Genomic DNA, 57,671 nt, shown 5'->3' with positions numbered 1-57,671 from the left:
TCTACGAACTGGCCGCGCCGCATCTGTCCGGTATCGAGGAAGCCGCGAACGCGGTGTCCGGCGCCGCCACGAACGTGCGGGGGGCGTTGCGTGTGAGCCTGAATCCGATCTTCGCGCGGCACGTGCTGGCCCCCGCATTGGGAAGATTCACGCAGCGCTACCCGGAAGTGGAACTGACGACGGTGACGTTGCCCGACTCCTCCGACCTCGTCGCCGCCGGTGTCGATATGGCGGTGCGCTTCGGCCAGCCGCGATCGTCGGGCATGACGTCGCGCAAGCTGCTCGACACACGGGTGCTCACGGTGGCATCGCCCGCCTACCTCCGCCAGTACGGACAGCCGAAGACGCCGCGCAAGCTCGTCGAGCACGATTGCATCCAGTTCATCGATCCGCAACGCGGCAAGCCGTTCGAATGGCTGTTCATGCGCGGCAAGGAGACCATCACGGTCGAGACAAAGGGCCGGCTGACCCTGTCGGATGGCGATACGCTGATCGGTGCGTGCCTGGCGGGCGCCGGCATCGCGCAGGTGCTCGCGCTGAGCGTGCAGCCGCTGATGACCAGCGGCGCGCTCGTGGATCTGTTTCCGGACTGGCCGGGCGAGACGTTTCCGCTCTATATCGTGCGGCCCTCGCGCCGGTTGCCGCCCGCGGCGGTCGAGGCGTTTCTCGACTTCTGCCTCGACCTGTGCGCCTGACGCTCAGTCGGTCGTCGCCCTGTCGTTGGCGCGGTCGCTGGTGCGATCCTCCACCGCCAGCGCTTTCCGTGCTTCCCGCGCTTCCTCCCTCGCCGCGCCGGACCGTGCCTCCTCGCGCAGCGTCTCGGGCGGCGCGCCCTCGCCAATGCTGTGCAGGTCCCAGCAGGCAATGAACAGTGCCGCGACCAGCGGTCCGATGACAAAGCCGTTGAGACCGAACAGCGCCATGCCGCCCAGCGTCGAGATCAGCACGACGTAGTCCGGCATCTGCGTGTCCTTGCCCACGAGAATCGGGCGCAGCACGTTATCGACCATGCCGATGACAAGCGTGCCGAAGCCAATCAGCACGAATCCCTTCACAAGATCGCCGGTGAGCAGGAAGTACACGGCCACGGGCAGCCAGATCAGCGCGGCGCCCACGGCCGGCAGCAGCGACAGGAACGCCATGATGGCGCCCCAGAGCAGCGACCCCTGGATGCCGAGCACCGCGAAGATTACGCCACCGAGCGTCCCCTGCACCACCGCCACCGCGATGTTGCCCTTGACCGTCGCGCGCACGACCATCGTGAACTTCTTGATCAGATGCTGCTTGTGCGCGGTGCTCAGTGGCACCGCGATGCGCACGCGCCGCGACAGTTGCGGCCCGTCGCGGAGCAGGAAGAACAGCAGGTACATCATGATGCCGAAGCCGATCAGCATATGCGCCGTGTTCTGGCCGATGCTCAGCGCCCGCGTCGCGAGGAACTGGCTGGTCTGCATCGCGCTCGCGCTGAGTTTCTGTTGCAGATCCGACAGGCTCTGCACGTCGAAGCGCGACAGCAGCTCCCGGAAATACGGCGGCAGCGCATCGACCGCGCGCTGGAAATAGACGCCGAAGTTGATCTGCCCCGACTTGATGCTCTCGTACAGGTTGATCCCCTCGTTGACAAGCGAGATCGAGATCAGCGTCAGCGGCAGGATCACCAGCAACAGCACGAGGAGCAACGTAAGCAGCGACGCGATATTCGCCCGCCCTTTCAACCGCGCGACGAGCCAGCGCTGCAGTGGCGCGAAGATGATCGCCAGCACCGCGCCCCAGAACACCGCGCCGTAGAACGGCAGCAGGATCCAGAAGAACGCGATGGTAACGGCGGCGAGCAGAAGCAGGAACGTCTTGTGATGCAGGCCCGTGGAACCTGTCGAATCGGCCATGAATACCCCTTGCGCTACCCGAGCGTGGATGGCACGCCAGCCGGACAGCGGCGCGCATTGCGCATTGTGCACGCTTCCGGGACGGGGCCGCCATCGGTCCCCGTCCGACACCGGCTTGCGTCCGGGTCCGCTCCGGCCAGCCCCGGTCAGGCGGTCCGGCGGAACAGGCGGCCTTGCCAGAGCAGGCGCAGGGTCATCAGGAACAGGGCCGCGATGAACACGTTGACGAACATGAACAGCGGCAATGCCAGGGTTGCGAACAGGGACGCCGGCGCCAGCGTTGCGGCGCGGAGGCAGGCCAGCCCGAGCGCGGTGACGCCGAAACTGAACGCCCAGAAGGACGGCGTGGCGCCAGAGGCGGAAAACCAGCCTGCCAGGCGTGCCAGAAAGAGGAACTGGAGTAGCCCGTAGCCGAACATGGCGTAGAACGGCCAGTCGAGGGTGCCGCCGGTCACGGCCAGATAGGCCACGGCGCCAACGACCGGCGGCGCCAGCTGGATACCGAGCGTCGGACGGATGGCAGGCGGCAGTTCATCGCCGAGATAGAGGCGATAGGTCAGGATCGATTCGATCGCCAGCCAGGAAAACAGCCCGGCGCCGAAAAACAGTTTGGCCAGGTCGGCCCAGCCCAGCGTGCTCAAGGCGATGGCCGAGACGAAGTTACCGGCCACGGTCGGGAGATACATGACCGCCGTGGTATCGCCAAGCTTGCGCCCGCCGCGCATCATGCCGCCGCTGCGGTAGGTCGAGAACCCGAGCTGGGCCGCCGCGCCGATCACGATCAGCGCGGTGCCGAGCGCCGGTACGTAGCCGTGGAGCCAGACGGCGACCAGCATCGTGGCGACGGGGATCAGCCCGATGAAACAGCAGGCCACGGGGTGCCGCGCCTCGGCCATCGCTTCCGCGCGGTGCGTGAGCCATTTGGAGGCGAACGCCAGGACGAGGATGCCCCAGATGACGGTCGTCACCGCGAAGATGACGTCGGATACGACCGGGTTCGCGCCCCAGAGCGTATGCGCGACGCGCCAGCAGTTGCCGAGCCCGGCCATGCCGAGCACGATGCCCATGGCGGACGCTGGGACGGCGAAGCCCGAAGCGGTGGGCGTGACGGGAACGGAGGGGGTGCTGGTCGGCATGGCGGCGATCTGGTCTGGGAGGGCTCTGGCCGCAAGCATAGGCACATGCGCGGGCAAGCGAAATCATGCGATGGGATAGGGTGGGATTTTTCCGCCAGCCTGAAGACTGTTTTTCTCTCGCGCTGTTTCCTTCCACCGGCAGGAAATATAAGGTCTCAGGCGGAGACAGACGACTCATAGCGGATATCAAAACCATGCAGAGCTTTACATACGAAGCCCATGCGGCACGTGTCGTGTTCGGGGCGGGTAGCGTGCGCCAGGTGGCGGACGAGGTGGAACGGCTCGGCGGCGCCCGGGCGCTGGTCCTGAGCACGCCCAATCAGGCCGACGCCGCCGAACAAGTGGCGGCGCGGCTAGGGGAGCGCAGTGCCGGCGTCCATGCGGGCGCGGTCATGCACGTGCCCATCGAAGTCGCCCGCCAGGCCGTGGCAAAGGCCAAAACGGCCGGCGCCGACTGCATGGTGGCGATTGGCGGCGGTTCGACGACCGGGCTCGCCAAGGCCATTGCGCTGGATACCGGTCTGCCGTACATCGCCATCCCGACCAGCTACGCCGGCTCCGAGATGACGCCGATCTATGGGCTGACCGAAGGCGGCCAGAAGCGGACCGGGCGCGACCTGCGCGTGCTCGCGCGCACCGTGATCTATGACCCCGAACTGACCTACGACCTGCCGGCCCAGCTGACCGTGACGAGCGGACTGAATGCTATTGCTCACGCGGCCGAGGGTCTCTATGCCCGCGATGCGAACCCCGTCATGTCGCTGATGGCCGAGGAAGGGATCCGGGCGCTGTTCGAGGGCATTCCGGCGGTGATGGCTAACCCGCGAGACGCCGATGGGCGCGCGCAGTGCCTGTATGGGGCGTGGTTGTGCGGCACCGTGCTCGGCAATGTTGGCATGGCCCTGCACCACAAGTTGTGCCATACGATCGGCGGCAGCTTCGACCTGCCGCATGCCGAGACGCATACGATCGTGCTGCCGCATGCGCTCGCCTATAACGCGGTGGCGGTCCCGGAGGCGATGGCCCGTATCGCGCGGGCTATCGGCGGCAGCGCGGAAGAGGTGCCGGCAAGGCTGTTCGACATGGCCGCGCATCATGGCGCGCCCGTGGCCTTGCGGGATATCGGGATGGGCGAGGCGGATATCGACGTCGCGCTCGAGCGGGCGTTGGCGAATCCGTACTGGAATCCGCGCGCGATCGAACGCGAGCCGTTGCGGGCGCTGATCCAGGCCGCCTATGCCGGCACCCGGCCACGCTAGATACACAACAGTACATAAGAGGAGCGAGACAAATGAAGATTGCATTCGTGGGGACCGGCAAGATGGGATTGCCGATGGCCCGGCATCTGGCCAACGGCGGTCACGAGGTGGTGGTGTTCGATATCGCGCCGGCCCAGACGGATGCCGCGCGCGCCGCGGGCCTGACCGTCGCGGCCTCGCTCGCGGAGGCCGTCGGCGGCGCCGAGGCGACCTTCAGTTCGATGCCGCATGACGCCGCTTTCGCCGCGGTAGCCACCCAGGTCGCGGCCGCCGCGCGGCCGGGCGCCCTCTATATCGATACGAGCACGATCTCCCCGACCGCCTCAGCGGTCGCGGCCGAAACCCTCGCCGCGCGCGACATCGGCTATCTGCGCGTGACCGTGTCGGGCAACAATCATATGGCGGAAGCGGCAAAGCTGACGTCGATGGTGTCCGGCCCCGCTCGCGCTTACGAACGCGTGCAACCGCTGCTCGCCCTCTTCGGCCCGACGCAGTTCTATCTCGGCGATGGCGAGCAGGCGCGCCTGATGAAGCTGGTGATCAATCTGCTCATTGGCCTGACTTCCGGCATGCTCGCGGAAGCGCTGACGCTCGGCCAGAAAGGCGGACTCGACTGGCAGGCCATGTGGGACGTGATCGGCGCGAGCGCCGTCGCCTCGCCGATCGTCAAGGCGAAGTCCGTGCAGTTGTCGGTGCATGACTACACGCCGACGTTTACCGTCGATCAGATGCTCAAGGACGTGGGCCTGATTCTCGATGCCGGGGCCGACCTTCGGGTGCCGATGGGGCTGACCGCCCTGCTTGGGCAGATGCTGCAGGGGGCTGCGGCGCAGGGTTTCGCCGGGGACGATTATGCGGCGGTGATCAAGTCCGCCGCACGCGCGGCAGGGCTGCCGGGTTGAGCGAACCAAGGGGAGCTGCCTTCATGAGCCACCTTCAGCTCGTCCACTTCCGCTCGTAGTCCATGCGGCGGAAGTTATCGACCAGAAACTCGATGAACAGGCGGATCCGCGCGGGCAGATGCGCCCTGTTCTGGAAGGCAATGTTGACGGTCAGCCGCGGCAGGTCCCATTCGTCCAGCACGGGCACCAGCCGGCCCGCGACGATGTCGTCGTAGAGGATGTACTTGGGTTGCACCAGGATGCCCATGCCCTTCAGCGCGGCCGCGCGCAGCACCTGTCCGTCGTTCGACTCGAATGTGCTGCGGACGTTGATCACCCGTGTTTCCCGATCTTCCTCGCCCCCGCGCGTAAAGATCAGCTCGTTGGGCCGGTTGGCATACGAATAGATCAGCATCGCGTGATTGGCGAGGTCCTCCACCGTGCGCGGCATGCCGCGCTGGTCGAGGTACTTCGGCGATGCAGCGAGGATGCGCCGCGTCTGCGCCAGCCGACGGACCGTGAGGTTCGAGTCGGGCTCGAACTCGCGCGTCCGAATCGCGAGGTCGATGCCGCTGTCCATGATGTCGTAATAGCGGTTGGCGGCGATGATATTGACGCTGACCTTCGGATAGCGCGCCGTAAACTCCGGCAGCAGCGGCGCGATATGGATCATCGAGAACGACAGCGAGGCGGTGACCGTCAGCGTCCCGCCGGGCTCCAGCACGTTGGCGCTGACATCCGCCTCCGCCTCTTTCATCTCCGCGAGCAGTTCCTTGCATCGCCGGAAGAACTGTTCTCCCACCTGCGTCAGGTAAAGCCGCCGCGTGCTGCGCTCGATCAACCGCGCCGATAACCGGCGTTCGAGCGAGTTCAGATACCGGCTTGCCGCCGCGTTCGACATTTCAAGATTCTCGGCGGCCCGGGTCAGGCTGCCGAGCTCCGCCGTCTGCACGAATAGCTCGATTTCGGTCCATCGGTCCATGCGCTGTCTCCCCGTGGATTTTCTCGCGATTTTCTCGCTGGGCGGAAGAAAGATTTCCTTCCACGCTCATTCTTTTTCAGTTTCGCGGAGTATAGACTGCTTTCCAACCGGCCGACACGATGCCGGACGAGGAGACAAAGACGATGACGCGAACGCTAATCCGCGGGGCAACGCTCGTCACGATGGAAGCCAGAAATGGCGACCCGTGCGGCGTGATGACCGGCGATCTGCTGGTCGACCGCGACCGCATCGCGGCCATCGGGGCGAAGCTCGATGCCGCCACGGAAGCCAGCGGCGCGACCGTCATCGACGCCGACGGGTTCATCGTCACGCCCGGCTTCATCAACGCCCACATGCACACGTGGCAGACCGCCTTGCGCGGTGTCGCCGCAGGCTGGACGCTGACCGAATACTTCCGGCAGATGCATGCCGGGCTCGCGACGCGCTTTACACCGGAAGACATCCACATCGCCACGCTGGCCGGCGCCTGGAACCAGCTCGATTGCGGCACGACGACGCTCGTCGATTGGTGCCACAACAATCCCACGCCCGCGCACAGCGACGCCGCCATCGATGCGCTGCAAGCGTCCGGCATCCGCGCCGCGTTCTTCCATGGTTCGCCCAAGCCCGATCCCAGGCCGGGCGTCGCGCCGTTCTGGGAGACGCCGCACCCGCGCGCCGAAGTCGAACGTATCGCGCGCCGGTTGCAGGGCCACGCGCTGGTGAGCCTCGGCCTCGCCATACTCGGGCCGCATTATTCGACGATGGATGTGGCGTTGCACGACTTCCGGCTGGCGAAGGAGTTCGGCCTGATCGCGAGCATGCATCAGGGCGGTGGCGCGGCCCGCACGCCCGAGGGCTGGGATCGCCTCGAAGCGGCGGGGCTTCTCGGGCCGCACATCAACATTGTCCACGGCAACAACCTGACGGACGCGCAGCTGGCCCGGTTCGTCGATGCGGGCATGAGCTTCTCGGTCACGCCGGAGAACGAACTCACGCAGGGGCACGGCTTTCCGATCACGGGACGGTTGCGCGCGCTGGGTGCCGCGCCGTCGCTCGGGGTCGATCTCGAGTCCGGGCTGTCCGGCGAGATGTTCATCGCTGCGCGCATGGCCCTCGGCGTGCAGCGCGCGCTCGATCACGCCGAGTACCGCAACACGCACGATGGCATTGCCGCCCAGCACGGCGTGAGCGTTGCCGATGCCCTGTCGTGGATCACCGTGGAAGGCGCGCGGATGCTCGGCCTGGCCGACCGCATCGGCTCGCTCGCGCCGGGCAAGCAGGCGGACCTCGTGATGATCGATGCGCGGCGCCTGAACATGTTCCCGCTACACGACCCCGTGAGCGCGGTCGTGATGCAGGCGAGCCTCGCCAATATCGACAGCGTGTTTGTGGCCGGCGTGGCGCGCAAGCGCCATGGCACGCTGCTGGCCGACGGACTGCCATCCGTCCTGGCGACCCTGCGCGCATCGGGTGAACGGCTGCTGCAGGACCATACCCATCAGTAGGAGGAGACCATGAACGCCATCTGCGACGCCCCGCCCACGGGCGCCCCATTACTGGAGATGCGCGGCATCTCGAAATCGTTCCCCGGCGTCAAGGCGCTCGACGACGTGTCTTTCTCGGTGTATCCGGGCGAAGTCCATATGCTGCTCGGCGAGAATGGCGCGGGCAAGTCGTCGCTGATGAAGGTGCTGTGCGGCGTCTATGTGGCCGATGCCGGCGAGTTCCATTACAAGGGCCAGCCCGTGGCCGTGGCCAGCCCCGCCGATACGATGCGGCTTGGCATCGCGGTGATCTTTCAGGAGTTCTCGCTCGTTCCCTACCTGAACATCGCGCAGAACATCTTCCTTGGCCGCGAGCCGCGCGGCTGGCTGCCGGGATCGGTCGATCACAAGGCGATGCATGCAGAGGCCCGCCGATTGCTCGACCTGCTGGGCATGGACCTGCCGACGCATACGCTCGTGCACGAACTCGGCGTGGCGCAGCAGCAGATGATCGAGATCGCCAAGGCGCTCTCGCAGAACGCGCGCATCCTCGTGCTCGACGAGCCGACCGCCGCGCTCTCCGATCGCGAGACCGAGCGGCTGTTCGAGGTCATCGGCAAGCTCAAGGCCGATGGCGTGTCGCTGATCTACATCTCGCATCGCATGGCCGAGGTCTTCGCGCTCGGCGATCGTATTACGGTCATGCGCGACGGCCGCAAGGTCGGCAGCTATTTGCCCGGCGATGCCACGCCCGACGAACTGGTCGCCCGCATGGTCGGCCGCAAGGTCGACATGACTTACCAGCGCACGCGCGGCGGTCCCACCGGCGAGCTTGCGCTCGAGGTCCGCGGCGTGAGCGCGGCCAACGGTATCGAAGGCATCGACCTGAACGTGCGTGCCGGCGAGATCGTCGGTCTGGCGGGGCTGGTCGGCTCGGGCCGCAGCGAAGTGGCGCGCGCGATCTTCGGCGCCGATGCGATCCGCGAAGGCGAGATCCGCATCTTCGGCAAGCCGATGACCGGCGGCCCCGAAAAGGCCCGCGCGCTCGGCGCAGCGCTGATTCCGGAGAGCCGCAAGACGGAAGGTCTCGCGCTGATCCGCACCGTCCGCGACAACCTGATGCTCGCGGGACTGGGTCGGGCGTTTCCGGCGCGCTGGTACAGCGGCCGCAAGGCCGACGTGATGTCCGCGCGCGAGATCGAGCGCCTGCGTATTGCCACGCCGAATGGCGACCAGCTCGCGCAGAACCTGTCGGGCGGCAACCAGCAGAAGATCGTCATCGGCAAATGGCTGCTCGCGGAGTCGAAGCTCTTCATCTTCGACGAGCCGACGCGCGGGATCGACGTGGGCGCCAAGGCAGAGATCTTCGCGCTAATCGACGGCCTCGTGAAGGACGGCGCCGCGGTGCTGTTGATCAGCTCCGAACTGCCGGAGATCGTCAACGTCTGCGATCGCACGTACGTGATGCGCGAGGGCCGGGTCGCCGGCGAACTCGACTACACGCAAATGACCGAAGAAAGCGTTCTGCAACTGGGGATGAACGATGCCTGACATGCCTGATACCCGCCCCGCTCCACAAGCCATCCTGCATCCCGATGCCATGACGCTGACTCCCGTCTCCAAGCCCACCGCCAGCGGCGCCCCCGCCCTCCTGCCAAGCGGCGGCATGCTTGGCCGCGTGCCGGGCGCCGCATGGGTCTTGCTGTTGCTGATCGCCGCCTTCAGCGTGTTCGGTCCCGGTTTCCTGAGCATGGCCAACCTGCTCAATGTCGGTACGCAATCGACCATCCTGCTGCTGATCGCGCTGCCGATGACGCTGATCATCATGACGGAAGGCCTCGACCTGTCGATCGGCGCGGTGCTCACGCTCTGCGGCGTGGTGCTGGCGATGGTCAACATCTCCACGGGCTCCGTCCCGCTCGCGCTGCTGGCGGCGCTGGGCGTCGGCATCGCTTTCGGGCTCGTCAACGGCGGCCTGGTCACTGGCCTCGGCATTCCGCCGTTCGTGGCCACGCTGGGCACGCTAGGCGCCGCGCAGGGCCTTGCGCTCGTGCTGACCGATGGCCAGAGCGTGGTCGGCATCTCCGATGCAATCCCCGACCTCTATGCGGGCGAATGGCTGGGCATCCCGATTCCGATCTACATCGCCGTCGTTTGCTATGCGCTGTTCCACTGGCTGCTCTACCGCACGCGCTTCGGCGCCTATGTCTTCGCGCTCGGCGGCAACGGCGAGGCATTGAAGTTCGCGGGTGTCAGCATCCATCGTTACCTGATTGCCGTCTACGTGCTCGGCGGGGTGATGGCCGGCATTGCCGCCCTGTTGCTGACGGCGCGCATGAATGCGGGCCATCCGACGGCCGCCATCGGCATGGAGTTCGATGCGATCGCGGCGGTGGCCGTGGGCGGCACCACGTTCGATCGCGGCAATGGCTGGCTGCCCGGCACCGTGCTCGGCGTGCTCGCCGTGGGCGTGCTGCGCAACGGGCTGAACCTGCTTGGCGTGCCGTCGGCGGTGCAGGTCGCGGCGATCGGCCTGCTCGTGCTGCTCGTGCTGCTGATCGAATCGTTCAAGAACAAGGAGCGCGCATGACTACCCTCACCACCGCTGGCGCGCGGGCGCCACTGTCGCTGTCGTCCGATGCGCGATCGTTTGCTTACCGCCTTGCCGCGCTGGGCGTGCTCTGCGCCCTGCTGGCGATTGCCTCGGATGCATTCCTGACGACGGGCAATCTGATCAACGTGTTGCGTCAGGCGAGCCTGCTGTTCCTGCTGGCTTCCGGGCTGACGCTGGTGATTCTCACCGGCGGGCTCGACCTCTCCGTGGGCGCCAACGTCGCCATGTCCGCCTGCCTCGCGGCCAGCGTGATCAAGGCCACGGGTTCGCCGCTGCTGGGCGTAGGCGTGGGGCTCGGCTGTGGCACGTTGATCGGGCTGGCCAACGGGCTGCTGGTCGCCAAGCTGCGCATTCCGCCGTTCATCGCGACATACGGCATGTTGTGGGTTCTTCACGGCCTGACCTACTGGTTCATGGCCGGCGAGACGATCCACGGTTTCCCGCCCGCGTTCCGCGCCATCGGCAGCGGCTACCTCTGGGGCGTGCCCATCCCCGTCTTCCTGATGCTCGCGTTCCTGTTCGTCGGGATCGCGGTGGCGCAGAAGACCACGTTCGGGCAGGAAATCTATGCGATCGGGGCCAATCCCGTGGCGGCGCGGCTGTCGGGCGTGCCGGTCGGCCGTCGCCTGATCCTCGTCTACGTCATCAGCGGCGCGATGGCCGGGCTGGCCAGTCTCGTCTTTCTGGCGCGGCTGAACTCGGCCGAAGGGGATATCGGCGAGGCGCTGACGCTGCCCGCGATCGCGGCCGTGCTGATCGGCGGGACCTCGCTGTTCGGGGGCGTCGGACGCGTGTCCGGCACGCTGATCGGCGCGATCATCCTGACGCTCGTGCTCAACGGCATGAACCTGCTGACAATCAGCGCGAACTGGCAGCCGCTGGTGACGGGCGTGATCGTCGTGCTGGCGGTGTTCTTTGACACGCTGTCGCGTCGCCGGACAGGCACGCGTTGATTCCTCGATTCACACCACGACTACAACGGAGACAGACATGCCCAAGCACTTTTGCTCACTGAGCCTTTCCATGGCCGCCGCCGCCGCGCTGTCGCTGCTCGCGATGTCCACGGCCCACGCCGATGGCGAACGCATCGCCGTGTTTACCAAGAACCAGACCAACCCGTACTTCCAGGCGCTGCGCCAGGGCGCCGATGCGGCCGCGAAGGACCTGAACGCGAAGGTCACGCATTACATCCCGACCAAGCCCGACAGCATTCCCGAGCAGATGAGCCAGATCGAGGACGTGATCATCAAGAAGGCCGATGCGGTGGTGTTCGTGCCCGTGGACTACAAGGCGATGGGACCGGGCGTGAAGAAGATCAATGCGGCCAACATTCCGGTGGTCAACGTGACGGACCGCAGCGAGGTCGGCAACTTCGTCGCGTTCGTCGGCGCCAGCGACTACGAGCTGGGCCTCAAAACCGCGACGCACCTGTTCAAGGCCATGGGCGGCAAGGGCAACCTGATCCTGCTCGAAGGCGTGAAAGGCTCGGCGACGAGCATCGACCGCACGCGTGGCGTGCGCGACGCGCTGAAGGCGTTCCCGAACATCAAGCTCGTGGCGTCGCAACCGGCGAACTATCAACGCCTGCAGGCGCTGCAGGTGATGGAGAACCTCATGCAGTCTTATCCGCAGATCGATGCGGTGTTCGCGGCCAACGATGCGATGGCGATCGGCGCGATCGAGGCGCTGCAGGGCGCGAATCGCAAGGCGCTGGTCTCGGGCATCAACGGCACCAAGGAAGCGATCGACGCGATCAAGGCCGGCACGCTGCTCGCCACGGGCGACTACAACGGCTTCATCCAGGGCTGCCTCGGCACGATGACGGCGATTCGCAAGCTGCGCAACCAGCCGGTGAAGACGGAGATCGTGCTGCCGGCGACCGTGATCGACAAGACCAACTATCAGGCGGTGGACATCCCCGCGGACAAGCGTACCTGCCCGCGTTGGGAAGACGTCGACAAGGCGTAACCCCCCTTCCAATCCGTTACTAGCCATCAGGAGCAACCATCATGCGCAACCTCAATGAGGAGACCATTACCCAGGCGGTACTGGCGCGCAATCACGACATGAAGGACAGCCGGCTCAAGGAGATCATGACGAGCCTGGTCCAGCATCTTCACGCGTTTGCCCGGGAGACCCGGCTGACCGAGGAGGAATGGGCTGCCGGCATCCAGTTCCTGACCGAGGTGGGCCAGACGTGCACGCCGACGCGGCAGGAGTTCATCCTGCTGTCGGACACGCTCGGGCTGTCCACGCTCGTGACCGCGCAGAACCATCGCAAGCCGCCTGGCTGCACGGAGGCGACGGTCTTCGGGCCGTTCTATGTCGATGACGCGCCGGACTACGCGCTTGGCGACGACGTCGGCAATGGCATGGCGGGCGAACCCTGCTTCGTGAGCGGGCAGGTGCGGAGCATTACGGGCGAGATCGTTCCCGGCGCGAAGCTGGAGGTGTGGCAGGCGGATGCCGAGGGCTTCTACGACGTGCAGCGCGATGGCGGCCCCGCGCAGGGCCGCGGCAGGCTCCTGGCCGATCGCGAGGGTCGCTTTCACTTCAAGTCCATCGTCGCGGAGAGCTATCCGATTCCGCACGACGGGCCGGTCGGCCGCATGCTCGACGCCATGGGACGGCATCCGTGGCGGCCCGCGCATCTGCACTTCATGGTGTCGGCGCCCGGGTACGAAACGCTCGTCACGCATGTGTTTCGCGAGGGATGCCAGTACCTCGACTCCGATGCGGTATTCGGCGTCCGCTCGTCGCTGATCGCGGACTGGGTGGCGCATCCGGCGGGGCGAACGCCCGATGGCGCGTCGTCCGATACGCCGTTCTATACGCTCGACTTCGACTTCATCCTCAATCCCGTCGGCAAGGAGACAATCGCGTGACCGTCAAACACATCGTGATGTGGAACCTGCGCGGCGAGAGCGAGCACGACAAGCGCTCGGCCGTGGCGCAGCTCAAGGCCGCGTTCGAGAGCCTGCGCGGCAAGATTCCGGGACTGCTGCACCTCGAGATCGGCGTGGACTCGAGCCGCGTGGACTATGCGTGCGATGTCGTGCTCTACTCCGAGTTCGATTCCCAGGGCGCGCTGGAGCAGTATGCGGTGCACCCCGAGCATCAGCGGGTCAAGCGCGAGCTTGGCGATCTGCGCATTGCCCGGTATCAGGTGGACTATCAACCTTAGGAGCTCTCCCATGTTTTACGTGATTCACGCGCTGGACAAGCCGGATGCCGTGTCGGTACGGCTGGCCAACTACGAAGCCCATAAGGCGTATCTCGCCAAGGCGACCGTGCGCACGCTGGTATCCGGGCCGCTGCTCGCGGACGACAACGAGACGATGATCGGTTCGTTCTTCCTCGTCGAAGCCGATCGCAAGGAGGATGTGGTGGCGTTCAACGCCAACGATCCGTTTGCCCATGCCGGGCTCTGGCGGCAGGTCAACATCCATCCGTTCAACAAGCGTGTCGACAATCGCTAAGGCGCGGTATGTGATTGTGGGAGGCGGCACGGCCGGGGCAGTGCTGGCCGCGCGTCTTTCGGAAGATCCCGCTGCCTCGGTGGTGTTGCTCGAGGCCGGCGCCGATGTCCGGCCCGACGCGATACCCGCCGATATCGACGATGCGTTTCCCAGCGCCTCGCTGAATCCTTCGTACTTCTGGCCGGGGTTGCGGGCGCGGCGGCGGGTCGGGGGCGACGATTTTCCCTATCCGCAGGCGCGGGTGCTGGGCGGTGGCTCCAGTATCAACGGCATGTGGACGTTGCGGGGACTGCCTTCGGACTATGCGCGGTGGGTAGAGGCAGGCGCCGACGGTTGGGGGTGGGATGGCGTGCGACCCTACTTCGAGCGGGCCGAGGGCGATGCCGGGCGGGAGAGGCGGCCCGGAAGCGATGGGCCCTTCGCCCTGCGGCGCGCGCCACGGACGGAATGGCCGGGAATCGCGCGGGCGGTCGAGGCGGCGGCGCATGCGCGGGGGTTGGGGACGGTTGACGACATCAATGAGGCGCCGGGGTGCGGTTTCTTTCCGATGCCCTACGCGGCGCGCGATGGGCGGCGGTCGTCGGGGGTATCGTGCTACCTCACGTCCGCGGTCCGCGCGCGGCCGAATCTGACGATCATGACGAACGCTACCGTGCTGCGCGTGGACATCGACGACGCAGCCGGGCGACGGCGGGCCACGGGCGTAACGTATCGCCTGGGCGGCGCGTCCTCCTCGTTTCGGCTCGACGCCGACGAGGTCGTCCTGTGTGCGGGCGGCATCCATTCGCCCGCCATCCTGTTGCGGTCGGGTGTGGGCGATAGCGATACGCTGCGGGCGGCCGGCATTGCCGCGCGCTGGCATCTGCCCGGCGTCGGGCGGCAGTTGCAGAACCACCCGTATCTGCAATTCGCCCTCACGTTGCCCCGTCATGCGCGCCAGTCGGCGGCCGTGCGGACATTTGCCTGCGCGGGCATCAGGCATTCGTCAGGCCATGCCGACTGCCCCGAGGGCGATCTGATCCTCTCGCTGCTCGGCCGCGTGGGGCCGCGCAGCTTCGGCACCGACCTCGCCATGGTGAGCGCCGCGTTGTATGCGCCCTACTCGCGTGGCGCCGTGACCGTGGCGACGCCGGACCCCGATACGCCGCCGGCGATCGACTTTCGGCTGCTCGACGACCCACGCGATGCGCCGCGAATGGTGCTGGCGGCGCGTATGGTGGAAACGCTGCTCTCGTCGCCGGCCATGCAGCAGAGCTATCACGATGCGTTCATCCTTCCGCCGGTAATGGCCGCCAACCAGTTCAACCGGCCGGGCCTTGCGGGCACGCTCCTGGCGATGGGCGCCAAGCTCGCGCTCAACGCACCCGCGCGCGTGTCGCGGCAGGTCTTGGCCAATGCGCTGAAGCCCGGCAGATGGATTGGATATCGGGGCGTGCAGCAGCGGCTGACCGACGAGGAGATCCTCGGGGCCATCGCACCCATGGGACACCCCACTTCGACCTGCCGCATGGGGCGCGCGGACGATCCCGGCACGGTGGTCGACGCCCAGTGCCGCGTGCAAGGCATCGATGGCCTGCGCGTGGCGGACGCCTCGATCATGCCCTCGGTCCCGAGCGCGAACACGAACCTCCCCACGATCATGCTCGCCGAGAAGGCCGCCGACCTCATCCGCGAGCGCACGTGACTATGCGCGCCGCCCCCGGCGCGCGGCGGCTTCCTGCCATTGGGCCTCGGTCCATTGCAGCAGGTCCTCCGCGCCCGACGTCCGCAGGTGCTGCCCGCCGTCGATGGCGATCACCTCCCCGTTGATGTAGCCGGCATGCCTCGACAGCAGGTACGCGGCAAGGTTCGCCAGTTCGTCGTGGTCGCCGACGCGGCCCAGCGGATTCAGCCGCGCCGTCGCGCGGCTGCCGGTGGGGTCGAGGCCGGCGCCCGCCCCCGCCGTCGGGAACGGCCCCGGTGCGATGCCCACGAGCCGGATGCCATGCGGGCCCCATTCGACCGCCAGGCTGCGGGTCATCGCCTGTACGGCGGACTTCGCCATGGCGGAGGGCACCGTGAACGCCCGGCCGGTGCGGATGGACGTCGAGAGGATGCTCAGCACCGTGCCGCCGCGACCGGCTTCGATCCAGCGGCGGCCCACCCCCAGCGTGCAGTACATCGCGCCATGCATCGTCACGCCGAGGATCGCATCCGCCGCGCGCGCGGAGAGCTGTTCCGTACGCGCGATAAAGCTCGCCGCCGCGTTGTTCACGAGCGCATCGAGCGGCCCGGTGTCCCAGATCGACGTCAGCATCCCGTCCACGGCTTCCGGGTCTCGAATGTCGCAGACGTAGGTCGTGACATCGCCCTCGACGGACGCGGCAAACTCGGCCAGCACCGCCTCCCGCCGCCCACAGACGATGAGCCGAGCGCCCAGCGAGACGAGCCGGCGCCCGATGCTCGCCCCAATGCCCGTGCCCCCGCCGGTAATCAGGACACGTTGTCCCTCGAACAGATTCGACGCAAACATCGCTGGCCCTCCGTTATTGCAGTTCGAGCTTCGTCACCTGGATCAACCGCTTCCAGCGAGCGATCTCCTCGGTCTGGTAACGCCGCATCTCGGCAGGCGTGGACAGGATCAACTGGTTGGACTGCTGCCGGTAATAGTCCTGCACCTCGGCCGTCGCGCCCGCCTTGTTGAACAACGCGATCACCCGCTGCACGACAGACGGCGGCGTCTTCACGGGTAACGCGGCGGCGACCCAGTTGAAGCACTGGAAGTCCGGCACCCCCGCTTCCGCGGACGTCGGCACATCGGGCAGCAACGGCGTCCGGCGCGGCGCGGTATAGGCCAGCGCGCGGACCTTGCTGGCCTTGGCCAGTTCGATCGCCCCCGACGCATCGACCACGGCAAAGTCCACATTGCCCGCGACCACCGCGTTGATCGCATCGCCCGCGCCCTTGTAAGGCACGTTGGTCGTCTTCATGTTGGCGAGCTCGTTGAGCCATTCGCTGTAGAGGGTGTAAGACACCGAGCCGGAGCCATAGTTGAGCGCACCCGGTTTCTCGTGGGCGGAATCGATCAGCGCCCTGAGCGTCGTGTAGCGCGAGTTCTGCGGGACGAGCACGAGGCAAGGGCCGCGCGTCAGAAGCGATACCGGCGCGAAATCCTCGATCGGATCGTAGGGCAGCTTGCGGAACGCCGCCGCGTTGGTGGAGAGCGTCGAGTTGCTCCCGACAAAGATCGTATACCCGTCCGCCGGCGCGCTCAGCACGGTCTGCACGCCGATAAAGCCATTGCCGCCAGGCTTGTTCTCCACCACGACACCCTGCCCGGTCAGGTCCGTGATTTTCTTGGCGAATACACGCGCGGTGGAATCGGTGCCGCTGCCCGGGGGGAATGGCACCACGAAGCGGATCGGGCGCGTCGGATAGTCGGCGTCGGAGGCGGCGGATGCCGCGGAAGGCGCGGCCAGCCACGGCATGATGAGAGCCAGTGCCAGCGCAGCGGGCCGGCATACGAGCTTGAGAGTGCGTTGGATCTTCTGCATGGTGTCTCCTTCCATGTCGAGATAGAGGGCGCGCCGCCTGTGCCGGCGGTCGCGATGTCCTGACCGAAACTACTGCTGCCGCTTGAGCCCCAGCAGATCGCGCGCGATGACCCAGCGATGCACCTCCGACGGTCCCTCGTAGATCCGCATCAGCCGCGTCTCGTTGGCCATCATCTGCAACGGCATCTCCTTGGTCATGCCCATCGCGCCAAACGTCTGCATCGCGCGGTCGATCACGTCCCACGCCATCTCGGTGGCAAAGACCTTGATCATCGAGACCTGCGTGCGCGCCTGCTGCCCCGCATCGATGCGCGCGGCCGCGTCGTAGGTCATCAGCCGGCACGCATGGATCCGCGTCGCCGCATCGGCCACCCACCACTGAATCGCCTGCCGGTCCGCAAGCGTGCTGCCGAACGTGCGCCGCTGTGGCGCGTACTCGCAGATCATGTCGAGCGCCCGCTGCGCACGGCCGATGCACCATGCCGCCATCTGCACGCGGCGCGAAGACAGTCGAGTCTGCATCGGCGCGAAGCCTTCGCCTTCCACGCCCAGCAACTGGCTGCCCGCCACACGGCAATCCTCGAGCACGATCTCGTAGGTGGAATGACCGCCGAGCATCGGAATGCGCCGCTCGATCTTGAAACCCGGCGTGCCGCGGTCGACGATAAACGCCGAGATCGCCGGCCTCGCGCCCGGCGCGCGCGCCGTCACGGCCATCACGATGGTCCAGTCCGCCTGCTCCGCGCGGCTAATCCAGATCTTGCGGCCGTTGAGAATCCACCCATCGCCGTCGCGCTCCGCGCGCGCGGTCATCATCGCGGGATCGCCGCCCGCGCCGGGCTCCGAGATCGCGATGGCCGACACCGTCTCCCCGCGCGCGTAGGGGTCCAGATAGCGATCGCGCTGCGCGTCGCTGGCCGCCTCCAGCAGCATGCGCAGGTTCGGCGTGTCGGGCGGCAGCGAGTACGGCACGATCGTCCGGCCGATCTCCTCGTTGACGCCGACCATCGCGACCACCGGCAGATCGGAGCCGCCCATCGACTCGGGGGCATCGAGGCCCCAGAGGCCGAGTTCGCGCGACATCGCGTCGAGCTTCGCCTTTTCCCCGGGCAGCAGCGACAGGTGGCCGCCTTCCGCCTCCCGCGCCAGCACCGCCGGTTCCAGCGGCATCATGTGCTCGCGCACGAAGCGCGCGACGAGGTCCTTCACCATCTGGTGCTCGTGATCGATCTCGAATTGCATGCGGTGTCTCCGTTGTTATTGCGGGGCCTTGAAGCCGGCCTCCGACAGCACTTCATCCGTGTGCTCGCCCAGCGTGGGCGCATGCCGGCGCAGGGACAGCGGCGTGGCCGAGAAACGCGCGGCGGGCCGCATCTCGCGAAGCGGGCCGGCCGTGGGGTGCGTGGTCTCCTGGAACAGCCCTACCGCCGCGAGATGCGGGTGCCGGGGCACGTCGTCGAGCGCGAGTATGGGCGTGGCGGGGATATCGAGTTCAGCAAACAGCGCCAGCCACTCGGCCGTGGTGCGTTCGAGCGTGATCTCGGCCATCTGCGCATAGAGCATCCGGATGTTCGCGTTGCGCTGCGCGCGGTCCGAGATGTCGATCTGCTCGAGCACATGGCCGCGACCCGCCGACTCGAAGAACGCGCGCCAGTGGCGGTCGGTATAGGGCAGCGCGCAGATCCAGCCATCGCGCGTCTTCGCCGGACGGCGCCCGCCCTGCAACAGGCGTGCGTAGCCCGCCCCGCCCGCCGGTGGCTCGAAGGTCAGCCCGCCGAGATGCTCGGCCATGACGAAGCTGGCCATGGTTTCCAGCATCGGCACTTCGACCTGCTGCCCTTCCCCGCGCCGCTCACGATGGAGCAGCGCCGCGAGCACGGCATTGGCGAGCGCCATGCCCACCGTCTTGTCGGCGATCAGGCTGGGCACGTATTCCGGCCGCTGGCCTTCGGGCGTGAGCAATCCCACCAGTCCGCACGCCGCCTGGATGATGTCGTCGAACGCGGGCTTGTCGCGATCGGGGCCATCCTGGCCGAAGCCCGTGGCCACGCAATACACGAGCCGCGGATTGATGGCCGCGGCCGCGGCGTAGCCGAAACCGAGCCGCTCGATCGCGGAGACGCGCATGTTGTGCACGAGCACGTCGGCATCGGCGATCAGCGCGCGCAGGCCCGCCTTGCCCCCCTCGGTTTTCAGGTCGAGCACGACCGAGCGCTTGTTGCGGTTCAGCGCGAGGTAGATGGAACTCAGTCCCGGATGGCGCGATACCCCGTTGCTGCGCATCAGGTCGCCCTCGGGCCCTTCGATCTTTATCACGTCGGCGCCGAGGTCGCCGAGGATCTGCGTGGCCATCGGCCCGAGCACCACGGACGTCAAGTCCAGCACGCGAATGCCGTCCAGCGGACCGGCGAGCGCGGTCCGGCCGACTGCGTCGTCCTGCTTCATGCTTGTCTCCTTCCGGCCGCGCGATCAGCGGCGCTTGAAATTCGGTGCGCGACGCTCGGCCATCGCGGCCACGCCCTCGCGGAAGTCTTCCGTGGCGAACTGCACGCGTTGTTCGGCCAGTTCACGCTGGTTGACCGCGACGATCTGGTCGGCAAGCCCCAGCCGCAGCGTCTGCCGCGTGCTTTCCACCGCAAGGGGTGCCGACAGCGCGATCTCGCCGGCCAGCGCCAGCGCGCGATAGCGGACCTCGTCGGCAGGCACGAGCACATCGGCCAGGCCGATCGCCACCGCTTCCTCGCCGCCGATACGGGCGCCCGTATAGAACAACCGGGCGGCATGCTGCGGTCCGACCAGTCTCGGCAGCGTCACGCTCAGGCCGAAACCGGGATGAAAGCCGAGCCGGTTGAAGTTCGCTGAGAATCGCGCCTCCTCGCACGTCACGCGGAAATCCGCGGCCAGCGCGACCCCCAGGCCCGCGCCGACCGCCGGTCCCTGAATCGCGGCGACGATCGGCTTGCGATTGCGGAACAGCCGCAGGGCCTGCGCGTAGAACGGCGCCGGGTCGGCATTGACCTCACCGCGTTCGCTGCCGCTGAAGTCGGCACCCGCGCAGAATGTGCGCAGGCCGGACGCCAGCACCACCGCGCGGCAATCGTCATCCGCATCGCAGTCGTCGAAGGCATCGGCGAGCGCCCGCATCACATCGGCGTTGACGAAGTTGTGCGGGGGGCGTGTGAGCTCGATCAGCGCCACGTGCGCGTCGGTCGGATGGCGGACCACCACGTCCGACATGACGTCGGACGGGGCGTGGGCTTCGGATGCAGCGTCGATGGGCATGGGCGGTTGGCTCCTTGTCTCGTCATGCAAGGTCTCGCCCGCGTTCCTGCCGGCGCACGGGCCTTGTGGTTTTTCAGTATTCAACAAAGGCCAGCGGGCGAATACACTGGAATTTCAATAGTTGAAATTGCTGCAATGCGGTCATCGACAGAAGGCGAGTCCAGCCGGCGCCGTACGCAGGACACCGGCCGCTTTACCCGCGACAGCGCGGGCAGCCAGACGCTGGAACGCGGACTGTTGCTGCTGCGCGCCTTCCGCGCGGGGACGACATTTCTGAGCAATGCCGAACTCGCGGCCCGTACGGGACTGCCACGGCCCACCGTCAGCCGGCTCACGCATTCGCTCGTCGATGCGGGCTTTCTGCGCTACGACCTGGCCACGCGCGCTTACCGGCTCGCGCCCGTGGTCCTGAGCCTGGCCGACGCCTTCGTGCAATCCACGCCGGTGCCGCGGCAGGCATTGCAGGCGATGCAGGAACTCGCCGAGGCGGAACGCGTCAATGTCGGCCTGGCCATCGGTGACCAGACGGAAATGGTGTACGTCGTGTCGATCCGCCATAGCGGCGACAGCGTCTCCCGGACCCGCCGCGTGGCACCCGGCACGCGCGTGCCGATGGACGCCGCGACGATCGGCCTCGCATGGCTGGCGATGCAGACCGCCGCCGTGCGCGACGACCTGCTTGCGCGCATCGCGGCGCGCGCGGGTGAGCGCTGGGCGCGCGAAGGCAGCGGCATCCTGCGGCGCATCGCGCAGGCGCAGCGGCAGGGCTATTGCGCCGCGCCCTATCAATATGGCCACCTCGCGGCGGTGGGCACCGCGTTCACGGGTGTGGATGGCCAGGTCTACGGCCTCAATATCAGCTATCCGCAGCGCACCGGCCACGGCCGCGAGGACAGCCGCCGCTATGGCGGCATGCTTCTCGCGCTCGCCGGCCGCATGGAACTCGCCGCGGTGTCGCTCGCGCCTCGGGCCGACGCCTGACTCAATGCGCCGCCGCGCCCATGCCTCCGCCGCCTCGCGCGGGGCGCGTGATCCAGATCAGCGGAATGATCACGATCATCGCGATCGCGGCGCCATAGAAGATGTCATTGAGCGCCATCATCGCGGCCTGCGACTGCACGGTGAGGTCGAACAGCGCATAGCCGGCGTTGTGGCCGAGCCCCAGCGTCGCGTGGTAACGATCGAGCTGCCCCGTGAACACCGGATTATTCGCGCTGGACTGCTCCGTCAGCACCTGGTGATGCAGGATGGTGCGGTTGTTCCACAGCACGTTGGCCACCGAGGTCCCCACGCCGCCGAAGAACATGCGCGCGAAAGTGGACAGGCCGGCCGCGGCGGGCACCTTCTCGGGCGGCTGGCCCGCCAGGATGATCGTCGTCAGCGGGGCGAAGAACAAGGCCATCGGAATCCCCTGTAGCAGCGTGGGCAGGATGATGTGCCATTCGTCGATGCCGACGTAGAAGTTCGTCCGCATGTAGTACACCGCGGCAAAGCCCACGAATGCGAGCGTGCCGATCACGCGCGCGTCGGTCTTCGGCAGGAGCCGGCCCATGATCGGCGCGCCGATGACGGCAAAGATGCCGAGCGGTGCAGTCGCGAGCCCAGAGTCGAGCGCGCGATAACCGAGGTACTCCTGCATCCACTGCGGCAGCAACACCAGCGTGCCGAAGAAGATGCCGTACGCAATGGATATCGCGACCGTGCCGCCCAGGAAGTTGCGCTGCTTGAACAGCGTGAGATCGACGATCGGGTTGTTGTCCGTCAGCTCCCATACGACGAACAACGCGAACGCGATGACGGCAACGATGGTCAGCACCACGATGGTGGTCGACGAAAACCAGTCGAGATCCTTGCCCTTGTCGAGCATGATCTGGAGCGCGGCCACCCAGATGACCAGCAGCGCGAGGCCGACCGTGTCGATGGGCAGCTTGCGCGCGGGCGTCTCGCGCTTGCGATAGAGCGTCCAGACCAGCGTGGCGGACAAAAGGCCCACCGGCACGTTGATAAAGAAGATCCACGACCAGCTGTAGCTGTCGGTCACCCAGCCGCCGAGCGACGGGCCCACGATCGGGCCCGTGACCACGATCATCGAGAACAGCGACAGCGCGAGAGACGCTTTCTGCTTCGGCCAGGAACTCAGCAGCAGCGCCTGCGACAGCGGGATCAGCGGGCCGGCGACGGCGCCCTGCAATGCCCGGGCGGCGAGCAGCAGCGGCAGCGACGGGGCGATACCGCACAGGAACGAGGCCATCACGAACAGCACGATCGACGTGACGAACAGCCGCACCTGTCCGAAGCGCTGCGTCAGCCAGCCCGTGAGCGGAATCGCCACGGAGTTCGCCGCGGCGAAGACCGTGATGACCCAGGTGCCTTCGTCGACGGACACGCCGAGATTGCCGGAGATCGTGGGAATCGCGACGTTGGCGATCGACGAGTCCAGCACGGTCATGAAGCCGGCCAGCCCGATGCCGAGCGAGCCGAGGACCATGCGGGCGCCCGTCAGCGGCGGAAGGTCGTTCTGCGTGCTCATCGCGCGTTCGCGGCGATGATGCGCGCGATCTCGGCATCGGCTTCGTCGCCGTACTTCGCGAAAACATCGGTCCGGTCGTCGGCGAACGACGTCGCCATCAGCGCCTTGGTCTGCGCGACCGCCCTGGCGTTGTCGGCATCGTTGCCCTGCCGGATATCGATATCGACGTTCATCGACAGGCCGACGCGCAGGGGGTGCGCCCGCAGTTCCTCCACGGGAATCGCAATCCGCACGGGCAGGCGCTGGACCACCTTGATCCAGTTACCGGTTGCATTTTGCGCGGGCAGCAGCGCGAGGGCCGAGCCGGTGCCGGGCGCGAGCCCGATCACGCGGCCATGGTAGGTCACGGCGTCGCCATACACGTCGGCGGTGACGGTGGCGGGCTGGCCTACGCGGATGCCGCGCAGTTGCCATTCCTTGAAGTTGGCATCGACCCACGCCTGTTCCAGCGGGACCAGCGACATCAGTGGCGTACCGGGCGCCACGCGCTGGCCCACCTGGACGTTGCGCTGCGTGACGTAGCCGGTGACCGGCGCGGGCAGCGTGGTACGCGCATAGGCAAGGTACGCGTCCCGGACGCGTGCGGCGGCCGCCTGCACGTCGGGATGCTGCGCCACCGAGGTGTCGTCGGTCATCGCGCGGTTCTCGCGCAGGGCCTGCTGCGCGGCGGCCAGTGCGGCCCGCGCCGTCGCGACCGCGTCATGCGCGTGGGAGACGTCTTCCGTGGATACGGCGCCGGCCCCGCCCGTGGCCAGCCGGCGCTGGAGGTCACCCTGGGCGCGCGCGAGATCGGTCTGGCGCTGCATGACATCGGCGCGCAGCTTGTCGTCGCCAACGAAAACGGCATGGACGCGGCGGACGGTTTGCCCGAGGTCGGCCCTGGCCTTCTCCAGCGCGATGCGCGCGTCGGCCGGATCGATCCGCACCAGTGGCTTGCCCTTCTCCACGATCTGCGTGTTGTTGCCATCCACGCCGATGACCGTGCCCGTGATCTGCGGCGTGATCGGAACGATATTGCCGTTGACATAGGCGTCGTCGGTCTCGATGTGGAAGCGCGCGACGCGTTCGTAATACACGCCGTAGCCGATGCCTGCCGCAACGACGACCGCGCCGATGAGGGTCAGCCCGAGCTTTCGCGCGCGGGTCTTGCGGTCGGGCGCCGGCGTATCGACGTTGGTGTGGGTTTCGGCGGCGGCATCGGCGCCGATGACTGGTGCGTTCATGGTGCACTCCTCGGAGCTTGCGTGTCGGTATGGGCAGTGGCGTTATCGAAGCCGCCGCCGAGCGCATGGATCAGCGCGATCTGCATGTCGCGGCGGTCCATCTCGAGGTTCACGACGGCGACTTCCGCCGCCAGCCGGTTGTCGTCGGCGCGCAGCAGCGTCAGTTGCTCGATCAGCCCCGCGCGATAACGGATCAGCGCGAGCCGGTAAGCCGTGGTCTGCGCGTCGAGTGCCTGCCGGGCATCGACGAGCTGCTTGTCCGCGGCGCGAATGCGCGCGACCTGGCTGGCGACGTCGGAAAGCGCGTCGATCAGCGTGCGGTCGTAATGGGCCACGGCGCCATCGAAGTCCGCGTAGTCGCCCTTCAGCTGCGCGCGCAGCGCTCCCGCGTCGAAGATCGGCAGGTGAATAGCCGGGCCGGCGATGACCTGGCGCGACGACGTCGTCAGGAAGCGGCCCCAGCCGACGGCGCTCAATCCCGCATCGACGGAAAGGTTGATATCGGGGTAGAACTCGGCCTTCGTCACCTTGACGCCATGCAGCGCGGCATCGACCTGCCAGTACGCGGCGACGATGTCCGGTCGGCGCGAGACCAGATCCGCGGGCAGGTTGTCCGGCAGCATCATCGCCGGGGTGCCGGTATCGAGCCCCGCAAAGGTCGGCCGCGCGATGCGGTCGCCGCGGTCCGGCCCCGCGCCGAGCAGCGCCGCCAGCTGGTAGCGCACCGCCATGATCTGCCCATCGAGCCCGCTGACCGTCGATAGCGTGGTGGAGGTCTCGCCATGCGCGGTCTGCCGCTCGACATCGGTATCGAGCCCCGCGCGCACGCGCCGCTCGGTCACGCTGCCGATATCCTGCCGATTGCCGGCCTCCCGCGCCTGGATGTCGTGCAGCGCGTAGAGACGGGCGAGCTGGTTATAGGCGCTCGCCACGGAGGCCGCCAGGGCGATGCGCACCGCGTCGGCCTCCGCCTCTGTGGCCTTCTCGTCGGAGACGGCCTGCCTGAAGCCTTCGCGCTGCTTGCCCCAGAGGTCGAGGTCCCACGACGCATGGGCGAACGCGTTGTTGAGGGTCTGCCACGAACCGCGGTACGGCGGCGGCACGAGCGAGTTGTCCGAGAACCGCGCCCGCGTCCAGGCATACGAGCCGCTGATACTGGGGTAGCGCGCGGCGTCGGCCTCGCCGACATAGGCGTTCGCCTTGGCGATGCGCGCCTGCGCGGCGTCGATCGTCGGGCTGCCGCGCAGTGCCTCGCCGATGAGCGCGGGCAACTGCGGATCGCCGAACTGATCGGCCCACGCGAGCGTCGGCCACTGCCCATGCTCGTCGGGCAGGCTGTGCGTCGCCGGATACTGCGCGGGCCCGGCAATCTGGCGGTCGTCGTGGATGCCGGCGTAGTTGACGCAGCCCGTCAGATCCGACACGACGGCCATCGCCACCACCACGAACAACACGCCCCTCGCGATCCATACCGGCTTGCGCCTCCTGAAGTCTGGCATGCGCATGAGATTCCCCTCCTTGCTTTGATTGCCCAAATGCTAGGAGTCGGACGTCGGCGCGACTATTGACGCGTGGTGTATGCGGGGTCGACCGTTGGTATGAGGCGCCTTGCTGAAACGTCGTGAGGCGTTTGCGACAAACGTTTCCAACCGCGAGCCGCCGGCCATGCGAAGGTATGGGAATGTGCCGCGGGGGACATTCGCTGTCCGATGCGACGATAAGCGCCTGAGCAAGCTCACCGCGACCGGATTTACATAGGCGAATTGCTTCGTAGCACGGCTTCGCCATGGCATCGATCGCTTCGGCGCGCCCGGCGTGGAACGGACATCCGGCCACCTACGCTTGGCGCTCCTATCACCGAGCCTGAAGAGGTCAACACCATGACAAGCATCGAACTGCGCGACCGAGCCCACACTGTGCCGTACGCTGACGCCGATCGTCTGCCGGAGGACCGGCAAACGCCCTCGCCTTCCGTCTCCCCCACGCCGTCCCGCCGCCGGGCCGCAGCGGAGACCGGCTTGCCTGGGCAGCCGCCCGCGCGTACCGGTCACGGCGCGACCGACCGCGCCATCCCGCCCCGCCGGCCGCTTGCGCGGGCCCTCAGCGCGACGGCCAGTTACGCCGTGGAGAAGTTCCACCAGGTCGACGTCGTCAATGCCCTCGCGCCGCGTCAGGACCGCGCGTTCCGCGCGCAGATCGACCAGTCCAGGGACGAGGGGGACGAGGGGAACGATGCAGGGCATGCCGGCGCCGCGCTCACGACGCAGTTGCGCGAGCATCTGCGCGCCATCCGCGAGGACATCGCCGAGGGCCAGGGCACCGAGGCTGGATATCGGTACGACATTCCCGACGCCGCGCGCAACAGGGTGTTGCGCGATATCGCGCGTATCGAAACCAGCCTGGACGGACTGACGCAGGACAAGAGCGCCGCCGCCAGCATCGGACTCGCCGCCACGCGGCTCCTGCTCACGCCGCTGCCGTTGCTGCTGCCGCTGCTGTCGCATGAGCGGCAACGCAATGGCGTGGCCCTGATCGTCGCGTCGCTCTGCAAGACGTGGCTGATCGCGGCGGGGCTGTTCATGAACCCGACCGCCAACGGACGCGTCGTCGGGCAACATGTGCTGAACCGCGATCTCGCCAACAGCCTGCAGGCGGTCCTGCTGATCGCCAACATCGTGCCGACGAAGGGCGCGAAGGCCGTGTCCGAGAACGTCGCCTACAACGTCGTCGTCGGGGTGGCGGGTTTCGTCACGCTGATGGCGGCGTTCTATGGCGCGGCGGCGGCCACTTCGCAGTACGAACGCGTCCGCCACGGCGCGGCCAAACCGGGCTCGCTCGGCGCGTTTACGGCCCATCTATCGCAGGAGTCGCGCGACTTCCTCGAAGGCATGGCGACGCGCACCGCGTCGCAGTACAACGCGCTGCAGCAGGCGCGCAGCGCGTTCAAGGCGGGTGGGCAGAGACTGACGAATACCGCCGACTGGCATGTGAGCCAGGTCCTGGGCGGGCTCCAGCACCTCAAGGACGATATGCTTCGGCTCGCGGGCGTCCAGCAGCCGGCTGGCCTGGTCAGCCGCAATGAGGACAAGGTCAGCAAGGGCATCATGCTGGGCATCAGCGCGGCGGTGCTGTTCGCGCCGATCATTCCGGTCACGGGACTGGCGATCAAGCCCAGGCCGGAAACGATTCCGCTCGTCGACCTGCTGATCGACTACGCCTTCACGATGTTCCACATGGGCGCCATTTTCCGCAATCCCGGGGCGAGCGTGCAGCAGTCGCAGGATGCGTTCTCCCAATGGGTCGGCTTCAGCGGAGTGATGGCGTTCTGCTACGGCGCCAATGCGGCGCTCGGCGATCCGATCGCGAAGGATGACAAGGCCTGGGGCAAGTTCATCGCGGGGCTCTCGATCGCCAATACCACCGTGGCGACGCCCCTCGGCACGACGATGGCCGATGCCGTATCGCTGGTCTTCTCGCTATTGCGCCGGGGCGACCGCGACGGGGCGGGACGACAGCTCGCGGAAATCGGCGAAGCCATCATGGCGGCGCGGCCAGAGGCCCCGCAGCCCGAGGCTGACGATGCCGCGCGCATCGTCGAGCTGGACGAACCCGAAGTGCACGAACCCGAAGTGCACGAACCCGAAGTGCACGAACCCGAAGTCCCCGAACCTCAGGCCGCCGCGGAGACTTCGCGGCCAGTCTGAGGTCCACGCCGATCCGGCACGACGCAGTGGGCGGTCAGGTCCGATCGCCCACCGCGCGGCGGCGGGTCTCGTACGCGTTGCCGAACGTCTGCTTCGCCCGGCCGAGCACCTGTACAAACTCCAGTTGCTCGCCCTCGGGCCCCTTGCAGTAGATCAGCGCCCAGCCGTCCGACGGCCCTTCCGTGATGCGGTTGGTGTTGGTATCGACGGGCAGCGCCAGACGCTCCTGATCCGTGCGCGCTGTCACGATGCGGTTGGCCTTCACGTTGGTCATGCCGCGTCGCGCGGACTCCGCCTCCAGATCGCGCACGAACTGATTGAAGTCCACGTCGTCGCGGATGTAGAAGCAGATATGCATCGAGCGCGGATACGCGGGGCTCGTCAGGTCATGCGGCGGGGCGTAGCTGTCTCCACTGCCCTGCGGCTGCTCGCGATCGCGATACTGCAGCAGCTCCAGCACCACGTTGTCGAACTGGACGAACCGCACATCCAGCCGTTGCGCGCCGCTGCGCAGGTCGGGCACGCCGATCGCGCGCGGATTGACGTGCGCCTCCCGCGCGCGAATCTCTTCGGTCAGCAGCAGCGTATTCTGGATCTTTTCCCCGCTGAAGTTGCCATCGCGGAGGATCTCGGTGCCGCCGAGGACCTCGGTATAGAACGCGAACGCGCGATCCATGTTCTGGACCGTGAGCCCGAAATGCTGGACGCCGCGTAGCCGCGCGCCCAGTGATGTGCCTACCCCGGCGGCCACCCCCGCGCTCCCCCCCGCGCGCGGAGCCGGCTGGGCCGGCTGCGCCACTGCAGCGGTCGCGCCGGCCGCCAGCGCGCCGGCGATACCGCCCACGGACGCCAGGCCCGCGGCCCGCAGCAGGTCGCGGCGTCCCGCGTTGGGCAGCGCGCGAGCCTTGTCTTCGATGCACCCGTCGGGGCGCTCATTCACGCGCTCATTACCGTGCTCATTAACGTGCTCATTAACGTGCTCACCCACGCGCTCATTCACGCGCCCGGCGATGCGATCGATACTATCTTCGAACATGTTTTCTCCCATGCTTGAGGAACAATGCAACGGATCATGCTATCGGCTCGGGCGGCGCCTCACGCGTTAAGCGTCGTCAAATCCGGTGAACCCCAATGCATGTGAGGTATCCGCTATCATCGCGGCTTCCCGGATTCCATCGGACATTGACCAGAGACGGTGACTGAAGCGCAAACGACTCCCCACGAAGGTGCGGCGAACGCGGACGGCCAAGGGTACGGGTTCGGACGCTTTCGTCTGATACCCGGCCGGCAGCTTCTGCTCGACGGGGACACGCCCGTCCGCATCGGGGGACGCGCGCTGGAAATCCTCGCCGCGCTGGTCGAACGGCCGGGCGACCTCGTCAGCAAGGCCGATCTGATGGCGCGCGCGTGGCCCAACACGGTCGTCGAGGAGAGCAACCTCAAGGTCCATATGGCGGCGCTGCGGCGCGCGCTAGGCGACGGCCAGCCGGGACAGCGCTATATCGCAACCGTGATCGGACGCGGCTATCGCTTCGTGGCGCCCGTTGCCTGCACGATGTCGATGCAGCCCGGAGACATCGCCCCGCCGCGGCACAACCTGCCCGCGGTAACCACGCGCGTCATCGGCCGTGCCGACGCCATCGACGTACTGCTGACGCAATTGCGCGAGCGACGTTTCGTGACCGTGGTGGGCCCCGGCGGCATCGGCAAGACCACCGTCGCGCTCGCGGTAGCCGATGCCGTCATTGCCGGCGGCGGACGCGACCTCCCTGCCGAGGTGCGATTCGTCGACCTCGCGCCGTTATCGGACAGCCACTTCGTGGGCGGCACCATCGCGGCCGCGCTCGGGCTCTCGGTACAGGGCGAAGACGCGCTGCCGGCACTGGTCTCGTACCTGCGCGAACGGCCCACGCTGATCGTGCTAGATAGCTGCGAGCACGTGATCGACGCCGCCGCAGCGTTTGCCGAGCAGATCGTGTCCGGCGCGCCGGAGGCACGCATCCTCGCCACGAGCCGCGAGTCGCTGCGCGTCCGCGGCGAGGTCATCTACCGGCTGGCGCCGCTCGAACTCCCTCCAGTCTCTCCCCCCTCGCTTGTCTCGACGGCGCTGACGGCCGCGGAGGCGCTGGCCTACCCCGCCGTGCAGCTGTTCGTCGAACGCGCGGCCGAATGCGTGGATGGGTTCGAACTGCGCGATGCCGACGCACCGGGCGTCGCCGACATCTGCCGCAAGCTCGACGGCATCGCGCTGGCCATCGAACTGGCGGCGACGCGCCTCGATGCGTTCAGCATCCACGACCTGTCGATCCTGCTCGAGGACCGCCTGCGGCTGCTGTATCAGGACCGCCGCGGCACGCTGCCCCGCCATCGCACGCTGGCGGCCGCGCTCGACTGGAGCTACGAATACCTGCCGTTGCGGGAGCAGGCGCTGTTGCGGCGCCTGTCGGTCTGCATCGGCCCGTTCACGCGCGAAACGGCGGCCGCGCTCGGCGTGCTGGAGCCGGCCGACGGCCACCCCTCCGACGTCGTCGAAGCCATGGCCAACCTCGTCGCCAAGTCGCTGCTCGTGGCGGACGTGACCGGCCATTACGTGTATTACCGGCAGCTCGATACCACGCGCGCCTATGGGCAGCACAAGCTGCTCGCGTTCGGCGAATACGACCTCTGCGTGCGGCGTCATGCGGAACACCATCGCAACCTGCTGATCCGCGCCGCTGCCGAATGGGAAGCGCGCCCCACCGCCGCATGGCTGGCCGACTACGGAGGCAAGATCGATGACGTGCGCGCCGCCCTGCGCTGGGCGTTCTCGCCCGACGGGGACGCCGAACTTGGCATCTCGCTCACCGTGGCGGCCATTCCGCTGTGGATGCATCTGGCACTGTTCGACGAATGCCGGCAGGCCGCCGAGCGTGCGCTGGCCGTCGCCACCGCGCATGCCAGCGACGAGATGAAGCTCAACGCGGCACTCGGCGCGGCCCTGCTATATGTGCAGGGGCCCACCGTACAGACCGGCCGCGTGTGGACGCGCGCGCTCGCGCTCGCGGAACAGCTCGGCGACGGCGAGTACCAGTTGCGCGCGCTGTGGGGATTGTCCGTTTATCACACATACGTCGGCGAACACCGCATCGCGCTCGACCTGGCGGCACGCTTTCGCACGGTGGCCGGCGGCCAGGGCGACCGCGCCGCCCAGCTGAGCGTCGATCGCATGAGCGCGACGGCCTTACGGTATCTCGGCGAGCCCGAGCACGCGCGGCGCTATCTGGACCGCATGCTCGGCCAGTACGTGCCGCCTGTGCACCGCTCCCACATCGCGCGCTTCCAGCTGGACCAGCGCGCCGCGGCGCTCGGCACGCTGTCCAGCGTGCTATGGCTGCAGGGGTTTCCCGATCAGGCGATGGCCTCGGCGCGCCGCGCGCTGGACCACGCGCGCGACACGCACCACGCGCTCTCGCTGACGATCGCGCTGGTGCACGCGGTCTGCCCGGTCGCGCTGCTCGTCGGCGACCTCGAGACCGCAAGGCAGGCGCAGGCGACGCTCGCACAGCACCTCTCGCGGCAGCCGGTCACGTTCTGGAATGCACTGTGCACGGTGCTCGACGGCATGCTCAGGCTGCGTCAGCGCGATGTCACCGGAATTTGCGTGATGCGCGGCGGGCTCGATGCGCTCCAGGGCAGCGGCTTCCGGCTGCGCTACCCGGCCCACCTCGGCGTGCTGGCCGAAGGCCTGGGTGACGCGGAACGGTTCACCGAGGCGCATGCCGCCATCGACGAGGCGCTGTCATCGTCCGCGCGAACGGGAGAACGGTGGTGCCTGCCCGAGCTACTGCGCGTCAAGGGCAAACTGCTGCGCAGCGGCAATGCGGACGACGATGGAGCGGCCGCACACCTGCAACAGGCCGTGGACCTCGCGCGTCATCAGCATGCCTTGTCATGGGAGTTGCGCGCGTCGGTCGATCTCGCCCGGCTATGGGTGGATCAGGGCCGCGGCGCGGACGCGCTCGCCCTGCTCGCTGCCGTGCAGGGGCGTTTCACCGAAGGCTTTGCCACCGCGGATTATGTCGCCGCCGATTATGTCGCCGCCCGCGCGGCCGCGGCCGCGGCCGCGGCGAACGCGCCATAGCGTTCGGGAACGAGTTCCCGCTCGTCTTCCACGGCATCCGGCGGACAGAGCTCGAGCAGATCCACCATGCGCACGAGTTCCGCGAACGAGGCCGCCTGCATCTTCCGCATCGCCTGGCTGCGATGCATCTTGACCGTGGCTTCGCTGATGCCGATGCGCTCGGCCACCTGCTTGTTGAGCAAGCCGCGCGTCGCCAGCACCATGACCTCGCGCTCGCGCGGCGTCAGGGTATCCAGCCGTGCCCGGAGGTTGGCCATATGGCAGATCGAACGGTAGCGCTCCCGATCGACGTCGAGGCCCCGGTAGATTGCATCGAGCAGGTCCTGGTCGCGAAAAGGCTTGGCGATGAAATCGATGGCGCCCTCCTTCATCGCCGCGATGCCCATCGTGAAATCCGCATAGCCCGAAATGAAGACGATCGGGAGCGACCGCTCGGTGCGCGCGAGCTTCAATTGCAGCGAGAGGCCGCTGAGCCCGCGCAGGCGAACGTCGAGCACCATGCAGGCGGGGCTCTCGGGCGGCGTGACGGCCAGCGCTTCTTCGGCGGATGCGAACAGTTGGCAGCGCAGGCCGACCGAGCGCAGCAGATTGGAGAGCGCGATCCGCACGCCCGCGTCGTCATCGACGATCAGCACCGTGGCATCGTCGATGCACATCTCGTCGAGGGATGGATCAATCGCAATGGCAGGACTTTTCACGGGAACCCCTCTGGCTGACCTCGATACGGCCATACTAGGCCCAGACCGAAGCGCGATGCGTGAATGGCGGGTTAATCCTCGTGAAGGCCGTCAATTGAGACCGGATGAGACTCAACTCATCCACATTCCGTCTTGGACAGGCTCAAGTCCCCCACCTAGACTGCCCTTCATCCACTTCTTATCGAGAAACGAGATCATCATGAGTATCCGCAACACACTCGCCGGCCACGTGCTCGGCTTCGGCACCGCCCCGCTGGGCAATATGTTCCGCGCCATTCCCGAAGAGGAAGCCAGGGCCACCGTCGAGGCGGCCTGGAACCAGGGCGTGCGTTACTTCGACACCGCGCCGTTCTACGGCGCCGGCCTCGCCGAGATCCGTCTTGGCGAAGTGCTCGGGCAGTACAAGCGCGACGACTACGTGCTGAGCACGAAGGTCGGCCGCATCATCCTGGACGAGATCGAGGACGCCAGCGCCCGTTCGCTGGGCGAGAAGAGCGGCGTGTTCGCCGCTGGCCGCCCGAACAAGATCGTCAACGACTACTCGGCCGACGCCACGCTGCGCTCCATTGAGGACAGCCTGGAGCGCATGAAGACGGACCGCCTCGATATCGTGTGGATTCACGACATTGCACAGGATTTCTATGGCGACGAATGGCTGTCGTACTTCGAGGCGGCCCGCAAGGGCGCGTTCCGCGCGCTGACCCGTCTGCGCGATGAGGGCGTGATCAAGGGCTGGGGCCTCGGCGTCAACAAGGTCGAACCCATCGAACTGACGCTGGATCTGGGCGAAGCGCAGCCCGATGGCTTCCTGCTCGCCGGCCGCTACTCGCTGCTCGACCACGAGCGCGCCCTCCAGCGCGTGATGCCCAAGGCGGCCGAGCGCCAGACCGAGATCGTCGTCGGCGGTCCTTACAGTTCCGGCATCCTGGCGGGCGGCGCGCACTTCGAATACCAGAAGGCGCCGGCCGACATCATCGCCAGGGTCGAACGGATCAAGTCGGTCGCCCTGCGCCACGGGGTGAGCATCAAGGCCGCCGCGCTGCAGTTCGCGCTGGCCAATCCCGCGGTGGCCGCAGTGATTCCGGGCGCGAGCAAGCCTGAACGCATCGCCGAGGACGTGGCCGCCCTCGCCGAGGTCATCCCGGCCGACTTCTGGCGCGAGCTGCGTGCGGAACGGCTGGTGGCGGAGAACGCGCCGCTGCCCCTCGGCTAAGGATTTACCGCGATTTACCCGACTTAACCACGCGCGCGTCAACGGTCCGGTAAAACGGATGACATGCACTCGTCATCCGTAGCCGCCTCGCACCCGTCTACCCTTCGTCGCGAGAGACTCCCATCATGAGCGACATCTTCGTGTTCGGGCCCTATCGGCTCTACCCGCACGCACGCGTGCTCCAGCGCGACGGCACGGACGTCCCGCTGGGGAGCCGCGCGTTCGACATGCTCGTGGCCATGGTCGATCGGGCCGGCGAGGTGCTGTCGCATCGAGATCTCATGGCGATTGCGTGGCCGGACCTCGTCGTCGAGGATTCCAACGTGCGTGTGCAGATGGCCAACCTGCGTCGCAAGCTCGGTTGCGGCACCGAGGGCATCCGGTATATCGCCAGCATCGCGGGGCGTGGCTATTGCTTCGTCGCGCCTCTGCAATGCATTCCCACCGAACGGGTCACCACGCCGGTCCGCCGTATCGGCATGCCGCGCCCGCTGCCGCCGCCGCTCGCACGCGCCCTGGGTCGCGAGGAGCAGCTCGCCGAGCTCTCGGAGATGGTCGCCAGCCGCGGCTTCGTCACAGTGGTGGGTCCGGGCGGTGTCGGCAAGACCACGCTCGCGGTGCTCGTCGCGCATGCCATGCACGACCGTACCGATGCCACATGCTTCGTCGATCTCGGGATGGTGGAACATGGCGTGCTCGTGCTCGACCATGTCATCGCCGCCGTAGGGCTCCATGTCACGGGCGGCGACCGGCTCGAGGAGTTGCTGGCGTTCCTCGCCGGGAGGCGGATGCTGATCGTGCTCGACAACTGCGAGCATTTGATCGAATCCGTGGCATCGCTGGTCGAACAACTCGTCTCGCATGCGCCGTCCACTCGTTTGCTCGTCACGAGCCGCGAGGCGCTGCGCGTGCATGGAGAGTCGGTCTATCTGCTGCGGCCGCTCGGGTCGCCGCCGCATACGGGGCGGCTCACCGCCCGGCAGGCGCTCGCATGGCCGGCCGTACAGCTATTCATGGAACGGGCACTGGAAGGCGGCCATCATCCGCCGCTGAGCAACGAGCAGGCCGCCGTGGTGGCGGGCATCTGCCGGCGGCTCGACGGCAATCCGCTGGCCATCGAACTCGTGGCCAGCCGCGTCGGGCGGTATGGCATACAGGGCGTCGCCGATCTGCTCGGCAACCAGCTGGCGCTGCGGTGGCGGGGACGGCGCGATGCGGCACCGCGCCACCGCACGGTCGAGGCCATGCTCGACTGGAGCTGCAATCTCCTGCCGGTGCGGGATCGCATGGTGTTGTACCGGCTCAGCGTATTCACTGGCGAGTTTTCGCTCGACGCGGCGGTCGCCGTCGCGGCGGACGACCTGTGCACGACGGCCGAGGCCGCGGAGTCGATCGGCGACCTGATCGACAAGTCGCTGGTGACGGTGAACACCGTCGATGGGCGCACGCGGCTACGCTTGCTCGACACCACGCGCACCTACGCCGCGATGCGCCTGGACGAGGCGACCAGCGCCATGGCCATTGCCGCCGAACCGAGCGCCGCCGAACCCGTGGGCACCCTCCCCCTGGCGCCCGAACCGGCGTCCCCGTCCGTACTGTCCATCGCCGCGCCCGCACGGCTACCATCCCCGCTGCGCGTGACGACTGCCCCCCTCACGTCCTGACATCGGGCGCGCCTTAGTGGGCCTCAATGGGCCTCAGTGGTCCTCAGCTCGCATCAGTGCGCGCGCACGGCGTTGGTGATGGCGCCCGCGCATTCCCGGACCATGGGCCCCAGTTTCCCCAGGACCTCCTCGGCCGTCCAGCGGCTACCCGGCGCCACCACGTGCACCGCCGCCACCGCGCGGCCATCCTTGTTGTAGACCGGCGCGCCGACGTTGAGATGTCCGAGGTAGTACTCCTCGAAGTTGATCGAGTAGCCGCGCGCACGCCCCTCCAGCACGAGCTTGAAGATCTGCTCGCGATCGAGATTCGTGTGCGACGTCAGTGGCTTGACGTCCGACTCGCGCAGTAGCGACTGAATCTCGGCGTCCGGCAGTCCGGCAAGGTATGCGCGTCCCGCAGCCGTGCAATACATCGGCATGCGGCTGCCGATGGCCTGGTGCGCCACGATCGGCTTGCGGCTCGTGAACGACGCCACGTAAACCATGTTGAGCCCGCACGGTTCGGTGAGCGACACCGTCTCGTCGCACGTGCTGTTCATCGCGGAAAGGAACGGGTTCGCGCTGTCGATCAGCGTATTGGAGGCGACGTAGTTGCAGCCAATCTCCATCACCTTGTTGGCCAGTTCGTATCGCCGCGTATGCGGGTCCTTCGTGACGTAGCCCAGCGCCTCGAGCGTGAACACGATGCGCTGCGCGGAGCTGCGCGTGATGCCCACCATCTCCGCGATCTGGCCCAGGCTCATATGCCGGTTGCGGGCGCCGAACGCGGCCAGCACGGCGAGTCCCTTCTCGACCGACTGGTTGAACATCGGCGAATCCTTGAGATCGCTGTCCATGTGGCAACCCTTTTTCCGTAACAAATTAATCGATATGCGAACGCATATAAGCGTTTACCGAACGCCGACTTCTTCGTAGACTTTCCGTAATCGCTGCACAGACACAGTATATCGCATAGCGATTACCGTGTCGCACTTTTTTGTGCAAGCGCACCAGAACGGCGCCGGCGTCCGCACCAAAGCGTGCATCGGCAACATCGGCGACCGCTCGCACCGTCAATCGATCCGCAAGGAATGAGGAAACGCAATGAAAGTCGGAGTGGAAGTGGGAGGAACGTTCACGGACCTCGTCGCGCATAGCGGCGGACAGGTACGTGTCATCAAGGTGCCCAGCACGCCTTCGTCGCCGGACATCGGCGTCGTCAATGCGTTGCGCGCCGCGGGCATCGACTTTTCGCAGATCGAGGATTTCGCGCACGGCTCTACCGTTGCGACGAACGCCGTCCTCGAGCGCAAGGGCGGCAAGGTCGCCTTCGTCGCGACGGAGGGGTTCCGCGACATCCTGTTCCTGCAGCGTCATGATCGCCGTCAGATCTATGACCTGTTCTACAAGAAGCCCGCACCGCCGGTCGCGCGGCGTGCCTGCTTCGAGGCCCGCGAGCGGGTCCTGACCGACGGCACGGTCGAGCGCGCCCTTGACGAAGGCCGCTTCCGCGCCGAAGTGCTGCCGCTGCTCGAAGCCGGCGCCTACGATTCGGTCGCCATCTGCCTGCTCAACGCCTACCGCAATCCCGAACACGAACTGCGCCTCGCGCAACTGATCCGCGACGCCCTGCCGGGCATCGTGGTCACCTGCTCGCACCAGGTCGCCTGCGAATTCCGCGAATACGAACGCGCCAGCACCGCCACCCTGTCGGCCTTCGTGCAGCCCGTCATCGCCGGCTACCTCGGCCGCCTGACCGAGACGCTGACGCGCGAAGGCTTCCGCGGCCGCTTCTCGGTGATGCAGTCGAACGGCGGCCGCCTGCCGGCCGAAGCGATGCGCGAGAACGCCATCAGCGCCCTGTTCTCCGGTCCCGCGGCGGGCGTCGTCGGCGCCGTGCGCCAGGTCGTGCGCTCGGGCCATCGCAATATCATCACGTTCGACATGGGAGGCACGAGTTCCGACGTGTGCCTGGTGCAGGACGGCAAGCCGACGCTCGCGCCGGAAACCGAGATCGACGGCCTGCCCGTGCGCACGCCCGTGCTCGATATCGTGTCCGTCGGCGCCGGCGGCGGCAGCCTGATCTGGATCGACGACGGCGGCATGCTGCGCGTGGGTCCGGAAAGCGCAGGCGCGCAACCGGGCCCCGCCTGCTACGGCAAGGGCGGCACACAGCCGACCATCACCGATGCGCACGTCGTGCTCGGCACCGTGCGCCCGGAAGCGTTCCTGGGCGGCCAGATGTCGCTCGACGTCGCTGCCGCCCACCGCGCTTTCGACGCGCTGGCCGCGCACTTCAGGCTGCCCGTGGAGGCCGTCGCGTATAACGCAGTGCGTCTGTCCAATGCGAACATCGTCCGCGCCATCCAGCTGGTCTCGACCGAGCGCGGCCGCGACCCGCGCGACTATGTGCTCGTGCCGTTCGGCGGCGCCGGCCCGATGCAGGCGGCGCAGATCGCCGAGGAACTCGGCATCGACACCGTGGTGGCCCCGCCGAATCCCGGCGTCACCTCCGCTCACGGCCTGCTCGCCTCGGACTTTATCAAGTACGAGACGATGACGCACCGCGTGCAGGTGGCCGACGATACCTGCGAGGAACTGCGAAAGCGCTTCGCGGCCATGAAGCAGGACCTCGAAGCCCAGTTCCTTCGCATGTCGTTCGACCAGCCGCTGACGTTCGGCTTCACGCTCGAAATGCGTTACGTAGGCCAGGCCTTCGAAGTGCCGCTCGAACTCGACGCGGAAGCCCTCGCAAAACTCGATCGCGCGGGTCTGGAAGCGGCGTTCATCGACGCGCACCACCGTATCTATTTCCACAGCGACAAGTCGGGGCGCCCGATGGAAGTGGTCGCGCTGCGCGTCGGGGCCACGCTGACCGCGCCGCCGCTTGCCGCCACCTCGCAGAACACCGGCAGTGCCACCGCCGCCGCCGGAGAACCGGCGCTGTACGACGGTACGCAGTGGGCGCCCTGCGCGCGCCGTACCGTGACCGGACTCGCGACGGGCGGCCAATCGGTGCAGGGCCCCGCCGTGCTCGAGGACTACACCACCACGGTGCTCGTACCCGCTGGCTGGAAAGCCGCCGTCGATTCGCAATCCAACCTGATTCTCTCCAAGGAGGCCTGAGCATGCCGGTCAATCCGTTCGACAACGCAATCATCAGCCAGAGCATGCTCGCAGCCGCCCGCGAGATGGGCGTCAAGCTGATCCGTTCCGCGTATACCACCATCCTGCGTGAAGCCAGCGACGGCTCCGCCGCCATTGCTAACGTGCACGGCGACATCGTCGCGCAGGCCGAGCTGATTCCGATCCAGCTGGGTCCCATCGGCATGACGCTCAAGGCGCTGCTCAAGAAGCATCCGCCGGAGACGATCACGCCGGACGACTTCATGATCACGAACGATCCGTACTCCGGCGGCCAGCACCTGCCCGACGTGTACATCTTCTGCCCGATCTTCTATCAGGGCAAACTGATCGGCTTCGCGGCCAGCGTGGCCCATCAGATCGACTTCGGCGGCGGCGCGCCGGGCCTGGACCCCGGTGCGAGCGACATCTATCAGGAAGGCCTGCGCCTGCCGCTGACCAAATGGTCGAAGAGCAAGGACTGGGACGGCGGCCCGTTCGAGCAGCTCGTACGCGCCAACATCCGCGTGCCGGACCTCACCATCGGCGACATGAACGCGATGTTCGCCGCCAACGCCATCGCCAATGCCCGCGTCACGCAGCTCTGCGACAAGTACGGCGAAGCCATGGTCACGGAAGTCATGGCCGAGATGGTCAACTACTCGGAGCGCCGCTTCCGTGCCGCGATCCAGCAGGTGCCGGATGGCGTGTACTACGGCGAGGACGTGATCGACGACGACGGCGTCAGCGACGAGCCGCTGCTGATCAAGGCCAAGGTCACCGTGGCCGGCGACTCGATCGATATCGACTTCGACGGCAGCAGCCCGCAGGTGCGCCGCAACCTCAACTCGCCCTACTCGTGCACGGTGTCCGCGGCGGTGACGGTGGTCAAGTCCATCCTGACCTCTCCCGACATCCCGTTCAACGACGGCATCCTGCGCGCGGTCCGGATCTCGGCGCCGTACGGGTCGATCCTGAACCCGGCCCCGCCGTCGCCGGTGCGCGCGCGCCTGGAAGCGAACTACCGCATCTACAACGCCGTCATGCGCGCGTTGTCGACGGTGGTCCCGGAGAAGGTCATCGCCACGGGCTTCGACACGCTGACCGCCGCATGCTTCTCCATCCAGCGCGACGAGAGCTACAGCGTCTATCTTGAAATCTTCGGTGGCGGGTACGGCGGCTCGGAACACGGCGACGGTTGCGATGCGGTGGACTCTCCGCTCTCCAACTGCGCGAACACGCCGGCGGAAGCGCTCGACATGGAATACGACTTCTTCCGCCTGGAGCGTTATGCGCTGGAAGCGGACTCGTTCGGCACGGGCAAGCACCGTGGCGGTGCCGGCTTCAGCCGCGAATACTCGGTCCTCAAGGATGGCGTGGTATTTGCAATCTACGCGGACCGTCATCGTTATGCACCACGGGGGCTCTTCGGCGGCGAGGAAGGCAAGCGCGGCTACTGCGAGATCACGCGCAACGGTGTGACCGAGCGGCTGGCGTCGAAGTCGATGGTCACGCTGAACAAGGGAGATCGCGTGAAGGTGTTCATGGGCGGTGGCGGCGGTTACGGCGATGTGCGCGAGCGCAGCCCGGAACTGGTGGAAGCCGACATCTGTGACGGCATGGTAGCCGGCGCGCGCTGAGCCGCGTGACACTGGCACTCCTTGGGGGAATGGAAATCATGAAGAATCGTTTCAGTGCTGTGCTTTGCCAATCGATCGCGGCCTCCGCGCTGCTGTGCGCTGGCGTTGCCTTACCGGGCGCCGCGCAAGCGGAGATCTCCGACGGCGTGGTCCGCATCGGGCTGCTGACCGACATGTCGGGCGCGTTCTCGCAGTTCTCCGGCCAGGGTTCGGTCGTGGCCGCGCAGATGGCCATCGACGACTGTCTCGCCAAGGAGTGCAAGGGTCTGAAGATCGAGCTGCTGTCCGCCGACCACCAGAACAAGACCGACATCGCGCTGGCCAAGGCGCGGGAGTGGGCCGACGTCAACAAGGTGGATGCCTACGCCGACATGGTCAACTCCGCGGTGGCCCTGGCCATGGAAAGCCTCGCGGTACAGAAGAAGAAGGCCGCGCTGTTCGCGGGCGGTCCGGTGCGTATCACCAACGAAGACTGCCAGCCCGAATACGTGGTGCAGTGGATGTGGGACACCTACTCGCAGACCGCCGCGGCCATCAAGGGCATCGCGCAGGCCAAGCAGCGCTGGTACTTCATCACGGTGGACTACGCCTACGGCAACGCGGCCTCCGCCGAGGCGCGCAAGCAGCTGGAGGCACTGGGCGCACAGACCATCGGCGAGTCCAAGCATCCGCTCAACAGCAGCGACATGTCCTCGCAGATCATCGCCGCGCAGCAGTCCAACGCGGATGTGATCGCTTATGTCAACTCGGGGGCGGACTCGGCCAACGCCATCAAGACCGCGAGCCAGTTCAAGCTGGGCGCCAAGAAGATGCAGGCGGCGTTCTTCCCCACTGTCTACGAGATCAAGGGTATCGGTCTCGATCAGGCAAAGGGGCTGCGCTTCCCGGAAAGCTTCTACTGGGACATCGATGACGGCACGCGGCGCTTCAGCAAGCGGTTCATGGACATCTACAAGAAGGGTCCGCCGTCGCTGACGCACGCGGGGGTCTATTCGTCCGTGCTGCACTATCTGAAGGCCGTGGCGGCGAGCAAGTCCGATGACGCGCAGGTCGCCATCCGCGCCATGCACCAGATGCCGATTCAGGACGACGTGGTGCGCAATCCCAAGCTGCGTCCGGATGGCCGCATGGTGCACGACTACTACTACTTCCGCGTGAAGAACCCCGAGGAGTCGAAGGGGCCGTGGGACCTCTATGCCCTGGAGAAGACGCTGCCCGGCGACGACGTGTTCCTGCCGGCCAGCAGCAGCCAGTGCCGGGTCTTCAAGAACGCCTCGAAGTAGCCCGGCCTCAGGCTCGTACACGGCATGACTCCAGACGATCTGATACTCGAGACGCACGCGCTGACCAAGACGTTCAAGGGTTTTACCGCGGTCAGCGACGTGAACCTGCGCGTGAAGCGTGGTTCGATTCATGCCTTGATCGGCCCCAACGGGGCCGGCAAGACCACATGTTTCAACCTGCTGACGAAGTTCCTCGAACCGACAACGGGCACCATCCTGTTCAACGGCATCGACATCACGCGCGAGAAACCCGCGCAGATCGCGCGCCGCGGCGTGATCCGCTCGTTCCAGATCTCCGCCGTGTTCCCGCACCTCACGGTGCGCGAGAACGTGCGCATCGGTCTGCAGCGGCAGCTCGGCACCGCGTTCCAGTTCTGGCGCAGCGAGCGTTCGCTCGACGCGCTGAACGGCCGCGCGATGGCGCTGCTCGAGCAGGTGGGCCTCACCGAGTTCGCGGAAACGGTCACGGTGAACCTGCCGTATGGCCGCAAGCGCGCGCTCGAGATCGCCACCACGCTCGCGATGGAGCCTGAGCTCATGCTGCTGGACGAGCCCACGCAGGGCATGGGCCACGAAGACGTGGACCGCGTGACGCAGCTGATCAAGAAGGTCTCCGTGGGCCGCACCATCCTGATGGTCGAGCACAACATGAACGTCGTGTCATCGATCGCGGACAAGATCACCGTGCTGCAGCGTGGCGCGATTCTCGCCGAGGGACCGTACGCGGAGGTATCGAAGGACCCGCGCGTGATGGAAGCGTACATGGGCACGGCGGACGCCGAACTGCAGGGGGCACATTGAGATGACATCCACTAGCCCCGCCCTCGAGATCCAGGGCTTGCACGCCTGGTACGGCGAATCGCACATCCTGCACGGCGTGGATCTCACCGTGCAGCGCGGCGAAGTTGTTACGCTGCTGGGCCGCAACGGTGCGGGCCGCACCACCACCATGCGCGCGATCATGGGGTTGACCGGTGCGCGCAAGGGTTCGATCCGGATCGACGGCCACGAGACCATCGGGCTGCCCACGCACAAGATTGCGCACTACGGCGTCGGCTACTGCCCCGAAGAACGGGCCATTTTCTCGAGTCTTTCATGCGAGGAGAACCTGAGACTGCCGCCCTCACTGAAGCACCATCAACGGGCGGCAATAAAGGAGGGCATCAAGGAGGGCATGACAGAGGCCGAGATCTACGAGATGTTCCCGAACCTCGCCGAACGCCGGCAGAGCCAGGGCACGCGACTCTCGGGCGGCGAACAGCAGATGCTCGCCGTCGGCCGCATCCTGCGCACGGGCGCGAACCTGCTGCTGCTCGACGAGATCTCGGAAGGCCTTGCGCCCGTCATCGTGCAGGCGCTCGCGCGCATGATTCTCACGCTCAAGAAGAAGGGCTACACGGTGGTGATGGTGGAGCAGAACTTCCGCTTCGCCGCGCCGCTCGCGGACCGCTTCTACGTGATGGAGCACGGCGCCATCGTCGAGCGCTTCGCGGCCAGCGAGCTCCAGGCCCGGATGCCCATTCTCAACGAACTGCTGGGGGTCTGACACGATGGATGTCTTCGGTTACCCGCTGCCCGCGCTGCTGTCCCAGCTGCTGCTGGGCCTCGTCAATGGCGCGTTCTACGCGATGCTGAGTCTCGGGCTCGCCGTGATCTTCGGCCTGCTCAACGTGATCAACTTCGCGCACGGGGCGCTGTTCATGCTCGGTGCCGTGCTCGCGTGGGCCGGCATGGAGTACGCGGGCCTGAGCTACTGGGTGATGCTGTTGCTTTCGCCCATCGTTGTCGGCGCGCTCGGCGTGATCATCGAGAAGACGATGCTGCGCTGGATCTACAAGCTCGATCACATCTACGGCCTGCTGCTGACACTCGGCATCACGCTCGTGATCGAAGGCGTGCTGCGCTCGATCTACGGTGTGTCAGGCCTGCCGTACTCGCCGCCGGAAGCGCTGCAGGGCGCGACCGATCTCGGCTTCATGATCCTGCCGAACTACCGCGGGTGGGTCGTGGTGGCATCGCTGATCGTCTGTATCGCCACGTGGTACGTGATCGAGAAGACCAAGCTGGGCGCATATCTGCGTGCCGGCACGGAAAATCCCAAGATGGTCGAGGCCTTCGGCATCAACGTGCCGCTGATGGTCACCCTGACCTATGGCTTCGGCGTCGCGCTGGCCGCGTTCGCGGGCGTGCTCGCCGCGCCGGTGATCCAGATCTCGCCGCTGATGGGCCAGAACCTCATCATCGTCGTGTTCGCGGTGGTCGTGATCGGCGGCATGGGCTCGATCATGGGTTCGATTCTCACGGGTCTGGGCCTCGGCGTCATCGAGGGCCTGACCAAGGTGTTCTATCCCGAGGCGTCGGCCACGGTCGTATTCGCGATCATGGCCGTCGTGCTGCTCGTTCGACCCGCCGGCTTGTTCGGCAAGGAAAAATAGGCCGGATCCTCAACGTGAACAAGACCCCCCTCACCTATCTCCCTTCCGCGGCGATCCTCGCCGTCATCCTGATCGCCCCATTTGCCGGCGTCTATCCGCTGTTCGTGCTCAAGGTGCTGTGCTTCGCGCTGTTCGCGAGCGCGTTCAATCTGCTCATCGGTTATGCGGGGCTGCTCTCGTTCGGCCATGCTGCGCTGTTCGGCGGGGCGGGCTACATCGCGGGTCATGCGCTCAAACACTGGGGCATCACCCCGGAGCTGGCGTTGCTCGTGGGTACGCTTGCGGGCGCGCTGCTGGGCGCCGGCATGGGCGCGCTGGCCATTCGGCGCCAGGGCATCTACTTTTCGATGATCACGCTCGCGCTCGCGCAGATGCTGTACTTCGTATGCCTGCAGGCGCCGTTCACGGGCGGCGAGGATGGCCTGCAGGGTGTGCCGCGCGGCAACCTGTTCGGCGTGCTGCCGCTCGACGACGACCGCGTGCTGTATTACGTGGTCGTGGCGATCGTCGCGGCCGCGTTCGGACTGCTTGGTCGTATCGTCGCCTCGCCGTTCGGGTCCGTACTCGCCGCCATCAAGGAGCACGAGCCGCGCGCGATCTCCCTGGGCTATGACGCGGACCGCTTCAAGCTGATCGCCTTCGTGCTGTCGGCCGCGATCTCCGGTCTTGCCGGATCGCTCAAGGTGCTGGTACTCGGCTTCGAGACGCTGACCGATGTGCACTGGTCGATGTCGGGCACAGTCATCCTGATGGCGCTGCTCGGTGGTATCGGCACACGTTGGGGTCCCGTGCTCGGCGCGCTCGTTATCGTCACGCTCGAGACGCGCATCGGCGACATCGGCGCCTCGCTCGCATCGCTTACCGGCATTCCCGCATTCCAGTCGCTAGGCGAATCGGTCACGATCGTCAGCGGCCTGCTGTTCGTTGGCACCGTGATGTTCCTGCGCGGCGGCCTGATCTGCGCGCTTGCGCCACTTGCGCGCACCACGCGCGTCATGCAGTTGCGGCGCGTCGCCGCTCGGGACAAAATGCAGGGGACTTGAAACACAGGAGTACCCGCATGCTGGATATCCGCCAACTTCACTACTTCGTGGCGGTCGCCGAGGACGAGCACGTCGGCCGCGCCGCCGAACGGCTGCATATTTCCCAGTCCCCGCTGAGCCGGCAGATCGCGCAACTCGAGGAGAAGCTGGGCCTCGTGCTGTTCGAGCGCGCGCAGCAGCGCATTCGCCTCACGCGCGACGGCCGCGTGTTCCTTGCGGAGGCGCGCGCCTTCCTCACGCACGCGAGCCGGCTGGAATCGCTCGCGCGCCGGCTCGGCAGCGGCGACGAAGGCGGCCTCTGCATCGGCTACCTCGAATATGCGATGCATTCGGGCGTGCTGCCCAATGCGTTACGGCAGTTGCGCGAGACGCGCCCCGCCGTGCATATCGCGCTCTATAACCAGCAGTCCTCCGCGCAGCTCGAAGGGCTGCGTCAGCGCAGCCTCGATATCGCGCTGGTGTGCGAACCCCCTGCCGCCGACGATGCCGACCTCGACGCGGCGCAGGTCCTCAACGATCCGATGCTGCTGGCGCTGCCGGCCTCTCATCCGCTGGCGCATGCAACGCAGTTCACCCCCGACGACCTCGCGGCGCAGGATTGGATCGGCGTGATGCACAAGGAGAGCGTGCTGCGGCACGACACGTTCATCGCCGCGTGCGCGCGGGCGGGCTTTACGCCGACGATCAAGATGGAAGCGACGGAGCCGCTGGCGGCGCTGGGCCTCGTGGCGGCAGGCCTTGGCGTGACCACGATCCAGCAGAGCCTGCGTCATCAGGCGCCCGATGGCGTGGTGCTGCATGAACTGCCGTGGTTCTCCTATCGCACGCCGCTGTGGGCGGCATGGCATCGCGTGAACCTGCGGCCGCTCGTCGAATCGTTCCGCAAGACGCTGCTCGATGTGAGCAGCGCGCGCGCCGCGGCCACCGAGGCGCTCGAGGCGGCCATCGCCAGCGCCGCCTGACCGCCGACACCGGCTATTCCCCGCCTTGTTGCGCCCCTTGTTGCGCCCCTGGTTGCGTCCCTTATTGCGCGAACCAGGCCTTCACGATGTCCGGGTTCGCGCGCATCCAGTCGCGCGCGACCTGCGCGGACGGCCTCTTCTCCACGACGATCTGCCGCTCCAGCTCCGTCACCACGGGAATGCCGAGCTGCACGCGCGACAGCACCGTGCGCGTACGCGCGGGCCACGTTTCCCAGGCCGTCTTGCGCACGACGACCACCGCGCGGTCGGTGCCGAACACGCCTTGCGGCTCCTCCAGGACGCGCACCGGATAGACCGCGTTCAGATACTGCGGTTGCCAAAGCGGCATGACCATCCATTTGCCCGATGCCGTCGCATCGCCAAGGCGCCTGGCCCATTCCGGCGCCGGCGCGATGCCGAGCTTGTAGCCGGCCGCCTCCAGCCCATAGCGCTTCATGATCTCGCCGGAGCCCACCATCAGACCCGATCCCGGTCCCACGCCGACGATGTCCTTGTCCATCCGCGCGGCCACGTCGGGCTTGCGCAGGTCGTCGACCGAACGCACCGCGGACACGGGCACATGCGCGGGCACGGCCCAGTAGAGCTTCGCGTTCTCGTATAGCGTGGTCGCCTCCACGAGCTGGTCTGCCAGCGGCGCCTGCAGCCTGCCATGCGCATTCGGCAGCCACGATGCGACGAGCATGTCGACCTCGCCCTTGCCGAGCCGTTCGTAGATCGTCGGGTGATTGCCTTCGGACACGGTGACCTTGTGGCCGAGGTCTTCGAGCACGGCCTGCACCACGGCGCCCGTGGCGACGTAGAAGGTCAGGTTGATCTGGCCCATGGTGACGGGTGCCGCCTGTTGCGCGTGGGCCGGTCCCAGCGGTCCGGTACATAGAACGAGAGCGGTCAGCGCCCGCACAGCGTGTTTCAACATCGATGGTTCTCCTGCGTGAGTCTTTGAAAATTCAGGACTTGAAGACGATCATCTTCTCTTCGGTCATCTCGTCGACGGTCCACGGAATGCCGCCGATGCCGTAGCCGGATTCGCGGCGGCCCGCAAACGGCATCCAGTCCGTGCGGAACGCGGTGTGGTCGTTGATCATGACGGCCGAGGCGTCGAGGCGTTCCGCGGCATCGAGCGCGACGCGCAGGTTTTCCGTGAACACGCTCGCCTGGAATGCAACGGGGAGCGAATTGGCCGATTCGATAGCCTCGTCGATGTCCTTGTACGCATAGATGCAGGTCAGCGGGCCGAAGACTTCGAGCGTGGACACCTTGGCATGCCGGGGCGGCTCGACCAGCACCGACGGCTTGAGCGTCGTTTCGCTCAGGCTGCCGCCGCCGAGCTGGCGCGCGCCCCCGGCCACCGCTTCAGCAATCCAGCTCTGCACGCGCGCGGCTTCCTTTGGCGTGATCAGGGGGCCGACCTCGGTCTCCGCGAGCGTCGGATCGCCGACCTTCAGTTGCGCGACCCGCGCCGCAAAGCGTTCGGTGAAAGCGTCGGCCCGATCGGCATGCACGTAGATGCGCTGGGTCGAGACGCAGACCTGCCCAGCGTGGTAATAGCCGCCCTTGACCAGCGGCTCGACGATCTTGTCGAGATCGGCCGAGCGGTCGATGATCGCCGGCGCGACACCGCCATGCTCGAGGGCGCATCGCGCGCCCGGGGCGAGTTTGGATCGCAGATACCAGCCCACGCGGGCGGAGCCGATGAAGCTCAGGAACGCGACGCGTGGATCGGTCACGAGCCGCTCGGCCAGATCGGTGGATTCCGGCACGAAGGTTTGGCACCAGCCATCGGGCAGGCCCGCCTCGCGCACGAGCTCGGCAAAGCGCAGGCACGAGAGCGGCGTGGGGCCGGCGGGCTTGATGATGACGGGGCACCCCGCGACGATCGCAGGCACGATCTGATGCACGACAAGGTTCAACGGATGGTTGAACGCGGAGATCGCGGCCACCACGCCGATCGGCTCGACGATCGTGAACGCGCGCCGGGCGTCGCTCGCGCGGGTCAGGCCCATCGGGATCTCGCGCCCGGCCTTCGTGCGCAGCACGTCGACGCCATTGCGTACGCCGTCGATCGCGCGATCGGTTTCGACGAGCGCATCGGTCAGCGGCTTGCCGCCCTCCCGCGCGATCTGCATGCCCAACGCATCGCGTTCGGCCGCCATCAGCGCGGCGAGCCGTTCCAGGATCGCCATCCGCTCGTGCACGGGAATCCATGCGGTGCGGTCGCGGAACAGCCGCCGCGCGGTCACGAGCTTGCGCTCGAGCGCGGCGGCGTCGTCGCTCTCGATGTCCGCGATGGGCTTGCGGTCGAACGCCTGCACAACTTCGATCATGTCCGGACTCCTCGTTCGTGGGGATCACATGGGGCTCGCATCGGTATCACCCTAGACGCTAGCAGTCCGGACGGCCCGGCGTGGTTAAACCCTGTGAAATCGTGCTTGGGTGCCTGCATTCGTGGCAGCATCCGGGTCCACCATCGCCATCTGTCCGCATACCCATTCTGGTGGGGCCGCCGGCATTCCGGAAATTTATTTCCGTAATCGAAGATATTCGACGGGGAAATGACTCAGCCGGCCGCGAGCCGGCGCGCGCACGCCATGGCGGCTTCGATCGCGGCGGCGATCTTTTCCGGCGCGCCCGGTTCGCGCGCGCGCAGCGCATACGACGGGTGCCAGGTGGCCACAAGCCACGTGCCGTCGTCCGTACGCACGGGCGTGTCGAGGTAATCGCGCAGTTCCGCCTTGTGCCCAAGGATCGCGCGCAGCGCCGTGGCGCCCAGCGTGACGATGACCGCCGGCCGCACAGTCGCGCGCTCCTGCTCGAGCCAATGAGCGCAGGCGTCAACCTCCCGCTGCGCCGGAGTCTTGTGCAAGCGGCGCTTGCCGTTCGCGACCCATTTGAAGTGCTTCACCGCGTTGGTCATGAAGACCGACTCTGGCGCCACCCCCGCGCGGCGCATCGCGTCGTGGAGCACCTTGCCGGCCGGGCCGACGAAGGGGCGCCCGGCCAGGTCTTCCTGATCGCCGGGCTGCTCGCCCACGAGCATGATGCGCGCCGACGCCGGACCGAGACCCGCGACGGCCTGCGTCGCATGTTCCCAGAGCTCGCAGCGCCGGCACTGGTCGAGCGACGTCGGGGCCGCGCGCTGCGGCAGCGCCTGTTCCGCTTCAACGGCCACCTGCTTCCCGCGCATCGTCCCGACGGTGCTGGCTTGCGCCACGCGGCGGGCGCCGTTGCGGGCTTCGGCGACCATGCCGGGAATCAGCGCGCCCTCGGGGAGGCCTTTCCAGAACCGCACGGGCATGTGCTGATGCAGCGCGGCCTCGTTGATGCGGGCGGGGTTGAACGTGCTGCGGTAGTAGGCGAGCCAGAGCGGCTCGGCGCGGTCTCCTTTTGCGGCGGAGCGCATGGCGGCGGCGTTCGAGGCACCAGTGTCTTCGGGCGCGGCCGATAGCTGCATCGACTGGCCGTTCCATAAAGCCGCGCCTTGTGGCGTGCCGATCCACCACGAGGCGGTGCCCATGCGTTTGGCGAAGTGCTCGGCGGCTTCCCCGAGTACGTCGTGGTCGGGCTCGTACCACGCGACGAACTGCGGGAGATCGCCCGCGACTTCGCCCGCGGCGATGGCGTCGGCTTCGGGCCCGGGGGGCGGGCCGCCGACCTCGCGAAAACGGACGTACGCGATCATGTCGTGCATCGCGCGGCGGACGGATTTCGCCATCGCATGCAGGCGTGCGCCGTCCTCGTCGGCGGCCGAGGCGACGGCACGGTCGCCTGCCTGCCAGCGCCAGAGCACGCGGTACAGGAAGGCCCACCGCTCCGCCGAGCGGAAACGCGCCGCATCGCGCAGCAGTTGTGCGAGGGCTTTGGAGATGCGGACCTGCGGGGCGGGCGGCGCGGGTGCGCCCGTGTCCGCAATAGCGTCTGACTTCGCGTCGGCGTCGGCGTTGGCGTCGGCGTTGGCGTTGGCGTTGGCGTGGGCGTTGGCGTGGGCGTTGGCGTTGGCATTGACGTCATCCCACAGCGCCGCCGGCGCGTCGCCGAGCGCGAGTTGTTCCATGGCTGTCGCCCGGCCGGGCCCGCGTTCGATCCACGTGACCGTTTCCGGCGCCCACCGCGCGGCGAGCGCGCGCAGCGCCTGCTCGCGCCAAGCACCATAACCGCCGTCGACCGCGCACTCGACGACGAGCGTGCGCGTCGCCATGGTCATAACAAGACGAGCTGCTGCTGCGCCGGCTGCTGCGCGTGTTTGTCGATCTTCCCCAACGCGCGCCGAAGCTGCTCCGACGTCGGATCCGCCAGAGAAGGCTTGTAGTCCTGCACCACGATGAACGGCTTGACCGTATCCATCGCGCACCGCAACCGCACGAGATCCTGATATCGCACCGCGCGCAGCCGACGAAGCTCCGCGATCCGCTTCGCATTCCGCATGCCGATACCCGGCACGCGCGCAATCATCCGCTGCGGCGCGCGATTGAGATCCACGGGAAACGACTCCCGATGCGCCAACGCCCAGGCCAGCTTGGGGTCGATATCGAGCGGCAGGTCGCCATCCTTCTGGAACAGTTCCTCGGCCCCAAACCCATAGCCGCGCAACAGAAAGTCCGCCTGATACAGCCGATGCTCGCGCAACAGCGGCGGCGCCTTGGCCGGCAGACCGTTGGGACTGTCCGGAATCGGACTGAACGCCGAGTAATAGACACGCTTGAGCTTGTACGCGCCATACAGCGTCTGCGCCGTCTGCAGGATCGTCCGGTCGTCCGCTTCATCCGCGCCGACGATCATCTGCGTGCTCTGCCCCGCCGGCGCCCTCACCGGCGCGTGATGCGGCGCGCGTGTCTCGTGCTCGGCTTCTTCCTGCGCCAGCCGGATCGTGCCCATCGCGCGCTTGATCGTATGCGCGTTCTTCTCGGGCGCAAGCCGCTGCAGCCCGCCATCCGTGGGCAGTTCGATATTCACGCTGAGCCGGTCGGCATGACGGCCTGCCGCGTCGATCAGCTTCGGATCGGCGTCGGGAATCGTCTTCAGATGGATGTAGCCGCGAAACTGATGATCCTCGCGCAGCGCGCGTGCGACCTCGACCAGTTGCTCCATCGTGTAGTCGGCGCTGCGGATGATCCCCGAACTCAGGAACAGCCCGTCGATATAGTTGCGGCGATAAAAATCGAGCGTCAGGTCGACAACCTCGCTCGGCAGAAATCGCGCCCGCGGCACATTGCTGGACCGCCGGTTCACGCAATATTGGCAATCGTACTGGCAGAAATTGGTGAGCAGGATCTTGAGGAGCGAGACGCAGCGCCCGTCCGGGGTGAAGCTGTGGCAGATCCCCGCGCCCGTACTGGCGCCCAGACCTTCACGTCCCTTCGAGTCGCGTTTGGGCGCGCCGCTACTCGCGCAGGAGGCGTCGTACTTGGCGGCATCCGCCAAAATTTCGAGCTTTGTCAGCAGTTCCATGGGGCTGCAACCGGATACTGTATGGATATACAGTATTCTACGCGGAAGCCTCCGACATGCAAGGTGCGTGCACCGGCGTCAGCGGATCTTCTTCAGCGCATCTGCCTTGTGGATCGCTTTTTTGCCGCTTCGGGCGCTCTTGACTTCATATTGGGGTTCGGATGGCGTCGCTTTGGCCGTGTGGCCGCCGGCCTTGGCGGTCGCCGTCACCCTGCGCGTGACGGTGCCCTCGGTCGGCCCTTGCGACGTTTGCCAGCGAACCTTATCGCCCTTCGCCACCTTCGATGCGTGCGATGCCTTTGCCATGCCAGTCTCCCATCCTGTTATCCGATCCGACCTCCGGCGCAAGGACCGTGCCGAGCGTTCTAGTACCATGCGAGAGACATTGGCGAGGACATCGTATGCAGACTTCCGGACACCGGTCATGGCGCGCGCTCGACGACGAGGCGCTGGCGCGTATCCGACGCGAGACCCCCAGCTATGGCGCCACCGCCCATTTCAATAACGGTTCCGCGAGCCTCGCCCCCGCGCCGGTGCTCGACGCGTTGGCCGGCTGGCTTGACCGAGAACGCGCCGTCGGCCCGCATCGCGCGCTGGCCGAACACGCGGAGGCGCTCGGCGACGTGCATGCGAGCATCGCGCGGTTGCTCGACGTGCCTGGGGATTCGATTGCATTGGCCCCTTCAGCCAGTGCGGCATGGGCAACGGCGCTGAGCGCCGCCTTGCAGGCCGAGCGGCCCGTCCATGTGATCAGTGCCGCCAGCGAGTACGCGGCCAACGCGGCATACCTGCGCGTGGCGCTGCGCAAGGGACGGATTGCGTTGACCGTATTGCCGGACGATCGCGACATTCCGTTGACCGAAACGTTGCGGCACGCGCTCCAAGGCGTGGCGCGCGGTGCGATGCCCGTGGTATCAGTGCCAGCGGTGTCGGCAACGTTCGGCACCGTCGTCGCGCTCGACGGCGTCGCGGAACTCGTGCATGCGCATGACGGGCTGTTCCTGCTCGATGCGAGCCATCTGATCGGCCAGCGGCCGTTCGATGTCCACGCAAGCGGCGCCGACGTGCTGCTGTTTCCGCCGCGCAAATGGCTGCGCGGGCCGCGCGGCATGGCCGGCGCCCATTACTCGGCGCGGGCGCTGCGGCGGCTCGACCTGCCCGATGGGCTCGACGTGCGTGGCGCCTTCTGGTCCGCGGACGGGACGGGCGATGCCACCATGCATATCCGGGAGGGCGCGACGCGCTTCGAGCCGAGCGAGATGCATCCCGGCCTCAAGCTCGCGTTCCGCGCGGCCAGCGATTATGCGCGGCAGGTCGGGCTCGACCGGATCGCGGGCACGATCGCGCAGGTGCGCGGGCGGGTCGTCAGGGCCATCGAAGACGCCTGCGGATGGCTGCCGCGCGAGGCGGCCGGCGCCGACAACAGTGCGCTCATCACCTATGACGTGGCGACCCTGATGTCGCCGTCGCCTCGATCGGGCGCGGAAATTCTCGGTGAGGCGCTGCGCGCGCAGGAGATCCATACGGCAGCCGTGGGGCTTCAGCACACGCCGTGGGCGTTCGGCTCGCCCGATGCGCGCACGCTGCTGCGGCTGACGCCCCACTACTACACGAGCGACGACGAGATCGCCCGTCTGGCGACGGCGCTGGCGCACTACGTGCGCCAGTCCGCGCGCTGAGGGGCCGCCAGCCCGCCTCAGATCGCCAGCTTCTTGAGCCCCTCCAGCACGGCGGCCCCCTTGAACGGCTTGACGATCCAGCCCTTCACGCCGGCCGCCTTGCCGCGTTCCTTCATCGCGGGACTGCTCTCGGTGGTCAGCATCACCACGTTGACGCTCTTGTTGCCGAGCTCGCCGCGGATCTTCTCGACCATCGTCAGGCCGTCCATGTTCGGCATGTTGACGTCGCTGATGATCAGGCGGATGCCCGGGTCAGCCTTGAGGCGCGACAGCCCGTCCCGGCCATCCACGGCGATCTGCACATCGAGGCCATTGCCGCGCAAAAAGCCCGCCACTTCGTCGCGCACCGCGCTCGAATCGTCCACCACCAGAATCTTTGCCAAGGTCTTCTCCTGCTGAAAATCAAAACAGTTCGAGCGCGCCGTCGCTGCCCGCCATCTCCACGTCGTCTCCGGCATGGAAGTCGATCGGCACGCGCGTAAACAGGCACATCGTGGCGCCCACCGTCACCGCGCTTTCGATCGACGCAACAGAGATGGACGCGACAAGATCGGCGCGATAGTCGGGCTGCAGGCTGTCGACATACGCAAGGCTGTGGCCACCGAGCACATAGGGCGTGGACATGCCGAGATCGGGGAAATGCCGGCCGAGTTCCTGATTGACCGCCCCGCAGCAGAGATTGCCAAGTTCCAGCAACGCATCGCGCAACGGGCGGCCCGGCGCGATGTCCGCCGAAAAGTGATCCGAAAAGTAAGCCGAAAAATAAGCCGCCGATGCCGGATCGTCGCGGAACCGCAGGAACATCATGTAGCGGAAGCCCATCGACGCGATGGTCAGGACGACCACGATGTCGTCCACCCAGCTGTCGTCCACCCCGCTGTCGTCGAACACACCCCCGGCATCCGGCCCGCCTGCGCGTGCGATCGTGCAGTGATCGCCTTCGCGCAGCACCAGCCGCGCGCGCACCGCGCGCTCCAGCACCGTCTCCAGGCTCTGCCGCGCCCGCGTGCTGATCAGACCGTCGCGCACGCGCAAGCCTCCTCGAGCCGTTGGGCCATCATCGCGACGCTGGACAGCGCGGCCGTCACCATCTTGCCGCCGGCCTGGATATCCTGGAAGGTCGCCGTCGTCGTCAGATCGCTTTGATGCAGGCTGTCGCCGTAGCTTTTCGACAGTGCCTCCGACCGGGCCGCCAGCGCGCGCACCTCGCCCGCAACCACGCCGAAACCGCGTCCCGCCGCACCGGCGCGCGCAGCCTCGATCGAGGCGTTCAGCGACACGATGACGACGTGCCGCACGATCGACGACAGTTCCATGTTCTGCGCGTGCATCGCCTCATTGCGCGCCATCAGCGAGATCATCTGCTCGTGCCAGCGCTCGAATGTATGCGCAAGGCCGCGCAGACGCTGTGTTTCCTCGGCGATGCGGCGGGCCTGTTCCCGCGCCGCCGCCTGCTGCCGGGCGGTTTCCGCGCGCTCTGCATCGCGCTGCGCCAGCATCGCGGACTCTTCGGCGGCGGCGGCCTCCACGCGGCGCAGTGATTCATGCAGCGTTTGCAGGTCCTGCTCGCAACGTTCCAGGTCAGCGTGCAGCGTCGCATTGGCCTGTTCCAGCGGCGCGACGGCGTCGTCGCGCTGGATGCCGGCCAGTGCCCGCATACGGCGCGCATGGCGGCGCCATGCAAGGCCACCGGCCGCGGCCATGGCTGCCGCCCCGGCCAGCATGCCGATTCCATACTCGATCATCCCGCCTACTCCTTCCTTCAATAGGGCGCCTGCAGCGTCATCGATGCCGGCGTCTCCGCCAGGGCCGCCACGCTATCCACGGCAAACTTGCCCGGCAGGCTCACCACCGTCTGGAAGTGGCGGAACGACGCACCCGCGTGGTTGTCAGTGAAGCGCAGTTCGATGGTGCCGCCCGAGCGGCTCAGGAACTCGCGGACGGCGTCCATGCCCACACCGCGGCCGGAGATCTTCGTCACCGTATCGGCCGTCGAGAAACCCGGATGGAAGATGAACTGGGCAATCGCCTCGTCGCCGAGCACCGCGTCATCCGCGACCCAGCCCCGTTCGACCGCCGTCGCCCGGATCCTCGCCAGCGCGAGGCCGCGGCCATCGTCGGCGACGGTGATCTGCAGCGTCTGCCCATCGACGCCTGCGTCGATGCGGATCGTTCCCGCGACGGGCTTGCCGGCCGCGAGTCGCGCCTGCACGGGCTCGATGCCATGGTCGATCGCATTGCGCAGCAGATGCGTGAAAACGTTCTCCAGCATGCCGGCGACTTCCGCGCGCAGCCGGTAGCCGTTGTCCTGAATGATGACTTCCGGCGCGGCCTTGCCGAGTTCGGCGGCCAGCGACGGCAGCGCTTCGACCACGGGCTGCAGCACCTCGCTCAGGCTTGAGGCATCGAGCACGCGCAGGATGCGATGCACCGCCGCGCGCATGGAGACCAGCTCCGCAAGGCTGTCCGTCCGCGCGCCCTCGAGCAGCCTCAGGCTCTCTCGCACATGGCCCACCGCGTCCTGCGGGTGCGCCGCGCGCGCGGACCAGTCGCCGCCCAGGCCATCGCGGGCGCCTCCGCGGCTCAGTTTTTCCTCATGAATCTTGCGATAACGGGCGAGCGTGTCACGCACGCGCGCGACGTCCTTCAGCAGCGCATCGGGGTTCCACGCGTGGGCCTCCCGCTCGAGGCTGCGCAGCAGTTCCAGCCGCTGCTCGGCCTCATGCACGACGTCGGTCAAATGCAGCAGCTTGTACGTGCGCGCATTGCCCTTGATGGTATGCATGTTGCGGAACAGCGCGGCGATGGCGGCATCGTCCGCCTCGGTGGACTGGCGGATGATGTGCTCGTTCTCGTGCACGAAGCCGTGCGCGCTGTCCATGAACCGATGGAACTTCTCTTCGCCGAGCGCCAGGATCTCGCCAATGATCTCCAGGCTGCGGCGCTGCTCGCTGGCTTCGGCCGCGAGCTCCCGCAGTTGCGTCACGTCGCGCACGCAGAGCATCAGGCGGACGATGATGTCGTCATCGTCGGTGATCGCGGACCAGCTCAGGTCCAGCACCTTGACCTGCCCGTCCGCCATGCGCTTCTCGACTTCGGTCGGCAGAAGATGTTCGTTGAACACGAAGTTGATGCCGTCCTGCCCCAGGCAGGCGTCGATGGCGGCCTCCACCTGCGAGCGGGCATCGGCGCCGAGGTCCGCATCGGCGAATACGAGCGCCATGAAGTTGCGGCCCGCGATGTCGCGCGTGTCGAAGATCTGTTCCAGATAGGCCGAATACTCGGGATGGACGAGGCCGCCATCGACCACGGTCAGGATGCCCTGCTGCATGTTCTGCAGGATCGCCTGGATATCGGTGGTCTTCTGCCGCAGTAGCGACGCGCCTTCCTGGATGCGCTCGATCATCTGGTTGAACGCGACGATCGAATGGCCGATCTCGTCCATGCGGCCCACCTCGATGCGCCGTGTGAAATCCTGGCTTGCGGCGATCTCGCTCATCGTCGTCTGCATGCGCGTGAGCGGTCGGGCGATCTGGCGGTATAGCATCCATTCGACCAGCGACAGCAGCAGCACGGCGGCAGCGCTGACCGCGCCGATGGTCCCGGCGGCGCTGTCAAGCTGGCCGTTGAGCATCGCGATGGCGTCGTCCTTCTCGCGGTTCTTTTCCACGCGGAGGGTATCGACGATCTTCTCCATCTCGTCGCGATACCGCGCGACGTTGGCGAACAGGAACGCCTGCGCGATCTCGTCGCGGCCCGCGGCCTTCATTTCCGCGGTCTCGCGAATGGCGTCGAAATAGTTGGCAAGGCTTTCGCCGGCCTGCGCGACGAGGCCCTTCTGCGCATGGGTCGCGGCGTTGGCCGTCTGTCTGCCGAGCGCTTCGCGCAACGCGGCCTCGCGGGCCTTCAGATCATCCTGTGCCTGCGAAAGCAGGTTGGCATCGGGCGCGTACACCAGCGCCATGGTGGCGAGTTGAACGTCCTTCACGAGCGACACGACGTCGGCCGACGCGAGCGCGCTGGGTACGACGCCCTCGGTGACTCGTTTCACTTCGGATGCACTGGAACGTGTCTGCAGTACGGCGTAACCGCCTATTGCGGTCAACGCCAGACACATCAGGACGATCAGCAGCACGATGCGCTGACGAATGGTCATGGCAAAGCTCCCCGGCATTACGAATGTCAAACCCTTGCGTGAAGGGCGTTCGCCTCGTGCTATGCGAAGCGATCGAATGCCGGCGAGGTTACGCGCGACGCATGACCTCCGAATGACATGTCACCTCTCCGAATCCCCTCCAATGTAGGGGGAGAACGGGTGCAGGAATTCCCCGCCGAAGGCCATCCGGATGTGACGGTTGCAATTCTTACCG

The 57,671-nt window shown here is 67.0% G+C and carries 49 protein-coding genes (1 of these 49 only partly in view); 26 read left to right on the top strand and 23 right to left on the bottom strand.

Annotated elements, in window-relative coordinates:
- On the top strand, window positions 1-695 hold the 3' portion of the coding sequence (locus KHP16_RS13620; protein WP_115954575.1) for a LysR family transcriptional regulator. 205 nt of this gene lie to the left of the window's left edge; the window shows 695 of its 900 coding nt (coding positions 206-900); the start codon falls outside the window, past its left edge; its stop codon occupies window positions 693-695.
- A gap of 3 nt (window positions 696-698) precedes the next feature.
- On the opposite strand, the gene KHP16_RS13615 is transcribed toward KHP16_RS13620, so the two are convergent.
- Together KHP16_RS13615 and tehA are read right to left on the bottom strand one after the other, a co-directional pair.
- Window positions 699-1,886, bottom strand: coding sequence for an AI-2E family transporter (locus tag KHP16_RS13615; protein ID WP_109584357.1), 1,188 nt, complete (start codon window positions 1,884-1,886; stop codon window positions 699-701).
- A 146-nt stretch (window positions 1,887-2,032) separates the two neighbouring features.
- Window positions 2,033-3,022 (bottom strand): dicarboxylate transporter/tellurite-resistance protein TehA, encoded by a 990-nt coding sequence (gene tehA, locus KHP16_RS13610; RefSeq protein ID WP_211960396.1) that lies wholly within the window; start codon window positions 3,020-3,022, stop codon window positions 2,033-2,035.
- A 194-nt stretch (window positions 3,023-3,216) separates the two neighbouring features.
- Between tehA and KHP16_RS13605 the strand changes: the two genes are divergently transcribed.
- Together KHP16_RS13605 and KHP16_RS13600 are read left to right on the top strand one after the other, a co-directional pair.
- Window positions 3,217-4,281 (top strand): maleylacetate reductase, encoded by a 1,065-nt coding sequence (locus tag KHP16_RS13605; protein WP_211960395.1) that lies wholly within the window; start codon window positions 3,217-3,219, stop codon window positions 4,279-4,281.
- Between the two features lie 32 nt (window positions 4,282-4,313).
- Window positions 4,314-5,183, top strand: a complete 870-nt coding sequence (locus KHP16_RS13600; protein WP_179593639.1) for an NAD(P)-dependent oxidoreductase — start codon at window positions 4,314-4,316, stop codon at window positions 5,181-5,183.
- 34 nt (window positions 5,184-5,217) lie between these two features.
- Here KHP16_RS13600 and KHP16_RS13595 read toward each other — a convergent pair whose 3' ends face one another.
- A complete protein-coding gene (locus KHP16_RS13595) occupies window positions 5,218-6,144 on the bottom strand; it encodes a LysR family transcriptional regulator (RefSeq protein ID WP_211960394.1) in 927 nt (308 codons plus the stop codon).
- A 143-nt stretch (window positions 6,145-6,287) separates the two neighbouring features.
- Between KHP16_RS13595 and KHP16_RS13590 the strand changes: the two genes are divergently transcribed.
- Genes KHP16_RS13590 through KHP16_RS13550 form a run of 9 tightly spaced genes read left to right on the top strand, consistent with a single transcriptional unit; the run spans window position 6,288 to window position 15,408 of the window.
- The gene (locus tag KHP16_RS13590; protein WP_211960393.1) at window positions 6,288-7,652 is read left to right on the top strand and encodes an amidohydrolase family protein; all 1,365 of its coding nucleotides are present in this window, start codon (window positions 6,288-6,290) and stop codon (window positions 7,650-7,652) included.
- Between the two features lie 9 nt (window positions 7,653-7,661).
- Window positions 7,662-9,182: a sugar ABC transporter ATP-binding protein gene (locus tag KHP16_RS13585; protein ID WP_109584362.1), complete on the top strand. Its 1,521-nt coding sequence runs from the start codon at window positions 7,662-7,664 to the stop codon at window positions 9,180-9,182.
- A 1-nt stretch (window position 9,183) separates the two neighbouring features.
- The gene (locus KHP16_RS13580) at window positions 9,184-10,221 is read left to right on the top strand and encodes an ABC transporter permease (RefSeq protein ID WP_244835791.1); all 1,038 of its coding nucleotides are present in this window, start codon (window positions 9,184-9,186) and stop codon (window positions 10,219-10,221) included.
- The gene (locus tag KHP16_RS13575; RefSeq protein WP_121492665.1) at window positions 10,218-11,198 is read left to right on the top strand and encodes an ABC transporter permease; all 981 of its coding nucleotides are present in this window, start codon (window positions 10,218-10,220) and stop codon (window positions 11,196-11,198) included. The genes KHP16_RS13580 and KHP16_RS13575 overlap by 4 nt, the downstream gene beginning before the upstream one ends.
- 37 nt (window positions 11,199-11,235) lie before the next feature.
- Complete coding sequence (locus KHP16_RS13570) at window positions 11,236-12,213, top strand: sugar ABC transporter substrate-binding protein (protein ID WP_211960392.1); 978 nt, start codon at window positions 11,236-11,238, stop codon at window positions 12,211-12,213.
- Window positions 12,214-12,254: 41 nt separating this feature from the next.
- Entirely contained in the window at window positions 12,255-13,130 is an 876-nt protein-coding gene (locus KHP16_RS13565) for an intradiol ring-cleavage dioxygenase (RefSeq protein ID WP_211960391.1), read from the top strand.
- Window positions 13,127-13,429: a Dabb family protein gene (locus KHP16_RS13560; RefSeq protein ID WP_258308064.1), complete on the top strand. Its 303-nt coding sequence runs from the start codon at window positions 13,127-13,129 to the stop codon at window positions 13,427-13,429. The genes KHP16_RS13565 and KHP16_RS13560 overlap by 4 nt, the downstream gene beginning before the upstream one ends.
- A 10-nt stretch (window positions 13,430-13,439) precedes the next feature.
- The gene (locus KHP16_RS13555; RefSeq protein WP_115954556.1) at window positions 13,440-13,724 is read left to right on the top strand and encodes a YciI family protein; all 285 of its coding nucleotides are present in this window, start codon (window positions 13,440-13,442) and stop codon (window positions 13,722-13,724) included.
- The gene (locus KHP16_RS13550; RefSeq protein WP_211960390.1) at window positions 13,708-15,408 is read left to right on the top strand and encodes a GMC family oxidoreductase; all 1,701 of its coding nucleotides are present in this window, start codon (window positions 13,708-13,710) and stop codon (window positions 15,406-15,408) included. The genes KHP16_RS13555 and KHP16_RS13550 overlap by 17 nt, the downstream gene beginning before the upstream one ends.
- Here KHP16_RS13550 and KHP16_RS13545 read toward each other — a convergent pair whose 3' ends face one another.
- The 5 genes from KHP16_RS13545 to KHP16_RS13525 form a co-directional block, all read right to left on the bottom strand.
- Window positions 15,409-16,236, bottom strand: coding sequence for an SDR family oxidoreductase (locus KHP16_RS13545; protein WP_211960389.1), 828 nt, complete (start codon window positions 16,234-16,236; stop codon window positions 15,409-15,411).
- A gap of 13 nt (window positions 16,237-16,249) precedes the next feature.
- Window positions 16,250-17,257, bottom strand: a complete 1,008-nt coding sequence (locus KHP16_RS13540) for a Bug family tripartite tricarboxylate transporter substrate binding protein (RefSeq protein ID WP_211960388.1) — start codon at window positions 17,255-17,257, stop codon at window positions 16,250-16,252.
- Between the two features lie 69 nt (window positions 17,258-17,326).
- Window positions 17,327-18,499 carry an acyl-CoA dehydrogenase family protein gene (locus KHP16_RS13535; protein WP_211960387.1) on the bottom strand — a complete coding sequence of 391 codons (1,173 nt, stop codon included), beginning with the start codon at window positions 18,497-18,499 and terminating at the stop codon, window positions 17,327-17,329.
- A gap of 15 nt (window positions 18,500-18,514) precedes the next feature.
- The gene (locus KHP16_RS13530; RefSeq protein ID WP_211960386.1) at window positions 18,515-19,702 is read right to left on the bottom strand and encodes a CaiB/BaiF CoA transferase family protein; all 1,188 of its coding nucleotides are present in this window, start codon (window positions 19,700-19,702) and stop codon (window positions 18,515-18,517) included.
- Between the two features lie 24 nt (window positions 19,703-19,726).
- A complete protein-coding gene (locus tag KHP16_RS13525) occupies window positions 19,727-20,494 on the bottom strand; it encodes an enoyl-CoA hydratase/isomerase family protein (protein WP_109584456.1) in 768 nt (255 codons plus the stop codon).
- Window positions 20,495-20,674: 180 nt separating this feature from the next.
- On the opposite strand from KHP16_RS13525, the gene KHP16_RS13520 reads away from it, so the two are divergent.
- On the top strand, window positions 20,675-21,520 hold the full coding sequence (locus tag KHP16_RS13520; protein ID WP_211960385.1) for an IclR family transcriptional regulator: 846 nt from the start codon (window positions 20,675-20,677) through the stop codon (window positions 21,518-21,520).
- A gap of 1 nt (window position 21,521) precedes the next feature.
- On the opposite strand, the gene KHP16_RS13515 is transcribed toward KHP16_RS13520, so the two are convergent.
- From KHP16_RS13515 to KHP16_RS13505, 3 genes are read right to left on the bottom strand one after another with little or no spacing between them, the layout of a single operon-like run.
- Window positions 21,522-23,069 carry a DHA2 family efflux MFS transporter permease subunit gene (locus KHP16_RS13515; RefSeq protein WP_211960384.1) on the bottom strand — a complete coding sequence of 516 codons (1,548 nt, stop codon included), beginning with the start codon at window positions 23,067-23,069 and terminating at the stop codon, window positions 21,522-21,524.
- Window positions 23,066-24,292, bottom strand: a complete 1,227-nt coding sequence (locus tag KHP16_RS13510) for an efflux RND transporter periplasmic adaptor subunit (RefSeq protein ID WP_211960383.1) — start codon at window positions 24,290-24,292, stop codon at window positions 23,066-23,068. Before KHP16_RS13510 ends, KHP16_RS13515 begins: the two co-directional genes overlap by 4 nt.
- Window positions 24,289-25,791 carry an efflux transporter outer membrane subunit gene (locus KHP16_RS13505; RefSeq protein ID WP_211960580.1) on the bottom strand — a complete coding sequence of 501 codons (1,503 nt, stop codon included), beginning with the start codon at window positions 25,789-25,791 and terminating at the stop codon, window positions 24,289-24,291. The genes KHP16_RS13510 and KHP16_RS13505 overlap by 4 nt, the downstream gene beginning before the upstream one ends.
- A 381-nt stretch (window positions 25,792-26,172) precedes the next feature.
- On the opposite strand from KHP16_RS13505, the gene KHP16_RS13500 reads away from it, so the two are divergent.
- Complete coding sequence (locus KHP16_RS13500; RefSeq protein ID WP_211960382.1) at window positions 26,173-27,996, top strand: hypothetical protein; 1,824 nt, start codon at window positions 26,173-26,175, stop codon at window positions 27,994-27,996.
- 34 nt (window positions 27,997-28,030) lie between these two features.
- On the opposite strand, the gene KHP16_RS13495 is transcribed toward KHP16_RS13500, so the two are convergent.
- Window positions 28,031-28,936, bottom strand: a complete 906-nt coding sequence (locus KHP16_RS13495) for a VOC family protein (RefSeq protein WP_244835789.1) — start codon at window positions 28,934-28,936, stop codon at window positions 28,031-28,033.
- A 255-nt stretch (window positions 28,937-29,191) separates the two neighbouring features.
- On the opposite strand from KHP16_RS13495, the gene KHP16_RS13490 reads away from it, so the two are divergent.
- Window positions 29,192-32,116, top strand: a complete 2,925-nt coding sequence (locus KHP16_RS13490) for an ATP-binding protein (RefSeq protein ID WP_211960381.1) — start codon at window positions 29,192-29,194, stop codon at window positions 32,114-32,116.
- Here KHP16_RS13490 and KHP16_RS13485 read toward each other — a convergent pair.
- Window positions 32,065-32,814, bottom strand: a complete 750-nt coding sequence (locus KHP16_RS13485; RefSeq protein WP_342344358.1) for a response regulator transcription factor — start codon at window positions 32,812-32,814, stop codon at window positions 32,065-32,067. The two genes, KHP16_RS13490 and KHP16_RS13485, sit on opposite strands and share 52 nt — an antisense overlap.
- 199 nt (window positions 32,815-33,013) lie before the next feature.
- On the opposite strand from KHP16_RS13485, the gene KHP16_RS13480 reads away from it, so the two are divergent.
- Window positions 33,014-34,027, top strand: coding sequence for an aldo/keto reductase (locus KHP16_RS13480; protein ID WP_109584379.1), 1,014 nt, complete (start codon window positions 33,014-33,016; stop codon window positions 34,025-34,027).
- Window positions 34,028-34,152: 125 nt separating this feature from the next.
- On the top strand, window positions 34,153-35,691 hold the full coding sequence (locus KHP16_RS13475; RefSeq protein WP_211960380.1) for an ATP-binding protein: 1,539 nt from the start codon (window positions 34,153-34,155) through the stop codon (window positions 35,689-35,691).
- A gap of 53 nt (window positions 35,692-35,744) precedes the next feature.
- Here KHP16_RS13475 and KHP16_RS13470 read toward each other — a convergent pair whose 3' ends face one another.
- Window positions 35,745-36,527, bottom strand: coding sequence for an IclR family transcriptional regulator (locus KHP16_RS13470; protein WP_109584381.1), 783 nt, complete (start codon window positions 36,525-36,527; stop codon window positions 35,745-35,747).
- Window positions 36,528-36,774: 247 nt separating this feature from the next.
- Here KHP16_RS13470 and KHP16_RS13465 point away from each other — a divergent pair, with 247 nt between their 5' ends.
- Genes KHP16_RS13465 through KHP16_RS13430 form a run of 8 tightly spaced genes read left to right on the top strand, consistent with a single transcriptional unit; the run spans window position 36,775 to window position 46,156 of the window.
- Window positions 36,775-38,796: a hydantoinase/oxoprolinase family protein gene (locus KHP16_RS13465; RefSeq protein ID WP_109584382.1), complete on the top strand. Its 2,022-nt coding sequence runs from the start codon at window positions 36,775-36,777 to the stop codon at window positions 38,794-38,796.
- A gap of 2 nt (window positions 38,797-38,798) precedes the next feature.
- A complete protein-coding gene (locus KHP16_RS13460; RefSeq protein WP_115954529.1) occupies window positions 38,799-40,433 on the top strand; it encodes a hydantoinase B/oxoprolinase family protein in 1,635 nt (544 codons plus the stop codon).
- A 38-nt stretch (window positions 40,434-40,471) separates the two neighbouring features.
- The gene (locus KHP16_RS13455; RefSeq protein ID WP_179593643.1) at window positions 40,472-41,716 is read left to right on the top strand and encodes an ABC transporter substrate-binding protein; all 1,245 of its coding nucleotides are present in this window, start codon (window positions 40,472-40,474) and stop codon (window positions 41,714-41,716) included.
- A gap of 24 nt (window positions 41,717-41,740) precedes the next feature.
- A complete protein-coding gene (locus tag KHP16_RS13450) occupies window positions 41,741-42,517 on the top strand; it encodes an ABC transporter ATP-binding protein (protein ID WP_211960379.1) in 777 nt (258 codons plus the stop codon).
- Between the two features lies 1 nt (window position 42,518).
- Window positions 42,519-43,262 carry an ABC transporter ATP-binding protein gene (locus KHP16_RS13445; RefSeq protein ID WP_211960378.1) on the top strand — a complete coding sequence of 248 codons (744 nt, stop codon included), beginning with the start codon at window positions 42,519-42,521 and terminating at the stop codon, window positions 43,260-43,262.
- Between the two features lie 4 nt (window positions 43,263-43,266).
- Complete coding sequence (locus KHP16_RS13440) at window positions 43,267-44,151, top strand: branched-chain amino acid ABC transporter permease (protein WP_211960377.1); 885 nt, start codon at window positions 43,267-43,269, stop codon at window positions 44,149-44,151.
- A gap of 14 nt (window positions 44,152-44,165) precedes the next feature.
- A complete protein-coding gene (locus tag KHP16_RS13435; protein ID WP_244835788.1) occupies window positions 44,166-45,194 on the top strand; it encodes a branched-chain amino acid ABC transporter permease in 1,029 nt (342 codons plus the stop codon).
- A 17-nt stretch (window positions 45,195-45,211) separates the two neighbouring features.
- Window positions 45,212-46,156 (top strand): LysR family transcriptional regulator, encoded by a 945-nt coding sequence (locus KHP16_RS13430; protein ID WP_109582834.1) that lies wholly within the window; start codon window positions 45,212-45,214, stop codon window positions 46,154-46,156.
- Between the two features lie 61 nt (window positions 46,157-46,217).
- Here the strand turns inward: KHP16_RS13430 and KHP16_RS13425 are convergent, their stop codons facing one another.
- The 5 genes from KHP16_RS13425 to KHP16_RS13405 all read right to left on the bottom strand — a co-directional run bounded on the left by KHP16_RS13425 (window position 46,218) and on the right by KHP16_RS13405 (window position 51,928).
- Complete coding sequence (locus KHP16_RS13425; RefSeq protein ID WP_211960376.1) at window positions 46,218-47,093, bottom strand: glycine betaine ABC transporter substrate-binding protein; 876 nt, start codon at window positions 47,091-47,093, stop codon at window positions 46,218-46,220.
- A gap of 31 nt (window positions 47,094-47,124) precedes the next feature.
- Window positions 47,125-48,501 (bottom strand): aldehyde dehydrogenase family protein, encoded by a 1,377-nt coding sequence (locus KHP16_RS13420; RefSeq protein ID WP_211960375.1) that lies wholly within the window; start codon window positions 48,499-48,501, stop codon window positions 47,125-47,127.
- Window positions 48,502-48,734: 233 nt separating this feature from the next.
- Complete coding sequence (locus tag KHP16_RS13415; RefSeq protein WP_244835787.1) at window positions 48,735-50,378, bottom strand: UdgX family uracil-DNA binding protein; 1,644 nt, start codon at window positions 50,376-50,378, stop codon at window positions 48,735-48,737.
- Window positions 50,375-51,622 (bottom strand): putative DNA modification/repair radical SAM protein, encoded by a 1,248-nt coding sequence (locus KHP16_RS13410; protein ID WP_211960374.1) that lies wholly within the window; start codon window positions 51,620-51,622, stop codon window positions 50,375-50,377. The genes KHP16_RS13415 and KHP16_RS13410 overlap by 4 nt, the downstream gene beginning before the upstream one ends.
- 78 nt (window positions 51,623-51,700) lie before the next feature.
- Window positions 51,701-51,928, bottom strand: a complete 228-nt coding sequence (locus KHP16_RS13405; RefSeq protein ID WP_211960373.1) for a hypervirulence associated TUDOR domain-containing protein — start codon at window positions 51,926-51,928, stop codon at window positions 51,701-51,703.
- A 95-nt stretch (window positions 51,929-52,023) separates the two neighbouring features.
- On the opposite strand from KHP16_RS13405, the gene KHP16_RS13400 reads away from it, so the two are divergent.
- Window positions 52,024-53,301, top strand: coding sequence for an aminotransferase class V-fold PLP-dependent enzyme (locus KHP16_RS13400; protein WP_211960372.1), 1,278 nt, complete (start codon window positions 52,024-52,026; stop codon window positions 53,299-53,301).
- Between the two features lie 17 nt (window positions 53,302-53,318).
- Here KHP16_RS13400 and KHP16_RS13395 read toward each other — a convergent pair whose 3' ends face one another.
- The 4 genes from KHP16_RS13395 to KHP16_RS13380 are packed head-to-tail and all read right to left on the bottom strand — an operon-like array spanning window position 53,319 to window position 57,457.
- Window positions 53,319-53,684, bottom strand: a complete 366-nt coding sequence (locus tag KHP16_RS13395; RefSeq protein WP_109582841.1) for a response regulator — start codon at window positions 53,682-53,684, stop codon at window positions 53,319-53,321.
- Between the two features lie 19 nt (window positions 53,685-53,703).
- Entirely contained in the window at window positions 53,704-54,330 is a 627-nt protein-coding gene (locus KHP16_RS13390) for a hypothetical protein (protein ID WP_244835786.1), read from the bottom strand.
- Entirely contained in the window at window positions 54,315-55,025 is a 711-nt protein-coding gene (locus KHP16_RS13385) for a methyl-accepting chemotaxis protein (RefSeq protein WP_415926785.1), read from the bottom strand. Before KHP16_RS13385 ends, KHP16_RS13390 begins: the two co-directional genes overlap by 16 nt.
- 38 nt (window positions 55,026-55,063) lie before the next feature.
- Entirely contained in the window at window positions 55,064-57,457 is a 2,394-nt protein-coding gene (locus tag KHP16_RS13380) for an ATP-binding protein (RefSeq protein ID WP_211960370.1), read from the bottom strand.
- Window positions 57,458-57,671: the final 214 nt, after the last annotated feature.

The organism is Cupriavidus plantarum (assembly GCF_905397285.1).
Lineage (GTDB): Bacteria > Pseudomonadota > Gammaproteobacteria > Burkholderiales > Burkholderiaceae > Cupriavidus > Cupriavidus plantarum.
This window is presented reverse-complemented; position numbering and strand designations above follow the sequence as displayed.

Excerpts from the sequence above, each read along its gene's own strand:
- KHP16_RS13615 (WP_109584357.1), bottom strand. The coding sequence starts at position 1,886 with ATGGCCGATTCGACAGGTTCCACGGGCCTGCATCACAAGACGTTCCTG.
- tehA (WP_211960396.1), bottom strand. The coding sequence starts at position 3,022 with ATGCCGACCAGCACCCCCTCCGTTCCCGTCACGCCCACCGCTTCGGGC.
- KHP16_RS13605 (WP_211960395.1), top strand. The coding sequence starts at position 3,217 with ATGCAGAGCTTTACATACGAAGCCCATGCGGCACGTGTCGTGTTCGGG.
- KHP16_RS13600 (WP_179593639.1), top strand. The coding sequence starts at position 4,314 with ATGAAGATTGCATTCGTGGGGACCGGCAAGATGGGATTGCCGATGGCC.
- KHP16_RS13595 (WP_211960394.1), bottom strand. The coding sequence starts at position 6,144 with ATGGACCGATGGACCGAAATCGAGCTATTCGTGCAGACGGCGGAGCTC.
- KHP16_RS13590 (WP_211960393.1), top strand. The coding sequence starts at position 6,288 with ATGACGCGAACGCTAATCCGCGGGGCAACGCTCGTCACGATGGAAGCC.
- KHP16_RS13585 (WP_109584362.1), top strand. The coding sequence starts at position 7,662 with ATGAACGCCATCTGCGACGCCCCGCCCACGGGCGCCCCATTACTGGAG.
- KHP16_RS13580 (WP_244835791.1), top strand. The coding sequence starts at position 9,184 with ATGCCTGATACCCGCCCCGCTCCACAAGCCATCCTGCATCCCGATGCC.
- KHP16_RS13575 (WP_121492665.1), top strand. The coding sequence starts at position 10,218 with ATGACTACCCTCACCACCGCTGGCGCGCGGGCGCCACTGTCGCTGTCG.
- KHP16_RS13570 (WP_211960392.1), top strand. The coding sequence starts at position 11,236 with ATGCCCAAGCACTTTTGCTCACTGAGCCTTTCCATGGCCGCCGCCGCC.
- KHP16_RS13565 (WP_211960391.1), top strand. The coding sequence starts at position 12,255 with ATGCGCAACCTCAATGAGGAGACCATTACCCAGGCGGTACTGGCGCGC.
- KHP16_RS13555 (WP_115954556.1), top strand. The coding sequence starts at position 13,440 with ATGTTTTACGTGATTCACGCGCTGGACAAGCCGGATGCCGTGTCGGTA.
- KHP16_RS13545 (WP_211960389.1), bottom strand. The coding sequence starts at position 16,236 with ATGTTTGCGTCGAATCTGTTCGAGGGACAACGTGTCCTGATTACCGGC.
- KHP16_RS13540 (WP_211960388.1), bottom strand. The coding sequence starts at position 17,257 with ATGCAGAAGATCCAACGCACTCTCAAGCTCGTATGCCGGCCCGCTGCG.
- KHP16_RS13535 (WP_211960387.1), bottom strand. The coding sequence starts at position 18,499 with ATGCAATTCGAGATCGATCACGAGCACCAGATGGTGAAGGACCTCGTC.
- KHP16_RS13530 (WP_211960386.1), bottom strand. The coding sequence starts at position 19,702 with ATGAAGCAGGACGACGCAGTCGGCCGGACCGCGCTCGCCGGTCCGCTG.
- KHP16_RS13525 (WP_109584456.1), bottom strand. The coding sequence starts at position 20,494 with ATGTCGGACGTGGTGGTCCGCCATCCGACCGACGCGCACGTGGCGCTG.
- KHP16_RS13520 (WP_211960385.1), top strand. The coding sequence starts at position 20,675 with ATGCGGTCATCGACAGAAGGCGAGTCCAGCCGGCGCCGTACGCAGGAC.
- KHP16_RS13515 (WP_211960384.1), bottom strand. The coding sequence starts at position 23,069 with ATGAGCACGCAGAACGACCTTCCGCCGCTGACGGGCGCCCGCATGGTC.
- KHP16_RS13510 (WP_211960383.1), bottom strand. The coding sequence starts at position 24,292 with ATGAACGCACCAGTCATCGGCGCCGATGCCGCCGCCGAAACCCACACC.
- KHP16_RS13505 (WP_211960580.1), bottom strand. The coding sequence starts at position 25,791 with ATGCCAGACTTCAGGAGGCGCAAGCCGGTATGGATCGCGAGGGGCGTG.
- KHP16_RS13500 (WP_211960382.1), top strand. The coding sequence starts at position 26,173 with ATGACAAGCATCGAACTGCGCGACCGAGCCCACACTGTGCCGTACGCT.
- KHP16_RS13480 (WP_109584379.1), top strand. The coding sequence starts at position 33,014 with ATGAGTATCCGCAACACACTCGCCGGCCACGTGCTCGGCTTCGGCACC.
- KHP16_RS13475 (WP_211960380.1), top strand. The coding sequence starts at position 34,153 with ATGAGCGACATCTTCGTGTTCGGGCCCTATCGGCTCTACCCGCACGCA.
- KHP16_RS13470 (WP_109584381.1), bottom strand. The coding sequence starts at position 36,527 with ATGGACAGCGATCTCAAGGATTCGCCGATGTTCAACCAGTCGGTCGAG.
- KHP16_RS13465 (WP_109584382.1), top strand. The coding sequence starts at position 36,775 with ATGAAAGTCGGAGTGGAAGTGGGAGGAACGTTCACGGACCTCGTCGCG.
- KHP16_RS13460 (WP_115954529.1), top strand. The coding sequence starts at position 38,799 with ATGCCGGTCAATCCGTTCGACAACGCAATCATCAGCCAGAGCATGCTC.
- KHP16_RS13455 (WP_179593643.1), top strand. The coding sequence starts at position 40,472 with ATGAAGAATCGTTTCAGTGCTGTGCTTTGCCAATCGATCGCGGCCTCC.
- KHP16_RS13450 (WP_211960379.1), top strand. The coding sequence starts at position 41,741 with ATGACTCCAGACGATCTGATACTCGAGACGCACGCGCTGACCAAGACG.
- KHP16_RS13445 (WP_211960378.1), top strand. The coding sequence starts at position 42,519 with ATGACATCCACTAGCCCCGCCCTCGAGATCCAGGGCTTGCACGCCTGG.
- KHP16_RS13440 (WP_211960377.1), top strand. The coding sequence starts at position 43,267 with ATGGATGTCTTCGGTTACCCGCTGCCCGCGCTGCTGTCCCAGCTGCTG.
- KHP16_RS13430 (WP_109582834.1), top strand. The coding sequence starts at position 45,212 with ATGCTGGATATCCGCCAACTTCACTACTTCGTGGCGGTCGCCGAGGAC.
- KHP16_RS13425 (WP_211960376.1), bottom strand. The coding sequence starts at position 47,093 with ATGTTGAAACACGCTGTGCGGGCGCTGACCGCTCTCGTTCTATGTACC.
- KHP16_RS13420 (WP_211960375.1), bottom strand. The coding sequence starts at position 48,501 with ATGATCGAAGTTGTGCAGGCGTTCGACCGCAAGCCCATCGCGGACATC.
- KHP16_RS13415 (WP_244835787.1), bottom strand. The coding sequence starts at position 50,378 with ATGACCATGGCGACGCGCACGCTCGTCGTCGAGTGCGCGGTCGACGGC.
- KHP16_RS13410 (WP_211960374.1), bottom strand. The coding sequence starts at position 51,622 with ATGGAACTGCTGACAAAGCTCGAAATTTTGGCGGATGCCGCCAAGTAC.
- KHP16_RS13405 (WP_211960373.1), bottom strand. The coding sequence starts at position 51,928 with ATGGCAAAGGCATCGCACGCATCGAAGGTGGCGAAGGGCGATAAGGTT.
- KHP16_RS13400 (WP_211960372.1), top strand. The coding sequence starts at position 52,024 with ATGCAGACTTCCGGACACCGGTCATGGCGCGCGCTCGACGACGAGGCG.
- KHP16_RS13385 (WP_415926785.1), bottom strand. The coding sequence starts at position 55,025 with ATGCTGGCCGGGGCGGCAGCCATGGCCGCGGCCGGTGGCCTTGCATGG.
- KHP16_RS13380 (WP_211960370.1), bottom strand. The coding sequence starts at position 57,457 with ATGACCATTCGTCAGCGCATCGTGCTGCTGATCGTCCTGATGTGTCTG.